Source organism: Thermoanaerobacter uzonensis DSM 18761 (assembly GCF_900129115.1).
GTDB classification, from domain to species: domain Bacteria; phylum Bacillota; class Thermoanaerobacteria; order Thermoanaerobacterales; family Thermoanaerobacteraceae; genus Thermoanaerobacter; species Thermoanaerobacter uzonensis.
Window position 1 is genome coordinate 1 of record NZ_FQUR01000013.1, and the last position, 57,671, is coordinate 57,671.

A 57,671-nucleotide genomic window follows, 5' to 3' on the forward strand; every position below is an offset into this window, starting at 1 on the left:
TCTTACCTTCCAATGCCTCAAATGGTTTTACTACTTTAATATACGTTATATGGTTTTGTAATTTTATATTCTGGCGGCAAAGACCTCATCTCAAAGGGTGTACCTGCTGATGCTGCAAAATATTTAATCCGTACTACACAGAAAAATTTTATTCTTTTAGTTTCCTGTGATATATATCCGCTATTTCTTTCAGGTTCTCCTCCAATGAAGGTTCAACTTCCCAATCTTCGTGAGTAAAATACCATCCATATCTAACCCATCTCTCTCCTTTCGGTGGCAGTTTATTCTCTATTGCCATTTTCCTTATTTCCTCCAATTCCTCTTTTATTGCTTCCAATTGGTCTATTTCTCCGTACCCAGGTATCCCTTGCTTTCTATTCTCAAGTTCTTTATTTACTTTTGGCAACACTGCATCTATCTCTTCTATTAAATCTGAAATTTCATATCTTATTTTTCTCTTTAAAACCATTATATTCCCCTCATCTATTTCAGTATTTTAGGATCTGGTATGAATATCTGAGGAGCTCCACCAGGTTTACCCCAATGAGGTGCAACTGTTCCCTTTAATACTTTTGTACCTTTAGGAATTATCCATTGCTGTATATTCTCTGGTTTATTACCTGGCGGTAAAGCTAATTGATTTATAGGATCTTTTAAAAGTTCTATTGTTAACCACTTTCCTCTTGGATTAGAATTACCATCATAATATATATAAACTACTACGTCTTTATTTAATTCTATCACTTCTGCGCCTGGATTAAATGCTTCTATTATATCACGCCTATCTTTTTGACTGTTTATTCCATTCTCTTTTAAAAAACTTGTTACGTCCTTCAACTCTTTAAATGTTGTTTTTTCAGTAGTTTGTGTCGTTACTTCTTTTACTGCTGTTAATGTAGTTTTTCCCGGACAAAGGGGACAGTTCTCTTTGTCCGTTTATTCAATTTTCTTTACACTAGCTAAAATATGCCATATTTCATTTTTGTTCTTATTATAAAATTGTTTGTCGACTTGGGCATGAGCTTCCAAACGCCAGCCAGACTCAAATCTTGGTGGGTTATCTTTGTCATAATAAAGAACTACTGTTTTTACTTTGTTTTCAACTATTCCAGAGTATACTTCCCCTCTTTTCACATTTCCAACCACGAGTTGACTTTTTTGAAAACCCTGTTTTCCCCACTCATTCTCTCGGCTTTTATCTACAGGCACACCTCCTACAATCCCAACTATTGTTATCTTATTTTCTTTATCCCCCTCTTTGTACAATTCTACTCCCCAATCTGGAGAAGCTTCCTTTTCTGAAGTTGCTTCCCATGCGGGTAATTTTTCTACAACCCATCCCTTTGGGTATTTAAAACTAAATGAGCCTTCCGTATCTCCAGCTTTTTTCATGTAATCATACTCTAGATAATTATCATAATTATATGAATAATTTTCAGGAATTGTACCTATCTTCTCCGAGCAAGCCACAAAAAGAAAGAAAATCAATAAGGATAATGAAATAAAATATAATTTTCTCTTCATTTTTCTTCCTCCTAGATTATTTTTTTATTTATTCTAACTCGAGAAACAAACTATACGGTAAAATCGGGTCATCCATGTATGTGATTATATTTTCTATGTTAAAAAAATGAAGTTCTCTACTGGCAATTTTTAGTGTTTATATTCTTCTTCATTCCATCTTCACCTGCTCTTTACATTTCCTTCTTCTAACTATATAATAGACAATAACCAACATAATTTCAAGCCGATTTGAATCGGCATGAGGTGTTAAAAAATGGATGGTTTCTACTATGATTTAGAAGCATTTGGTGAAGAACTTAAAAATATCCGCAAATCTCTGGGGCTTTCCCAAAGCGATGTTGCTGAACAAACTTTCATCAGCAGGGATACACTTAGAAAAATTGAAAACGGGAAAGTCATACCCAAACAGGAAACTTTAGATATTTTGTCCCATCTCTATAAGAAAGATTTAAATGAGTTGCTCCTAAAACACAGATTAAAAGACTTTTCTACTTTCCTTGACATAAAATGCTCTCTCGAAAAGAAACTTGAAAGCGGAGATTTTGAAAGTTTGAGAGATGATATTGATAGGTTAAAGAAATTGCTTGAAAAAGGTGATATGAGCCTATATTACTCTAAGTTATTAAATCAATTTTTACTAACTGCTGAGTCTGTCTTTGAAAAAACAATCAATGAAAATTATGAAAAAGCTATGGAAAAGCTTCAAAAAGCGATGGAATTTACTATTCCCAACTTTTCTCTTTCTAATTACACTGATTTCGTCTACAGCGATATGGAAATTAGAATTTTAATGAATATGGCTTTGATTATCAAAAAAACAGAAGGTGTACAAAAAAGCCTTGAAATGCTTTTGTTCTGTTTGGAAAATTTATCGCCAGAGGAATGGGAAACAAAAATAAAAATATATTACAATATATCCTATAACTATCATATCCTTTCTCTTGCTGAAGAATCTTTACATTATGCAAATCTCGGAATAGAAACCTGTGTAAAAAACAACACCTTAAGTGGTCTGGGACTTCTGTATTTTAGAAAAGCAATTGCAGAGTACAATCTCGGCAGAGAAGAATACAAAGACTCTTTATCTAAATCCATACATTTCCTCGAAATAACTGGTCAGGAGAAACTTATAAAGACGATTATGGAATCCTGCAGGAAGTTTTATAATTTAGAAATTTCTAAGGAAAACCATATGCTTGTAATAAAAAGTCATGAATAAAATGAAATTTTTCTCTATCATTTTTACATCTGACATTTAAATTTTCAATTATTCTATCTCACCCATTGAATCGATGAGATAGTGTCTTCTATTAAAAGACAACGCAAAAAGCTCTCCATTTTCTGGAGAACTCTTGTTTTCGAACAAAAGGAACCGTCCCCAGCGTCTGGGCATGACATTGCTACATGATCCCATACTCCATAATTACACTTCATATGTTTACAGCAGTATGGAGATTATCAGTACTATGCCGTAATCCGACTTCCTGCTAACCTTCCGATATCCCTTGTATTTTACACTTGTTTATCGTACTCTTTCTGGGGGTTGCAAGACCTCCTGAGTTCCCTATGCGTTAATATTGTATAATATGTCAAGGCCTATGACCCCGAGAAAGCATTGCTATTCCGTTGCTGGCTAGGCTTTACCGGGCAGGATTTCCACCTGTTCTAACGCATGAGCTTCTCTAAGCGCACGGAACCGTCCCTCTTGTCCTTTTTGGCTCTCTCTGATGTACGATAATTCACTTTAAACTTTCATTAGACTTTTTAAAAATACCTGTTTTTATAGAAATTTATATTTTTTAGCAATTTTGTAACTGCATAGCTTATCAAATAATAAGGCAGTATTACAAGTATAACTCCTCCTAATATAGTGTAAATAATTACTATAAACCATTCTACAATCGGATAAATCACAAACACTTTGCCCAATGCTTGAAAAGACGAATTACCATATTTAAAAATACATCCTATGAATCCAATAGTCCATATAGATAAATCTAATCCAACAGCATACGGTAAAAGAAGAAGCTTAAGCAGCCATACTAAATTGTCGGCTTTAATTATATCAACTACAGCAATAAAAGGTTTAGAATCCATTAAATAATTTCCTATAGAAAATTGTCCCCTTCTTCCAGCGACTTCGATAAGCCCAAAAGATATTAATCCCCATAGCAAACCTATTAAAAATATTATTTTCTTATACTTCAACCTTCATCTCTCCCTTCTTTAAAAAGATTAGGGCCTTTCAGAGCCTCAAAAGCCTTAAAAATTCATGGGTTCCGCTATATATTTTCAACTGAATTTCGCTGTTTTTGGTCGTCAAATTTTTATATAGAGGATTAGACTTCAAAACAAAACGAAGGAAACTTTTTGAAAATCAAAACTCAGCAATTATCACTTGCAGATATTTATGATAATGTCAAATCCTTCTTTAAAAACCTCTGCTGATTTCTCAAGGTTCAGCTATACATCACTCATGGATTGTCATTTCAGAGCCTTCTTTCCTTACTTTTCCTTGAGACCCCCTTAGGTAAGAACGATAACTTTCCTCCCATATACCCGCCACTTTTAATGCTCGGTGCTAAAGCAGTGTTGGATTTCGTTTTGATGTGCAAACTCGTTCACTCCAAGTCAACCTCATATGTATCCTCTCTGTTGGTCCTCTTTTTTTCCGCTACTAAATATTTTTGTACTGTAGGTTTACATTTTAGCATACACAGACAAAGGGGACGGTTCCTCCTGTCCGAAAAAACCAGACAAAAGGAACCGTCCCCTTTGTCTGATATTTATCTCGACGTTTGTATATTTTTTAAGGTCTTCAATTCATATGCTGTCTGTACCACTTGTATTTGGAAAAATGATATCCTTACCTCCACCAAAACCACTGCTTCTGGGTATGTCATATGTCCCCACTACCTTATTTTCCTGGCCTATTAGCTCTATCCCTTTCGCTGTCCTGTGCAAAAGCCCCATCATTTCACGGTCTTTTAAAGCAAAAACATAGAGTTCCGGAGGCTCAGTAGGCTTTACTATTTGAATGCCTAAAAATAAAATATTTTCATAACTCCCTAAAATTTCTATGTTAACCGGTATGGCTGATTTTACTCCATCTGAAATATATTTCTGATACTCTATCATTTCACTCACTGGTTTGAGTTCCATACTATCAATATTCACTTCAGCAGGCACCGTAAGAGTAGGTATGAAGAAGCTTTTCTCAATAGAAGTTGTATTATCTGGTAAAGGTGGTAATGCCGGTGATAATTCTAGATCTTCTGGAATTTTTACTTCCTTCCATTCCACCCCTTTTGTATCAAGGTCATACTTTAATATAAAAAGTTTTGAATAAATTTTTCCCTCACCCGGTATAAAACAGGAATACAGGGTAAGCACTTCACTTCCATTTTTAATAATTCCTGCTATAGTACCTGTTTCTTCTGTACTGTATTCTTTCCCATCCTCTCCTTTAAAAAAGTATGGAGGAATGACCATTTCCATCTCCTTATTTTTATTATTCTCATTGAAGATCAGACTGTACTTGCCATTCCTTTTGCTGACTAGTTTTACACCTTTCCCCCAGATCGTTTTCTCTTGCACAGGGACTTCTACTTTTTCGACATTCCCTTGATAATCTTGAGAGACTTGTACATATGATGGAACAACTAAATAGTCTTTTCCATCCCATGAAATGGGGGATTTTTTGTAAATTTTACTTGGTATATCTTTCTTTGGAATGGTATACAGAATTTTTGATTCATCTTTTATTTTCTTATGTTCAAGGTCCCAATAATAAAGCTTTGCTTTTACTCCATCATCATTCTCCTCAAGAATTGCAAAAGGAGCCTCATTCAATTTTACTTTCTCTTTTCTCTCTTCAGTGGAACAGCCACAGTTCATTATAAAAGTTAATACAAAGATTATAAATACAGACAAAACTCGTTTAAATTTTTGCTTTTTTTCTTTCATTCTTTCAACTCCTTGTCTTTTAAAATCTAAGTTTGTTTTGAATAATTCAAAACTTTTTTAGAAACGGGTCTTTCTTTCACTGTCTACTTTATTAGAGAAAGCCCGTCTTTAATTTATACATTTAATAACTTATTCCCAAAGCACGTAATATTCCCATGTCGTATTTTTCCCATACGGATATTTCAAACGATCATTAGTATGGGCGCTAAATAGCCTTTCAACTGTATCGTTTTTTACAATCATCATTACATGCGAATCTGAGATCACAATAACACCACCTGCTGCTGCACTTTCCCACGTTGATATCTTCCAATATCCTTTTTGATTAAGCATATAATTCTTTAAACCAGGAACATATGTCCATGCCCAATTATTACTGCTATCTTTTAATCTCTCCCATTTACCCGGATCAATAGGTATGCCACCGGCATTTAGCGCTTGAGAAACATAATCTGCACAATCATTATGACAGAAGCAGTCATAGTATGGCCATTTAGCATTATTCCATTTAGTAATATCCTGTAGTGCAATATTATGGGGACAATAAGTGGTTGCATTTGAAGTCCAGGTATTCGCATAATCTCTTGCTTTGAGACTATCATAATAAGGATATAAAGCTGCTACTGTAAAAGTTCCTTCTTCAATTAATTTACTCTCCATTTCTTTATATCCTGCATTTTCATATTCTGCAGGGGATTTTGGAATTAATTCTTCTGCCGGTACAAACGTATTCATCTGTTCTGCATATAACTTTATCGCATTTTCTTCAATATTATTTCCTCTAAGTTCTGCCTCAAATTTTAATATCATATACGATTCATCAGAAACTCCAATATATCCTTTAAGTTCCGCGTATTTATCATCTAATATCTTCACTCCCCTCTGTGCTTTTTCCTTTGTAAGTTCGCCACTATTAGCACCCAGTACTTTATTGATTTTAAACTCTTTTTGAAGTTGATCATCATAATCAGACATATTAACCTTTTTTAACATTCCTTTAATGTATGGTAATTCACTAACTTTCTGTGCTTTCAATACTTTAGTAACACATACTTTAGCAATTCCTTCAATTTTATCTCCAGACTTTTTAAAATCAACAATTTCAACATCTACATTATTTACGTGATAATAATAGGACTAATTATTTACAATCCATTGCTTAAGAAAATTTGCTATTTCCCCCTGATATTTGAAGTCATTTTCTCCTGCCTTAACAACATTACTTTTAATCCCAACACTGTAGATAATAAAAGCTACCACTAAAAGCCACACAATACGTCTTAGCAAAATTTGTCTTACCGTTGACATATTATTTTACTCTCCTTTAAATTTTTAATACATGGTTTTCTTTGCCTATATTATTTCGTTTTAACAAAGTTATCTTCCTCTCCTATATTTTTTTCATATCACCTCACTCTCTCGTATAATATGATTGTAATCCACATTAAAAATTTAATAATAAACACACAAATTAAATCCTTAAAAACCATTTTTACCCTGGTAAAACAATCTCATAATTAAATTTCTCATTTTTATTTAAATGGTCCTTTGTCTCTGATAAACTTAAAAGAGGTAATTTGAACTCACCTTTTTCTCGATATTAGTAAAATATTTAACAAACAAAATTATTTTTAATTATTTAAAATCCAATCTCATACAGATTATCTATCTATTCCAATGGAATTACAGGAGTGTAGTTCTATTGCATCTTCCTCTTTATTCCCATTAGATAATCTATTTTCTTCATATCCACACACCAATATTTTGTAATAAATCAATCGTGTTTTAAAAATGCATTTTCTAAGATTTTCATATCACTACCTTCACAAAAATAAATTTTTCTTATATAACAGCATCACCTCCCAGGAATTACAGAATGCCATCTTATTAAATCTTCTTCTCCTAATGGTGTAATTGTACCTGTGCTCAAACACAATAAAGATATTGACATAACAAACACTAGAAAAATAGGCATTAATTTCTTTTTCATTTCCTCTCCCCTTTACATATCTTTTCCTTAACTATATAATATATGGTAAAGTAAATAATTTCAACCCGATTTGAATCGGGGTGTGGTGCTAAAAAATGGATGGATTCTATTACGATTTAGAAGCATTTGGAGGAGATAGTTAAAAATATTCGCAAATCTCTGGGACTTTCCCAAAGTGACGTTTCTAAATATGGTTTTATTAACAGAGATACTTTAAGAAAAATTGAAAATGGTAAAGTGTTCCCTAAACAGTAAACTTCAGATCTTTTGAACTGCTCACGGTGTTTGATTATGCACCTAAAAACATTTTTAGCTTGTCTTCTACGTTTGTTATACCGCTAATTCAGATAAAAGGGAGGGTTCCCTTTGTCCGAATTTAAATTGTTCAGATGAGAGGAACCGTCACGGCGTTTGTTTTAATACCTACTTCTTCATAATCTAACAAAATTAAGAACTCTTTTGTGTTGAATATTAATAATCATCCAATTTTGTTGATAAACTTTTTAAGTCCTCCGTAATCATTTTCAAAGCAAAAGGAACCGGTCCTATATTCATATAGGCAATATTACCTATTTCCCTCCAGTTGCTTTGTGTTTCTATAAATCTCCTAAGATAACCATCGCCAACATTAAACCAGCTCTTATAAAAAATCTCGATAACTAGTCTTATATTTAAAAAGGCCTTCCCCTCTTTTTCATATTGAACAAGTTTTTTATCAATCTCCTCAAATTCTTTCACACTATCATTCCAGCTTCTAATTATGCTTTCTGCAGAAACATCATTAGCTTTTAAGTCTCCATAATGTATTATATCTGGGTATTCCATCCAATCTTTTGAAAGTGTCGCAAATATATAGGAAAGTTGGTATTTAACAAGAGCCAATGAATAAAAATTATTTTTTTCTAATTTTTTTGCAGTGTCATAATTTCCTATTTTCGTTTTTATACTGTTTGCAATTCCTGGCTCATCATTATTTTTGTGAATATTACAACCTGGCAGTATTAATATTAAAATAAAAAAAATGCTTATAAGAGAAAAATATCTCTTATATGAGTCCGGAAAATTCTTCACCATAAATTTCATCCCCCGTTACTGTTTTTTATTGACCAATTTTAAAATCTCCTACAAGCCATATATTTATATCCCCTTCTTTTATCCATGATATACTCATAGCCCTTATCTCATCAGACTTTTGTGCGTTAAGTTCTTTTGCATATTGAGTAAGAGGTATATGCTTGATATTTTCTTGCTTATGAAACCGCTGCATCAATTGTAATACCTATAAAAGGTATAGGAATTGAAAATGTTCCAACAGCTCTTGTATGTGGGTTTACACCTTAGCACACAGATAAAGGGGACAGTTCCTCCACTCTGAAAAAATCAGACAAAAGGAACCGTCCCCTTTGTCTGACTGCCTTTGTCTATAATAGCATAGAAATTAGAATTTTAATGAACATAGCCTTTATATTAGAAAAACAAGAAACTGTAGAAAAATCCATAGAAATTCTCTTTTTTTGTCTGTCCCAATTAGAGCCGGAAGATATAAAGGAGAAGATAAAGCTTTATTATAACCTTTCATATTCTTATCATTTGCTTTCAAACCATGAAAAAGCACTGTATTATGCTGATTTGGGCATAAAAACCTGCATAGAAGCTGGAATTTTAGATGGCTTGAGCCTTTTATACTTCAGAAAAGGAATTGCAGAATATCACCTTAAAAGAGAAAATTATAAAGATTCTCTTATAAAGGCAATGCATTTGTTTGAAATATTTGGGCAGGAAAAATTGAAAACAATGGCTATAGAAAATTGTAAGAAATTTTATAATATAGATATATCTATAGAGAGTTCTTGCTGATATTACACGTGGTTCTTTTTGTTCGAATTTTAAGAATGAACCAATTTGAAAAGCTTTCTGGTGAAAAGGGATTTTTTAAATTAATTACCGAAAATTTGGACTTTAACATAAATAATCCAAATAAAGTGGACGGTTCTCACCGTCTGAATTCAAGAAAACCGTCCCCACTGTTTGACATTTTAGTTTTCATTATCTTTTCGTTTTAATAATTCTTTAATTTCCTGCAGTTCTTTTTTTATTTCAATTGTATTACTCCAAGACTTGTATACGGACACTAGAAGAAAAACTAATATAGAAATAGACAATACTATTAAGTCGATCCCAGTCAATAAAATCCCTCCTAACCCATGGAAAATTAATATTTTATACAAAAATTTTTTGCATATACTACAGTAAATTTTAACATCGTTAGTTCCTTAAATAAATATTTATATTTACTTATAAACTTAATTCCGGATGCATAGATAATTATTAACTTTTCTCGGTTTCCAATAACGTAACTCTATTATTTTTAATTAAACACCTCAAATAAGTAAGTAAAGAATTTAGACATAGATTTTTTCTCCTTTAAAAATTCAATTATATGTTTGCTTTTTAGGCAAAACTCCTATTCTGTGTCTTTATTGAATAATATTGTAGAAGTTTAATTACAAAGTCTTCTAACCTTATCATTAAATATAGTAGTTTTACAGGTGCCCACAATTATTTTCTGTAAATCGGAAGAATTTTTGTAACTTTCTTGTTTTCATTTTACCATAAACAATCTATAATTTAAAGAGAATATGCTATTTCTACTGTTTAGTTAATATATTGTTACAGAATATGGCACATCAGAATTTATTTTTGTGTCGTAATATCTGTTTAGAGCATCATAAAACTTAAATTCCGCTGAAACATAACCTGTACAGACATACGTTCCGCTTCCGGATATGGGCGCTAAATACATCTCTACAGCTGTTGGATTTGTGCTTGAATCTGGACCATCATAAAAAGATATAACAGGATCTGTTGGTACAATATACTAAGATACTCCTGTAGAAGTATGATCTTCTGTTATTCTTGCAACCGCTGTATTAATTGTAATACCTATAAAAGGTATAGGAATCGAAAAACTTCCAATAAGTTTGGAATGTGGATTTACATCTTGAATCCATAATCCTTCACCACCATTTCTAGGAGGACTACCCCATATTTTTATATGTGATACTGATACCCAACTTTCTGTATAGAGGTTTTGTCTTACTCTAATCTGATATGGTTGCGAAGGGTTATTTCTCGACACAGATGATGGTCCATAAACCTGTATGTGTATACCATTAGCAGTTCTATCTACAAGTTTTCCTATACCTAATATAGAAACATTTTCAGGATTTTCAGGATGACTTGAGTTACTGTATCTATTTATTTTATCTCTTATCAGATCTAATGAAGGTATATCTTTACCTGCTAAAAAATTGTACACCCTGATAGAGTTCCCGTTATTATAATCTATGCTCCCTGCTATTCTATCCAGATTTTTGTCTATGGCTATTGCCACATCCATATCTCCCTCTTTTGTATGGGCTATTCCAATTCCAGTGTAATCTTTAAATTCGCCAGATGACAATTTCTGGGGTCTTAAATTGTTAAATTTCAGCAGTATACTATCTGTAGATGTTATTAAAACCGCTTTTCCCGATAAGCTCCCATTCTTTATATCGCTTTCTATTATCTTTACCGTTATATCTTCTATTTTATTGCCATCTATTGAATATGAATACCCAGTCATATTATATTTTTCTTTGTGGTAACTTTGAGCTAGGACCAATCTGGGGAATATTAAGCATATTACAAGTAAAGAAATCAATAAATAATTTGTTTTCTTCATATCCACACACCTCACCTTAATATTTTGTAATAAATCAGTCGTGTTTTAAAAATTCATTTTCCTAAGATTCTCTTATCACCACTTCCACAATAATTTATGAACTTGTCTTATAACAACATCACCTCCCAGATATTACAAAATACTATCTTGTTAAATCTTCTTACCCTAATGGCGCAATTATACCTACATTAAAATATAATAAGGGATATTGAAGTAACAGATGTTAGGAAGATAAGCATTAATTCCTTTTTTGTTTACACCGCCACTTTACATATCTTTTCCTTAACTATATAATATATGGTAAATTAAATAATTTCAACCCGATTTGAATCGGGATGGGGTGTTAAACCATGAAAAAGCACTGTGCTATGCTGATTTGGGCGTAAAAACCTGCATAGAGGCTGGAATTTTAGATGGCTTGAGCCTTTTATACTTCAGAAAAGGAATTGCAAAATATCACCTTAAAAGAGAAATTTACAAAGATTCTCTTATAAAAGCAATGCATTTATTTGAAATATTTAGGCAGGAAAAATTAAAAGAAATGGTTATAAAAAATTGAATCAGCATAGAGTGTTAAAAAATAGATATGTAACACAAAGCAAGAATCAAAAATAATTTTTAGACTTTTTAGTCAATTCAAAGGATAAAAATATCACTACAGCATCTCTTTAAGCTTTTCTATATCTCTAATTATTATTTTCTGCCTGTCAAGATGTATTATCCCCTCTTTGTCCATTTGACTTAAAATTCTTGTGACGTTTTCTCTCGATGTGCCGACTATGTTGGCAAGGTCTTGCCTATTGAGATTTAAATCTAATAAAATTCCTTCTTTTGCGTTTATTCCTCTCTCTTTTGCAAAAGTGAGAAGTACAGAAGCCGTTCTGCCAATGGAATCTCTTAAAGCAAGATTTTCTATTATGACAGCTACATTTTTTAGCCTTTTTGCCATAAGTTTAATAATGCTTAAGGCTATTTCGCTATTTTTTAGTATCAAGTTTTCTATGTCTTGATTTTTAAGCATAATCACTTCGGAGTCCTCTATAGCCTCTGCCGTTGCAGGATATTCTCCACCGACAAAAAGAATAGACTCAGCAAATACGTCTCCTTTTTCCATTATTTTAATAATGTACTCTTTTCCAATAGAAGATGTTTTTGATATTTTAACTTTACCAGATTTTACAAAATACATAGCTTCTCCCTTTTCCCCCTCCATGAAAATAATAGACCCTTTTTTAAAAAAGTTGATAGTTGAAATTCTATGTATCTCTTCAAGGGATTTGTCCTCCAGCTCATTAAAATAAGGAACTTTTTTAAGGTAATCAAAATCAGCCATAATGACTTTCATCCCTTCTTAGAAGTAAAGTAAAGATTATTCCGTTCTATATTTATCAAGACTTGCAAATTTTGTATACTGTGCGAGCCATAAAAGTTCCACTGTCCCTGTGGGCCCATTTCTGTGTTTTGCAATTATAACTTCTGCTATGTTTTTCTTTTCAGAATCTTTATGATAGTAATCATCTCTGTACAAAAACATTACTATGTCAGCGTCCTGCTCTATTGCTCCAGATTCCCTCAAATCGCTTAAAATAGGTCTGTGATCTGACCTGGACTCAGGTGCGCGTGAAAGCTGGGATAAGGTAATTACTGGGACGTTTAATTCTCTAGCCAGGCTTTTTAATGACCTCGATATTTCTGAAATTTCTTGTTGCCGGTTTTCTGCCTTTCCTCTCCCTTGCATAAGTTGCAGATAATCTATCATCACCAGACCTAATCCTTTTTCCAGTTTGAGGCGCCTGCACTTCGCTCTTATGTCCATTACTCCAATCCCGGGAGTGTCGTCAATGTAAATAGGAGCTTTAGAAAGAGGAGTCATCGCAGCCGCCAATTTCATCCAGTCGTCTTCATCAAGATTTCCTGTCCTAAGCTTTTGGCTATCTATATTGGCAGTAGAACAGATAAGCCTGTTTACCAGTTGCTCTTTTGACATCTCCAGGCTAAATATGGCAACAGGAAGGCCTGTCAAAAGAGCTGCATTTTGAGCGATATTTAAAGCAAAAGAAGTTTTTCCCATTGAAGGCCTTGCTGCGACTAAAATAAAGTCAGAGGGCTGAAAGCCAGCAGTTTTTAAGTCAAGGTCAGGAAAGCCAGAGGGAATTCCCGTAAGCTGTCCTTTGTTTTTGTAAAGTTCCTCTATTTTATAAAATGTATTCATCAACACATCTTTTATAGGTGAAAAATTAGTAGTGTTTCTCCCTTGAGCTATATCAAATATTTTTTGTTCTGCTATGTCAAGAACAGTTTCTACGTCATCCCCTTGATAACTTAACTCCATAATCTCTGAAGAGGCCTCAATGAGCCTTCTCAATGTGGCTTTTTCTTTTATAAGTTTTGCGTAGTAAGATACATTAGCAGTGGTGATGACATTGGAAGACAGGCTTGCTATATAATCAATTCCGCCAACAGCCTCTAACATATTGCGCTTTCTAAGTTCATCAACTACTGTCACAAGGTCAACGGGGATGTCTTTTTCAAACATCTCTATCATTACATCGAATAATTTTTTGTGGGATTCTTTATAAAAGTCGTCGGCTTTTATTATTTCAGAAACGTCTATTATAGCATCCCTAGATAAAAGCATTGACCCTAAGACGGATTGTTCAGCTTCTATGTTTTGGGGAGGGATTTTGCTCCACTCCATCCTTATTCCCCCTTGCTTTAATTACTCTGCCACAACATCTACCTTCACTTTTGCTGTAACTCCTTGATAAAGTTTTATGTCTACATAATAGGTACCTGTAGTCTTTACAGTCTCGTCAAAAGATATTTTCTTTTTATCAATGTCAAAGCCTTTCTCCTTTAAAGCCTCTTCTACATCTTTCGAAGTTACAGAACCAAAGAGTTTGCCATTTTCTCCTGCTTTTACTTTTAAAACCAGGCTAATATTTGAAAGGTCTTGAGCTAATTTTTTTGCTTCTTCTAATTCTTGCTGTCTCTTTTTCTCTTCTGCCTTTTTCTTTTCATTAAGCACTTTTATGTTGGACTCTGTAGCCTCTATGGCAAGTCCTCTTGGAAGGAGATAATTTCTCCCATATCCATCGCTGACATTTATGATTTCTCCTGCTTTTCCCACATTTTTAACATCTTTTACTAATATGACTTTCATCTGTCTTCACCTTCCTCTTCAAAATATTCTTTAATAGCATTTTTTAAGTCTTGCAGTACTTCATCTATAGGCTTTTTGACCTGAGCTCCTGCAACAGTTAAGTGTCCTCCTCCACCAAGCTTTTCAAGGATAACTTGAACATTTATGTCTCCAAGAGAGCGTCCGCTAATGGCTACATCTTCTTCTCTTTTTAAAATAACGAAAGAAGCTTGTACTCCCTTTATTGTAAGGAGCTCATCAGCAGCCTGGGCTATGATGAGATTGTTGGCATTTGGAGGGCTAACTGCTATTGCAATGCCGTTATCCAGTATCTCGGCATTTTTCACTATTGAAGCTTTTATTATGTAAGAATCTAAGTCATTTTGGAAAAGCTGCTTAACAGAGGTTGTATCTGCACCTTTTCTTCTCAAAAAGGAGGCTGCTTCAAAAGTCCTGGAACCTGTTCTGAAAGTGAAATTTTTTGTATCCACTGATATTCCTGCCATTAAAGCCTCAGCTTCTATAGGTTTTATGTCAATCTTGTCTACTATATATTGCAGAATTTCTGTAACTAATTCGCTAGCAGAAGAAGCATAAGGCTCTAAATAGACAAGCAAGGCTTTGTCAATAAACTCTTTCCCTCTTCTATGGTGGTCTATAACAACTATTCTGTCTATAATATCTACAATTTCGGGATAAGTAAGATAACTGGGTCTATGGGTATCAACAACTATTAAAAGGCTGTTTTGGTCCACCATGTTTTTAACTTCACTGCTTTTTATAAATAAATCTTCATAGCCTTTTGTATTTTGTATTTTCTTTACCAATTCATCTATTGCTACATTAGATTTATCTAATATTATATAGGCTTTTTTGCCTAAAGACATGCTGGCTCTATACATGCCAATTGCAGCACCTAATGAATCAAAGTCCATAAAGTTGTGACCCATTATGAAAATGGTAGAGGATTCTTTTATGAGCTCTTTTATAGCGTGGGCAATTACTCTCGCCTTTACTTTTGTCCTCTTTTCAACAGCTTGTGTTCTTCCTCCATAAAACGAAGTTTTATCTCCTCTTTTTATTACTGCTTGGTCTCCTCCTCGCCCTAATGCTAAGTCTAAGGCGCTAGAGGCATATTCATTTAAGGCTAAAAAGTCATTGGCATCTGCTCCAATTCCTATGCTTAAAGTTAAAGGGATTTTTATCTCTTCTCCAATTTCTCTCACTTTATCCAATATTTCAAATTTATTTTCTTCTAAGCTTTTTAATCCTTCCTCTTTAAATACGACAAAGTATTTATCATCATCATATTTTTTCATAAAAGCTTTTATTGAGGAAGCCCATTCTGAAAGTTTTTTTTCTATTTCTGAAGAAATCACCGCTTTTTTAATATCTTCTATTGCCATCATCGCTTCTTCGTAGTTGTCAATTATTATATGCCCTACCACCGGTCTATCGAAAGCTAAAGATTTCTTAAGCTGAATGTATTCAGTGTTATCAAGGAATAAAAGAGTACAGCTTAGGTCCTTCCCTTTTTTTCTTTTTGCTTGAGAATCTACTTTTAACACGGAATAGTTCCGGCCATTGAACTCTATTTGGTTTTTTTTGTCATCTATTTTGTTTCCAGCATATTTTTTTATCAATTTCTTTATCTCTTCATCTTCATTAAAGACCTGAGAATAGCTTAAGTTATACCACAGGATTTCTCCGTTATCATTTAAAATAACGGCGGGAATTGGCATTTTTGCTAAAACACTTTTTGATGCCTTGTCAACATTGAAAAATATATTTTCTATATATTTATCCAATTCTAATCGCTTTTTCTTTACGCCATAGTATTCACTTAAAAGCACATAAAGAAAGATGATTAATGAAACAGAAGCAATTATCTCATTGTAGTAAAACATTAAAGCTATTAATAGAGCTGATAGCAAAATATTTATCACATTGACAGAAGAAATTATTTTATAAAATTTCTTATCCACAAAAACACCTCTCGTTTTCTAACTCATGTATTTTCTTAAATCCATGCTGGTATCCACAATGCCTATCACGGTAAGTAGCCAAGAGGTAAGAGGAAAAAGAAATAAAAATACAAGGATTATGTTAGCAACCAATGATTTCATCTTTAATCTATGGATTAAATAATATTTTACTACCGCCAAACCTCCTAACGTAAAACCTAGAGAAAGTAATACTATTATATTAGTAGTTATTGCTTCAGGTTGCTTTATAAAATATTGATATAGCAGCGCTCCAATAAAAATCCACCCTGTGATATAAGGCATTTTCCATTCTGCAAAAGGAGGAAGTGCATCTACGTAAACTCTTTGAGTTTTTAAGACTTTGTATATAATTACATAATTGATTAAAATGACAGCCACAACTGTAATTATTATAGATGCAGGTAAAGTCACCTTTAGCATTTCTTCAATCATTAATAAATTGCTTTTTATGGCCGAAAAGTTTGAATGACCCTGATAAATAGATAATACCTCTTTTGTGCTCATATTAATTGCCTTAAAAAACTGATCAAGCACATTTATTTTGAAGGCCGCTTTTATTAAATACAATACTATAACTATCCCAAAGATCGACACAATAGAAGTATCAATAAGTATCTCACTAGCTTTCCGTTTTTTCGATATTAAATAACCCATAACAAGTCCTTGAAAGGCAAAAAATAAACTTATAAAAGCTGTACCTATGTCTGTAAAAATTACATTTACAATAAATACAGCAAAAGATGATGCAATAGCATAAGATTCAGAACTTCTTATACAAGTTATAGCAATGGGAACTGGTATCAAAAAAAATAGCACAAGTAGGGGGGGAATATACACTCCTATTAATGTCATTACTACAGCCATTGCCGTCATCATTGCCGCATTGGTAAGTTTTCGTAAATCCATTAAATCACTCCCGTTTTCTACCCTTTATGTATCTTTGTAGCTCAGAAAAATTATATTCTCCTTCAAAGTTTTTATCAATAATTTGAAGTTTGAGTTTTTTTTGAAGCGCTTCATCTATTTCTTCAAAGTCATAACCTAATTTCTCTCCTAATAAGTAGGTAAAAATTAAAATATCACAAAGATTGTCTATTAATATTTCTCCATCTTCATCTTCGTTAAAAGCTTTAAAGAGAGAATATACTTTTCCTAAAAGGTTTATTTTTAAATTTTCAATGCTCATAATATTTTTGGCAATCTCAAGATTATTTTTCATACTTTTATTCCACCTTTATTTTTGACAGCTTTTTTAAATAGTAAACTAAAAGAGGGCATCGCCCTCTTATTATTATATCATTATTCTACTGTATATGGTAGTAGTGCAATCTGTCTTGCTCTTTTAATAGCTTTTGTAAGTTGCCTTTGATGCCTTGCACAGTTTCCTGTAATTCTTCTCGGCAGGATTTTTCCTCTTTCTGTGATGTATTTGCGGAGTCTTGCTACATCTTTGTAATCAATTTTGTCTATATTATCTGTGCAAAAAGCACAAACGCGCTTTTTCGCTTTTCTGCCCCTTTTTTTAGCAGCTGCGTTATCTTTCGCTGTTGTATTAGCTGTTGTCATCCTTCAACCTCCTTTTTAAAAAGGTAAATCATCTTCACTCTCTATAGGTGTAAAACCCTCAAATTCTTCCGGTATATCTTCAAATACACTGTCAAAGTCTTCATCGAAATCTTTATTTTCTTCAGCATTGCCACTGCTGCCAAAACCAGATTTCGGCTCTAAAAATCTCACGTCATCTGCTACTACTTCAGTAACCCAATGCCGATTGCCGCTATTATCATCCCATGTTCGGGTTTGAATGCTTCCAGTTACCGCTATTAACCTGCCTTTTTTTAAATTGTTAGCGCAAATTTCTGCCAGTTTTCTCCAAGTTACGATGGGTATAAAATCTGTAGGCCTTTCTCCGTTTTGACTGACATAATTCCTGTTAACCGCTAATGTAAATGTAGTAACAGGAACCATGTTAGCACTATACCTCATCACAGGGTCTTTTGTAAGACGGCCTATTAAAATAACTTTATTTAACATTTTTAACCCACCTTTTTATATTAATAAACGATCATTCGTCAGTTCTTATTATTAAATATCTCAAAACGCCATCTGTGATCTTATAAACTCTCTCCAATTCCTGAGAAACCCTTGAGTCGCTGTTAAAGTTCATCAGTACATAATATCCCTCAGGCTTTTTGTCAATGGGATAGGCTAATTTTCTCTTACCCCATTCATCAAAATTGGTTATTTCTCCACCATTTTCAATGATGAGGTTTTTAAATCTTTCTATTAAGCCTTTTCTTTCCTCTTCGCTTAAATCTGGAGAGAGAATGTACATTGTCTCATATGACCTCATCTTTTCACCTCCTTTTGGACTAAACGGCCCTGAAAAGGGCAAGGCGGCAATCCATATCCATATTTTATCATTGTCCCGAGGGATTTTCAACTGTTTTTAAAATTTTTTTGATGCCCTTTTCAAATTTAGCTCGCGGCATCAAAACCATTCTTCCGCATTTTAAGCATTTTATGCGAATATCCATGCCTACTCTTAAAATTTCCCATTCGTCAGAACCACAAGGATGCTTTTTTTTCATCTTTACAATATCTCCTACATGGAGTTCTTTTGGCAAAGCAATCACCTCGATTAATTCTTATTTGTCAAGATAATATTAGTGCGGGGATAAGGAAAAGAAATATTTTTTTCATCAAACATTTTTTTCACTCTGTATCTTATATCCCTTTCTACTGCCCATTTTTGCATAGGCTGTGTTTTCGCATATAGCGTTATTAAAAGTTTTGAATCTTGCATATCTGTTATCCCTAGTATTGAAGGACCTTCTATTAAATCATCTCTTGAATTTTTTATATCATCACATATTTGTTGTAATCCATCAATGATTTTATCTACATCCTCTTCCAAGGGAAATCCTATGTTGACAACAGCCATCATACTATCCTTTGTGAGGTTAGATACCATTTTTATTTCACCATTTGGTATTATGTGTAGCCCATCTGAAAAACCCCTTATTTTCGTGATTCTAAGTCCAATTTCTTCTACAGTTCCAGATATGCCATTTATTGTAACATAGTCTCCTACAGAAAATTGGTCTTCAAATATTATAAAAAACCCTGAAATAACATCTTTAACTAGATTTTGAGCACCAAAACCTATAGCCAAACTGCCAATTCCGGCAACTGCCAATATCGATGTCATTTCTATGTTGAAAATTTTTAGTATTGAAGCAGCTGCTATGAAATAAATTACATATCTCAATATATTTTTGGTAAGGGATATTAAAGTACCTATCTTTCTTTCAGGAAGCTGTATTTTTGCTTTTCTATGCAATTTGTAAAACCTTGATATAAGCATGTCCCCTATTTTTATACCTATAAAAGTTATAACCAAAATTTTTATGATATCAAAAGTTACTTTTAATATTCTTATATCGTAAAGACTTAAAAATTTCTGGTATAGTTGAACTATTGCCTCCATCATATCACCCGCTTTATTTCCTTTATATTTTATATATTACACAAGTAAGAAGGGTTTTTCAATAATTAAAACCGGAAATTACCTGTATTTAATTTTACATAGTTGACAAAAATATATTTGTAAGACTTATCAATTCAAGAAAGGAGAAGCATATGGAGTTAATAAATATTGAAGACAAAAATGCTGTAGGGCATTTTTATAAATTTTTCTTTAACTACTTAACAGAACTATATGATTATCAAAAAGATATAGTTTTGCTGTGTATAGGGACTGATAGGTCCACAGGGGATAGCTTAGGGCCTTTAATTGGTCATAAACTAAAACCTCTTCTTAAAGGAAAAGCCCATGTATTTGGTACTTTAGAAGAACCACTACATGCAAAAAACATACATCAGGTTTTAAAGTACATAAATTTAAATTATGGACGTCCTTTTATGATAGCGATAGACGCTTGTTTGGGATCTTTAAACCACGTAGGTCACATTTCTGTTGGAAAAGGACCTATAAAGCCTGGAGCAGGAGTTTCAAAAGACCTGCCTCCTGTAGGAGATATGTTTGTTACAGGAATTGTCAATATCTCTGGTTTTATGGAATACATGGTGCTTCAAAATACAAGACTTAGAACTGTAATGAAAATGGCAGATATAATTTCTATTGGGATATTTAAATCAATAAATGAAATATATGAACAAAATAAGATAAGGGCTTAAACTCAAGCCCTTCAGTTCGTTGACAAAGTAAAAAAATATTCAAAAGGAGATATTTTGTATCGTCGCTCCGATGTTCCAAAGCAACAAAACTAAAACTCGACCTTCAGGTTCCGGCAGGGTACCGGGCACAATCGGCATCCATGCCTTAAGGTGCCCGCCTCCGCCATCCCCGCCTCCGCCATCCTTGGCTTCGGCCCTGCCTCCACCCTCGGTCTTGTTAAGTTTTGTTGCCGCTTTGTCACAAGTCACTCCTTATACAAAATATCTCCTTTACGAAAGTTTGTCTACAGTCTGAAGGGCTTAAACTCAAGCCCTTTCTAATTTTATTTCAATGTTTTTCAAATCTTTGTTTTTGATAAACTCCTCTATCACCTCTATAATTGGCTGATATTTTTCATAAAAGACTACTATTAAATCTCCTGCTTCAGCATTGTACATAGCCGCCCTTAATGCTTCTGTCTCTTTTAAAATAGTCTTTATTTTTTTCCTATCTATACCCCCTTTTATTGCACCTTGTTCTAATAATTTAGCTACTTCTCCCGGTTTTCTACCTCTTAAATCTAAATCTTCTTTTACATATATAAAGTCAAATCCTTGACCACAAATTTCTCCTACTTTTAATATGCTGGAATTTATTCTATCTCCTGGAACTCCAATCACACCGATAAGCCTGTTTGCATCAAGTTTTTGTGCTGCTTCTATTACACTTTTTATTCCCGCTATGTTGTGGCCATAATCTACTAATACGCGGAAATTGCCCACATTAAATAAGTTAAACCTCCCAGGATTGTGTGTAGTGTCACAGTAAAATGTCTTTATGCCTTTTGCAATGATATTTACAGGCACTTTTACTCCATAAGAAGCAGCGATAGCTGCAAGAGCATTTTCCACGTTGTACAAAACTTTCCCTGACAAAGCTGCAGGAATCTCCTCTATCTTTACAACAGGAATTATTTGCCCATTCGCTATAACGATGACACCATCTTTAACATATACTGCGATTCCACCTTTTTCTATATGTTTTTTTACAGTGAGGTTATTATCGTACATTGAAAAATATATTATTTTCCCTTTTGCCCTTTGGGCCAAATAAGGGGTCATCGGGTCATCAGCATTTAAAACACTATAACCATCTTCCTTTACCGCTTCCACCACTAAAGCCTTAACAAAAGCCAGGTCTTCTAAAGTCTCTATCCCATCACTTCCAAGATGGTCTTCTGAAATATTGGTTATTACCCCTACATCTGCCAAATCGTAACCTAAACCTTCCCTTATAATACCTCCCCTTGCGGTTTCTAACACTGCAGCATCTATGTTTTTATCAGCAAGACAAGTTCTTGCACTTTTAGGACCAGTATTGTCACCTTTGTAGACACAGGTGTCATCGATATAAATGCCGTCAGTACAAGTCATTCCTACAATATAGCCATAGGTTTTTAAAATATGAGCTGTCATCCTGGTGACTGTAGTTTTCCCGTTTGTACCCGTAATAGATATAATAGGTATGGTAGCTTTGCTTCCTTTAGGGAAAAGCATATCTACAATGGCTTTTGCTACATTTCTAGGTTTACCTTTGCTAGGATAATGGTGCATCCTTATGCCCGGAGATGCATTTATTTCAATTATTGCTCCATTTTCTTTAGTTAGAGGCTTTTTTATGTCCTCCATTGTAATGTCTATACCAGCTATATCAAGACCAATGGCTTTTGCCGCTCTTACAGCAATTTCTATGTTATATGGGTGAATGTCATCTGTTTTGTCTATTGCAATTCCTCCTGTACTTAAGTTTGCACTTTCCCTTAAAAACACTTTTTGCCCTTTTTTAGGGATCTTTTCTAGATCAAATCCTTGTTTTTTAAGGGTCATTTTAGAAATCGTATCTATTGTGAGTTTGGTAAGGGGTTTTTCATGGCCTTTTCCTCTTAAAGGATTTTTATTTTCTATTTCTACTAATTCTTCAATAGTATGAATTCCATCTCCTACCACATGGGCAGGAATTTTTTCAGCTACCGCTACTACTTTTTCACCTACAACTAATACTCTGTAATGTTTTCCCTTTATATGTTTTTCTACAATAACAAGGTCACTGTAAGCTTTGGCGTTTCTATAGGCTATACTTACTTCTTCTTTATTGGTTATTTTTAAATGAACTCCTTTGCCTTGATTTCCGTTGTAAGGTTTTATAGCGACAGGATATCCAATTTCTTCTGCAATAGCAATCGCTTCTTCTTCATTGTAAGCAACATCTCCTTCCGGCACAGGAAATCCATGGTCTCTTAAGATCTGCTTTGTCAAGATTTTATCTGATGCTATGTCTACAGCAATGCAACTAGTATTTTGTGAAATTGTGCCTTCAATCATTTTTTGATATTTCCCATAACCTAACCGCAAAATACTTCCATTTCCCACCCTTGTAACCGGGATTCCCCCTTTTAAAGCTTCATTTTTTATAGCCATTGTGCTAGGCCCTAGTTCTATCTCAGCAATTATATTGCGTATTCTTTCTAGCCTTTCTTCTAAATCAAAGTCTTCCCCCTGTATAAATTTATTTACCATTTCAACCGCTAATTTCCCAACTCTTATGCCACACTCTTCTAATCCATATTCATAAATTATATAATACAAATCTCCTTCTATATTTCTCGCTCTTCCAAATTTTACATCATATCCTAATATATTTTGTAGTTCCAAAATTATATGCTCTGTCACATGGGGTAAATAGGTGCCTTCCTCCAATCTTTTTAGAAATCCCCCTTCATATCCGTAAGAACAACTATGTTTTGATAAGTTAGGAAGCCGTTTTATCAATCTCTCATTAAAGTTGGGTATATCTTTTGTAGGAATATCCAATCTCTCTATATCTACTACCATTTTTATTACAGGTCTATGGCTGTATATATTTCTCCCTCGATATACCCTTATATCTTTAATAATCATACCTTATCCTCCTTGAGCTTGACTTTGGGTATCCATTTTTCTAAATCATAACCATAACCGGATGGCAATATGTGAAGTATAACATTGGTGAGGGCTAAAATTTCATTAGGACTTGATTCAGAAACATTAGAGTGTTTTAGCTTTCTTCCCTCCACTACTGTAACAGCATTTGACCCTATTACCCTAAATTCATTTTCTTCTACAACTATGGCAGTATCTTCATCAATACCTATTCCGAGATTGTTTGGGTTTTGAGCAATTGCTGCAAGAAGCCTTCCAATGCGCCCTCTTTGTGCAAAATGTTGATCAATTATTACCTCTTTTAATAAACCTAATCCAGGAGCCATTTTGATAGTGCATTTCCTGGGAGAATCTTCATCATTTCCCTCCACAATCATAGTTTGGGACATCACCGAAGCCCCTGCACTCGTACCCACAATCAAAGTTCCTTCTTTGTGCAATTGTTTTAACAATTTATCTATGCCACTTCCTCCCAAAATACTGGTTATCCTCAATTGGTCACCACCTGTAAAAAAAACGCAACTGCAATCTTCAAGTATATTTCTTGCATAGTTTATTTCTTTGTCTTCTCTTGAATTTATATTTACAACTTTTACATCATTTGCCCCTAATTTTTTAAAAATAGAAATATACATATTGCCCACTTCCACAGGTTTTTCTGTGGCTGTTGTCATTACAACTATTCTACTCTCTCTTCCCCCCGCTAAACCCACAACTTCTTGCAATATTTCACATTTGTTCTCTTTGTCTTCTGCTCCTCCTATGATAACCAACTTTCCTTTTACTTTCTCCGCCATTTATCCGCCTCCAAAAAATAATAAACTCTCAGGTTTCATAATTTATTATTCCTGAGAGTCTAACGCAATATACTCTATTAAATTTACAGAGTGCATAATTTTATTGCATCTTTCTCCACTTTTATTTCCAGGTTTTTGATATATAATATTTCACCATCGACAGTAACAGGTACTTCTCGATCTGCCTCTATTTCTACTTTTTTTGCTCTATAAACTTCTACAATTTTAAGTTTAGTATGAGTTCCAAAAAGAACTAAGGGCAATAAAACCAATAATTTAATTTTACTTATTTTGTCAACAATCATGACATCTAAATAGCCATCATTAGGATCGGCATTCGGCAAAAGCTTTAAGCCGCCTCCATAATAGCTTAAAACTCCCGCTGCAAAAATTGTTATTTCTCTATTTAACTCTTTATCATCCATTCTTATTTTTACAGAATAGGGCTTGTATTTAAAAAGGACATTTAAAAGGGCAGTTAAATAAACCCATATTCCAGATAAAAACTTTTTAAACCGCACAGCCATTGCCGCTGTTTCAGAAGCAATGCCTGTGCTTGTAATATTTCCAAAAGTTAATATATCGTTTATCACAGCTCCGTCTATAATTTTAATATTACCCATTATAAGCACATCAATAGCCTTTTCTAACTTTTTAGGTATGTGGAAAAATCTTGCAAAATCATTTCCTGTCCCTACAGGAATAATTCCTAATATAGCCTGTGTACCTTTTATTCCATTTACTACTTCAAGTACAGTACCATCTCCTCCTACTGCCGCCACAACTTTAAATCCACTAAGAGCTGCTTTTCTCGCTAATATTTTCCCTTCCCCTGTATATTTTGTTATAAAAATTTTGTAATCGATTAATTTCTTTTTCATGATCCTCCTAATTTCTGGAATCTTCCGATAGGCCCTTCCTCCACCCGCCACTGGGTTCACAATAAACGCAATCAAGGTTATTACTCCCTGTTTTTTACAAAGCTTTTCTTTTGGCTCTTTCTATAGCTTGTACTTCTTCAGCAGAAAGAGGATATTTAGATTGCCCTCTTTCAATAGGTTTTGCAAAAGTAGCCGTCTCATTCCTTCCGTATATTCCAGACAAAACAATACCATTGTCATTGCTATCTAATAGGGCAATAGAAAAGCTTAAGTCAGAACCCACATCAGGAAAAGCATTATACCGCACTATTCCCACTTTTTTAATTGCTGTTTTTCCTTCTTTGTCTAAAGAATTTAAATCAATTCTTAACTTGTCTAATTTGTTTTTTATCTCTTCATTCTCTGTAAGGATTCTAGAAAAAATATCAAAGACATCTCCTTTTTCCAATGTTTTAATTACCTTATTATAAGTCCTGTTTAATCTTAAAAATTTCCCATTAATTATAAGTATAAAAATTAATTCTATAATTGATAAAACTGATAAAAACAGGATAATCATCGTAGCATTTTGAGAAATAATGTCTAAAAAGTTTTGCATAAGTTTCTCCTCCAATTCGTTAGAATGTTTTTCGCGAAATTATTTCAATAGCTTTTATAGCTTTTTCTACTTCTTCTTCAGTGTTAAAATAGCCAATTCCAAATCTCAAAGTGCCAGTCATTAGTGTGCCAATTGTTGAATGGGCTAATGGAGCACAGTGTAATCCTGCTCGAGTAGCTATGTCAAAGTCTCTATCCAAAATATAACTTATTTCTCCTACATCTCTATCTTTTAACGTTATTGAAACTACTCCAACTCTTTCTTCTATTTCGTGTGGACCATATATTTTAACTTCTTTTATTTGCTCAAATCCTTCTATCAATACTTTAGTAAGCTTTTTTTCATGTTGATATATAGCATTTACACCTATGTTTTTTACAAATTTCACCGCTTCTTTTAGTCCTGCAATCCCTGGAGTATTAGGAGTACCACTTTCTAACTTGTCTGGCATTAAATCAGGTTGATACATTGACTCTGACTTACTTCCCGTTCCCCCTTCTTCAAGAGGCAATACATCTATACCTTCTCTTACATATAATCCTCCTGTACCTTGAGGGCCGTACAATCCTTTGTGGCCAGGAAAAGCTAAAAGGTCGATGTTTTGTTTTTCTACATCTATAGGCAATATTCCAGCCGTTTGGGCTGCATCCACCAAGAAAATTAAATTCCTTTCCCGGGCAATATTTCCTATTTCCTCAATAGGCATTATTGTACCTGTCACATTGGAAGCATGGGTTATGGCAATCATTTTTGTTTTTGTTGTAATTGCTTTCCTTATATCCTCAGTGTCAATCTTTCCTTCCTCATTTGCTTTCACGATTGTAACTTCTATCCCCTTTTCTTTCAACGCCATAAGAGGTCTTATCATAGAATTATGCTCCATACTAGAAGTTATTACATGATCACCTTCTTTCAAAAGGCCCTTTAACGCAATATTCAAAGCTTCTGTTGTATTAGATGTAAATACCACTCTCATAGGGTCTTTAATATTGAAAATGCTGCATATCTCTTGCCTAGCTTCAAAAATGACCCTTCCTGATTCAAGTGCCATTTTGTGTCCGCCTCTTCCAGGGTTTCCGCAGTTTCTTAAAACTTTCTCTACTTCCCTATACACTCCATCGGGTTTAGGCCAAGAAGTAGCAGCATTATCAAAATAAATCATAGTCCTATCTCCTTTAAATTAAATCTCCAGATATTATAATATATGCAAACCTCCTCTTAGAGTTCTAACTATATTTTATATTTATTTTTTCACATTAGCAACAAAAAACTAATTAAAGTGTGTGGCAAAAGTTAATAGGTAAATAATATGCTGACATTTTGCACGTACCTAATTAAATTCCTCGTTTTGCTTTAAAAGTGGTAAAATTGTTGCAAAATTGGATAAAATTAGAAGCCTCCATAAAAATAGGAGGCTCAGTTTATTGACAAAGTTAAAAAATATTCAAAGGAGATATTTTGCATCGTCGCTCCGATGTTCTAAAACGACAAAACATAAGCTTCCCCTTCGAGCTCCGGCAGGGTACCGGCCACATTCGACCTCCTTGTCTTAGTGCCAGCCTCCGCCATCCATGGCTTCGGCCCTGCCTCCACCCTCAGTCTTGCTAAGTTTTGTTAGCACTTTGTAACAAGTCGCATCGATTGCGAAATATCTCCTTTACGAAAGTTTGTCTACAGTCTGAAAAGCCTCCATAAAAATAAGAGGCTTTTTAGCCCTTTCCATAAAGGATTTCAACAATTCTTGTCAAATCTTCCTCACTGTAATATTCTATTTGTATAATTCCTCTATCTTTACTTCTTTGTGATATCTTTACTTTTGTTCCCAAAAAACTGCACAAACCATCTTCTATTTCTTTAATATGTACATCTATTTTGTTTGATTTTGTCTTTTGGGAGTTTTTTTCATTTTTTCGTAAAAGATTTTTCACCAAGTTTTCTGTTTCTCTTACGTTTAAATTTTCTTCAGCAACTTTTTTTGCCGCTTCATACTGTAAACCTTTATTTGGTAAAGAAAGTATAACTTTTGCGTGACCTATCGTTATATCTCCTTCAACTAACATTTCTTGTACTCTATCGTCGAGATTTAAAAGCCTTATGCTATTTGCAATTACCGAACGGCTCTTGCCAATTTTTTTAGATATCTCTTCCTGTGTAAGATTAAATTGTTCTATCAATGCTTTATATGCTTTTGCTTCTTCAATGGGATTTAAATCCTCCCTTTGTAAATTTTCGATCAAAGCTATTTCCATGACCTGTAAATCATCAAAATCCCTCACAATTGCTGGTATCTCAGAAAGTCCCGCAATTCTGGCAGCTCTCCAGCGTCTCTCCCCTGCTACTATCTGATATCCAGAATCTACTTTTCTTACTATAATTGGCTGAATAACTCCATTTTGTTTAATAGATTCTGCTAATTCTTTTAAACTATCTTCATCAAATTGTTTTCTCGGTTGGTATTGATTGGGATGAATATAGGCTATATTTATCGTTTCTACACCTTGGGATTCCTCTGTACGATATTCCGGTATAAGAGCTTGTAATCCTCTGCCTAACCCCTTTTTGCCCGCCATTTCACCACCACCTTCGTAATTTTTTATATTCCTGCCCTTTCTATCACTTCTACTGCCAATTCATCATATGCCTCTGCTCCTTTAGAATTAGGGTCATATAGAGAAATCGGTTTTCCAAAACTTGGTGCTTCACCTAAACGAATATTTCGTGGAATAATTGTTCTATAAACTTTGTCTTTAAAAAATTTTTTCACCTCATCTACCACTTGTATAGATAAATTTGTCCGAGCGTTAAACATTGTAAGAACTACACCCTCTATTTCTAATTTAGGGTTCAGACTCTTTTTTACAAGATTGATTGTACTCATAAGCTGGGTAAGTCCTTCCAAAGCATAATATTCGCATTGAATTGGAACAATTACTGAATCAGCAGCGGTAAGAGCATTTATAGTCAAAAGTCCAAGTGATGGAGGACAATCTATTAATATATAGTCAAATCCATCTTTAATTGAATCTACAGCATTTTTTAATTTATATTCTCGTGAAAGCATAGGAACTAATTCGATTTCTGCTCCTGCCAATTGAATACTAGATGGAATAATTGAAATTGTTAAATCACGCAAAGGTATTATTGCATTTTTTATGTCTTCATCTTCAATCAGCACTGTATATGTAGTGTGCTTTAAAGAAGCTGGGTTTATCCCAAAGCCACTCGTCATATTACTTTGAGGGTCTATATCTATGCATAAAACTTTTTTACCTTGTGTTGCTAAAGAATATCCTAAGTTTATGGTTGTAGTAGTTTTACCTACACCACCTTTTTGATTTGCAATAGCAATAACCTTACCCATTCCTTCACCCCCTTTTGCATACAAATACCTCTTTAAGGATGCTAAACTTATATGTCTATTATATCATTGTTTATATCAATGTTCCACATGGAACATTATCAAAGGGGGTGAAAAAGCTTTTACTTTTTTGAAATTTTGATTACAAACTCTATATATTCTTCCTTATCATTTTCAATATACTGCGCCGGCACACCGGATTTTTTCATTAAATCTACAGCTTGTTTTACTGTATTTACAAAAATTCTTATGTCTTTATAAAATTTCATCATTTTTTTGTTTTCTTTTTTTACTTCTTCCGGTTGCTTTGTTATTTTGTCTATCATGTCTTGTATTAATTTTTCTGTTTGACTTACATTTAATTTTTTCTTTGTAATTACATCTAGTGCCTTTTTTTGCAACTCTTCATCAGGAAGTCTCAAAAGTGCTCTGGCATGTCGCTCCGTTAAGTCATTTTCCAATAGTTGTTCTTTTATCTCTTTGCTAAGCTTCAAAATCCTTAATTTATTAGCAATAGTTGATTGGCTTTTACCCAAAATCTTTGCTAATTGTTCCTGTGTTAGATGGTGATCGTTTATTAGGTTGTAATATGCTTCTGCCTCTTCAATAAAATTGAGATTTTCTCTTTGTAAATTTTCAATTAAAGCTAAAACAGCCGAATCTTCATCTTGCGCATTTATAATTATTGCTGGTATCTCTGCAAGACCTGCCAATTTAGAAGCCCTTAACCGCCTTTCCCCCGCTACTAACTCATAAAAATTATTGTGCACCATTCTCACAGTAATGGGTTGCAATACTCCATAAGCTTTAATTGATTCTGATAATTCTTGTAAATTTTTTATATCAAAGTTCTTTCGAGGCTGATATGGATTGGGCCTTATTGAATCAATAGGCAGATAACAAATTTCTTGTGTTTTACCCTGTACCACTTTTACACACCCCGCTCTTAAAACAATTAAAAAATTCTTCCACAATATATATTCGACATATAATGTAAATTTCCTCCTTAAATTCAAATATATTGTTAAAAATTATAAAAAAGTTTCGGGAACAGGAATAAGATTTTTAAAAAAATTCTCTTGCTGTATAAGCTCAGCCAATTTTTGAGGATAAACTTGATAGTTTTTCAAATCCTTAAGTTCAATCCATTTTACCTCTTTTAAAACCTGTTTCTCTTTAGGTAATTCAGGGTCACTTCCTAATGTCAATCTTCCTCCAACAATAGAAGAATAAAAATATGTTACATAGTAAATATCATATTCCTGAATATAGCAGACACCATTTAACTTAATGTCATAACCTGTCTCTTCTTTACATTCTCTTATAGCAGCATCTGCTACTGATTCATTTTCTTCAACTCTACCCCCTGGAAAAACCCATGCTATTTCCTCCCCTTCTTGATGTTTTACTAAGAGAACTCTTCCTTCTTCAACAATGACAACTCTCGCTACTAAAAAGCTCGCTCTAAATTTTAACATTTTTTTCCCTCATTCCAAGAATGGTAAGTTATTTGGAATATTTATATTAAAATTATACCACAAAAATTTTTATAAAAATAAGAAACAGTCTAAAAGTAATTTTAGACTACAGCTTGTTGACAAAGTTAAAAAATTTTAAAATAGGATATTTTGCATCGTCACTCCGATATTTCAAAGCGACAAAACATAAGCTTCCCTTCGGGCTCCGGCAGGGTACCTACGTCAGGTGGCAGCCATGCCTTAAGGTGCCCGCCTCCACCCTCGGTCTTGCTAAGTTTTCCGGCACTCAAGTAAGTATGCTTGTTTTTCTATTTTTGCTTTATAAACTTTCTTACTTGAGTGCCGGGCCGCTTTGTCACAAGTCACACCAATTGCAAAATATCCTAGTTTTGAAAGTTTGTCTACAGGAGAGAAAGATAGCGATTTTAAGCTGCCACAAAACAAGCCTTAGGCACGGTTTAGAAACGAGAACATATACTCGAGCATATTTATCCTTTCATTTTATAAAGGAGATCTTTGTATAGCATTTGCTCTTCTAGGATACTTTGTAGGACATTTATCTGTTTTTTTGATAATTATTAAGTGATGTAATATATCACTATAAGGAAGTTTAACTTCCTCTATTTTTTCAATTCTTCCTTTTAATTCTTTTAAAGCTTTTTGACTATTTTTTATTTCCTCTTTAATCTCTCGGCCTTTTAAAGCAATAAAATAACCATCTACTTTTACAAAAGGAAGAGTATATTCCAATAAAATATTTAAAGGTGCCACAGCTCGTGCCACGGATAAATCAAACTGCTCTCTAAATTTTATATCTTTGCCTATATCTTCAGCTCGTCCGTGAATTAATTCTATTTCATTTATATCCAATTTATTTATAACTTCTTCTAAAAAAATAATTCTTTTTTTGGAAGAATCTAAAAGAGTAGCTTTTAATTTAGGAAATACAATTTTTAAAGGAATAGAAGGAAAACCAGCCCCTGTACCAACATCTATAATTTTTTCGTCCCCTTTTATTTTTTCACTCTTAATCGCAGATAAACTATCTAAAAAATGCTTAATTACAACTTCACTTTCTTCTGTAATTGCCGTTAAATTCATCTTCTGATTCCATTCCAATAAAAGAGCATAATATTTTTGGAAATGTTCCACATGGAACATTTCCAAAAATATACCCCACTCTTTAGCTCCTTCAATTAGCATATCAACCGATTTGTTCTTCATCGCCTTTATTTCTCCTTAATTGCTCCATAAAAATTAAAAGCACAGAAATATCTGCAGGTGAAACTCCCGAAATACGAGAAGCCTGTCCAATTGAAGTAGGCCTTATTTTTGTCAATTTTTCTTTTGCTTCATTGCTTAAACCATGAATTTGATAATAATCAATATCATCTGGAATTTTTTTGTTTTCTAAAGCTTTAAAATGGTCAACTTGTCTTAGTTGTTTCATTATATATCCTTCATATTTAATATTTATATCTATTTGTTCAGCCACACTATCTAAAATATCATGGGACCTGTTTTTATCCAAAAATTCAACAGACTTATAATCAATTTCAGGTCGCTTTAGCAAAGTATAAAGGTCAACTCCTGTAACTAAAGGAGTACTTCCTTTAGAGATGAGAAAATTGTTGACTTCCTCAGAAGGTCTTACCATGACACCAGGAAGTCTTTGCATCTCCTTTTCTAACTGAATCTTCTTCTTTAAAAATTTTCCATATCTTTCTTCTGTTACAAGGCCAATTTCATACCCTATCTCTGTCAATCTAAAATCTGCGTTATCTTGTCTTAATAAAAGTCTATATTCTGCTCTCGAAGTAAGCATCCTATAAGGCTCATTTGTACCTTTTGTCACTAAATCATCAATTAGCACTCCTATATAAGCTTGAGACCTATCTAAAATTACAGGAGGTTTGTTTAAAAGCTTCATAGCAGCATTTATTCCCGCCATCAAACCTTGAGCAGCTGCTTCTTCATATCCAGATGTGCCATTGACTTGTCCTCCAAAGTATAATCCTTCAATTTTTTTAGATTCTAAAGTAGCTTTTAATTGCGTTGGGTCTATACAGTCGTATTCAATAGCGTAAGCTGGCCTCATCACTCTTACATTCTCAAGACCGGGAACAGTCCTCAAAAATTCAAGTTGTACATCTTCGGGCAAACTAGAAGACATACCTTGTACATACATTTCATAAGTATTTAGTCCTTCTGGTTCAATAAAAATTTGATGCCTTTCTTTATGGGGGAATTTTACAACTTTATCTTCAATAGAAGGACAGTATCTTACTCCTACCCCTGTTATTTCTCCACTAAAAAGAGGAGAGCGGTCAATATTCGCCATTATTATTTCATGAGTTCTTTTATTAGTATAAGTAAGCCAACAGGGTAACTGTTCTATTTCGATTTTATCATGCATATAGGAAAAAGGAGTAATTACTTCATCCCCTGGCTGTATTTCCATCTTGGAAAAATCAATACTTCTTTTATCAACTCTTGCAGGAGTACCTGTTTTAAATCTCATCAACTTAAAGCCTAATCTTTTTAAAGTCTCAGAAAGCTCATTAGCTGGAAAAAGTCCACTAGGCCCACTTGCAAAACTCACATCGCCAATTATAACTCTTCCTTTCAAGAAAGTACCTGTAGTAATAATACAAGCCTTACATTTATATATCGCACCTAATTTTGTTACAACCCCTGTAACTTTGTTATCTTCTACCAAAATGTCTACAATTTCCGCCTGTTTTATATCAAGGTTTTCTTGTCTTTCTAAAGTGTACTTCATGTTTGCTTGGTAAAGTTTTTTGTCAACTTGTGCCCTCAAAGACCTTACAGCAGGGCCTTTACTTGTATTCAAAGTGCGAATTTGTAGTAGCGATTTGTCTGTATTTATAGCCATTTCTCCACCTAAAGCGTCAATCTCTCTCACCAACTGGGCTTTGGCAGGGCCTCCGATAGAAGGATTACAAGCCATCAAAGCAATAGAATCTAAGTTTACAGCAAAACCTACCGTTTTAAGGCCCAACCTTGCACAGGCGAGAGCAGCTTCACTGCCCGCATGTCCCAGCCCTACCACTGCAACATCGTATTCACCTGCAATAAAATTCATACATTCACCTACTTTCCCACACAAAATCTCTCAAAAATTTCATTTATTAAATCCTCAGTTGCCGTCTCTCCAGTAATTTTACCTAATTGGTCAAGAGCAGAATGCAAATCAATTGTAATTAGGTCTTCACTATACCCCCTTTCGATAGCATTAACACAGCTTTCTATATAACTTTTAGCATTGATAAGTGCTTCTTTGTGCCGCGAATTTATGACTATTTCATCTTCACTCACACTTATGTCTCCTCTAAACACCAAATTATAAATGGTGTTTTCTAATTCTTCCAACCCAATTTTTTCAACAGTCGAAACCTCTATTATTATACCATCTTTGGTAAGATTTTTTAATTCTTTTTCATCAATTTTTTTAGGTAGATCGATCTTATTCAGCACAAATATGATGTTTTTACCTGTTAAAATATCGAAAATTTCATAGTCCTCTTTAGTTAACTCTCTTGAGGAATCCAGCACAAACAATATTAAATCTGCTTCACCCAGAACTTCTTTACTTTTAGCAACCCCTATTTTTTCCACCAATTCGTCTGTATCTCTAATTCCTGCTGTATCAATAAGTTTTATTGGAATACCCTTTACATTAACATATTCTTCAATAATATCCCTGGTAGTTCCTGGTATATCTGTGACAATAGCTCTATTTTCTTTTAATAAAGCGTTTAAAAGAGATGATTTACCAACATTCGGTTTACCAATTATGGCAGTTTTAAGTCCTTCTCTTATAATCCTTCCACTTTCAGAAGATGCTATAAGTTTATCGATATCTTCCACTATTTCCTTAGAAGTTTCTAACATTTCTTTTCTCTCTAGTTCCTCCACATCCTCTTCAGGAAAATCTATTAAAGCTAAAAGATGAACTAACAGACCCATAATTTTATCTTTAATTTCCTTTATTCTACTTCCCACATATCCAGCCAACTGTTTCTGGGCGTATTTATTAGCAAGCATAGTCTTAGCGCTAATTATATCTATAACTGCTTCGGCTTGAGATAAATCAATTCGCCCATTTAAAAAGGCTCTTTTTGTAAATTCCCCTGGTTCGGCCAAACGAGCACCTTGTTTTAATATTAATTCCAAAATTTTAGAGGTAATTACTATACCTCCATGACAATTTACTTCAACTATATCCTCTTTTGTATAGGTATTAGGTTTTTTCATGATAGATACTAAAACTTCGTCATATACTTCTTCTGTTTCAGGGTCTACTATATGTCCATAATGTAAAGTATGACTTTTTACCTTTTTTATATCTTTGGGCTTATAGGGCTTGAAAATTTTTGAAATTATTTCTAAAGCATCATCACCACTTATTCTAACTATTCCAATTCCTGCTTCCCCTGGAAAAGTGGAAATAGCTGCAATTGTATCAAAAACCATTTTCATCACCAACCAAAAAATTATCTTATAAAATAATATACCAATATTTTTGGCTTTTCAATCACAAATATAAAAAAATCCCCTTGACAGGGTATTATTTTAAAGCTATTATAACTCTTCTGTTAGGCTCCTCTCCTTCACTATAAGTCTCTACATAAGGATGGTCCTGCAAAGCCATGTGAATTATTCGTCTTTCATTAGGGCTCATCGGCTCTAACTCAATGCTTTCTTTTGTCTCCATTACTTGTTTGGCTAATTTTTTTGCAAGCCTAATTAGAGTCTCTTCCCTTCTTTTCCTATAATTTTCTGCATCTAATATAATTCTTCTATATCTATCATATTCTCTATACTTGCTGGCAACAATATTTACAAGATATTGCAATGAATCTAATGTCTCTCCCCTATGACCTATCAGCAACCCTACATTTTTTCCATATAAATTAAACTTTATAGTATCCTCATCTTCTTCTATATCAAATTTAACATCTAATTTCATCGCTTCAATTACTTGTTTTAAAAAATTTCTAGCACTCTCCTTTACTACATCTTTTAAAATCACTTTAACTATTGCCTGCTTGCTTATAAGACCTAGAAAACCTTTACCCCCTTCATCTAACACTTCTACTTCTACCATTTCCCTCGGTACACCAAATTCCTGCAAAGCAAGATTTACAGCTTCTTCCACCGTCTTGCCTGTCCTTATAAGCTCTTTCAACTTATGATTCCCCCTTAGCAGTATTGGTCTCTCTCATAAAAATATACTGCTGCACTATTTGAAATATATTACTTGTAACCCAATATATTCCTATACCTGCTGGCAAAGAAACAGTTACCCACCCCATAAAGATTGACATCATTATATTCATAGAATTTTGACTTTTGTCCGTTGCTATCATGGCAGAAGATATATAAGTAGTTACAGCAGCTAAAATAGGAATTATATAATAAGGGTCCTTTTGCGCAAGACTATGCATCCATAAAAAAGAAGCAGTTGAAAAAGCCGGATAAGTTCTAAGCATCGCAAAAAGTGGCCACAATATTATCAAAGGCAAAAGCATAGGTAAACATCCGCCAAAGGGATTTACTTTCTTCTCTTGATACAATTTCATTGTTTCCATATTTAATTTTTGAGGGTCTTTAGCATACTTCTTCTGAAGCTCCTGCACAAGAGGCTGTATTTCTTTCATCTTTTTCATCGTACTCATTTGCTGCATATAAAAAGGCAAAAGAAGTATCCTTATTAAAATAGTAAAAATAATTATAGCAATACCATAATTTCCTACATAATGATGTATAAATTCTAACAATTGTCCTAAATACATAGCAATTGTTGCCATAATATACCTCCAAAAGTTTATTTTACAGGGTCATATCCCCCAGGATTAAAGGGATTGCACCTTAAAATTCTCCAAATAGACATAATCCCGCCTTTTAAAAGTCCATATTTTGATATTGCTTCTATAGAATATTGAGAACAAGTTGGATAAAATCTACAGGTCCTTGGCTTCATAGGCGAAATATATTTTTGATACACCTTAATTAAAAAAATAACAACATTTTTCATTTTTCATTCCCCGCATAAATAGGTGTTTTCATAATTAATTTTTTAATAGAACTTTTTAAAGTGTGAAAATCAGCCTCTACAATTTTCCCTCTTGCGACAAAAATTATATCAAAACCTGTTTTTAACTCAATATCTAAAAGTCTAAAACTTTCATGTAAAAGCCTTCTAACTCTATTTCTTACAACACTTTTACCTATTTTTTTACTCACTGAATAGCCAACTCTATTAAAGCCCAAATTATTTTCCATAAAATACATTACAATTAACTGATTAGCAACAGATTTGCCATTTGAATAAACCTTTTTAAATTCATAACTCTTTTTAATTTTTACAATCTTGTTACTCATTTATACCTCCGGATTGTAAAAAAGGCCCTAAAGGCCTCACGCTGTCAATCTATGTCTACCTTTTTGTCTTCTTCTTTTTAAAACATTGCGACCACTTTTGGTAGACATCCTCTTTCTAAAACCGTGTACTTTTTTTCTATGTCTTTTTTTGGGTTGATAAGTGCGAAGCATTGCCACACCTCCTAAAACCTAAAAAATGCTATAAAAATTATAACGTTAATTAAGGAGGATGTCAACAAGACTTTTTAAAATAAGAAAATTATCAACAACCTAAGAATTATCTACACCCAGCTGTAGACAAAATTATTTTTCTTATTGATAATCTGTTGATAATTTGTTATTATAAAATTAAACTGTTGATAACTTAAATAAATTGTAGCCACAAAAATAACAACTTATTCACATGTTGTTGATAAATTTGTGGATAAGTTGTTATTTCAATGTTAGTTTTCTTATTCATTATACTTATAATGTAGGTATTTTAATTTTTTTATCTATTTTTTTATTAAAATATTTTTTATCAACAATATATGTATATGTGTTTTTGCAAAAGTTATCAAATTAAAAAATTCACAAAATCAAATCTAATTTACTAACAACCAAATTAAACCGATATATATTATACCACCCTTTTAAATAAGTTATCCACATTTTATTGATGGGCTTAGGAGGTCATACAATGTATGGAGATCATCGCCAAACATGGGAGAGGATAGTGGAAGTCATAAAAAGTGAGCTTACCCCCACCAGCTATAACACTTGGTTAGTTCACATAAAACCATTAGCAATCATTGATGATGTACTATTTTTAAGTACCCCTAACACTTTTACAAAAAATATAATAAATGGAAGATATATAAATATCATCTATGATGCTGCTTCAAAAGCCTCAAATAAACTATACAACATAAAAATATTGTCAGAAGACGAAGAAGAATATAGAGAAATTAAAGAATCTATCGAAAAAGAAAACTTAACTGAATCCACTACTCTTTCCACCCTAAATCCAAAATATACTTTTGATACTTTTGTAGTTGGAAACAGCAATAAACTTGCTCACGCTGCATGTCTTGCAGTAGCTCAAGCTCCTGCAAAAGCGTATAACCCTTTATTTATTTATGGAGGAGTGGGTTTAGGTAAAACCCATTTAATGCATGCAATAGGGCACTTTATCAATAAACATCAAAGTGGTTACAAAATAATGTACGTTACGTCAGAAACGTTTACAAATGAGCTGGTTAACTCCATAAAAGACGACAAAAACGAAGAATTTAGAAACAAGTACAGAAACATTGACGTCCTTCTAATAGATGATATTCAATTTATAGCAAAAAAAGAACGAACTCAAGAAGAATTTTTCCATACTTTTAACACTCTTTACGAAGCCAACAAGCAAATAGTTATCTCCAGTGATAGACCACCAAAAGAAATTCCAACTTTAGAAGAGAGACTAAGGTCAAGGTTTGAATGGGGTTTAATTGCGGATATACAGCCACCAGATTATGAAACAAGAATTGCAATACTTAAGAAAAAAGCTCAATCAGAAAATCTAAATATACCCGACGAAGTTTTAGCTTATGTGGCAGAAAAAATCCAATCAAACATAAGAGAGTTAGAAGGAGCGTTAATAAGAATCGTAGCTTTTTCAAATCTTACAAAATCTAATATAGATTTAGAATTAGCTAAGCATGCTTTAAAAGAAATTGTATCCAATAAAACGAGAGAAATAACTGTAAAACTCATACAAGAAGAAGTTTGCAAGTACTATAACATAAAACTAGAAGATTTCAGGTCCCGCAAAAGGACAAAAAACATAGCTTATCCGCGGCAAATTGCAATGTACTTAGCGAGAGAACTGACAGATTTATCTCTTCCAAAGATAGGAGAAGAATTTGGAAAAGACCATACTACTGTAATCCATGCCTATGAAAAAATCTCTAGTGAAATAAAACAAGATGAACTTCTCTCAAGGCAGATTGAAGAACTTAAAAAGAGAATAAAAGGTTTTTAACATATAAACAGGGATAACCCTGTTTATATGTTTTAAAATTTTTTGTCTGTGAATATTGTTAATAATTTTAAATAATTGTCCAAAAGTTATTCACAGACAATTATCGACTTTTTCTCTGCTTTACAAACTCTTACTAACAAAATAACACTTTCTATTACTACGACTACTAAGTGTTTATCTTATCTATTATATGATTTGATTCAAAAAATATTCTCAAAAACAGGAGTGAAAAAAATGAAATTCGTGTGTGACAAAAATTCATTATTTGAAGGAGTAAATATTGCAATAAGGGGGGTATCCTCCCGTACTACTCTTCCTATTCTTCAAGGTATAAAAATCTCGGCTTTAAAAAGTCAGGTCAAATTTTCAGGAACTGATTTGGACATAGGAATAGAATGTCAAATTCCTGCGGTGGTAGAAGAAGAGGGTGAAATAGTAGTACCTGCAAAAATTTTTTCGGAATTAGTTCGGAAATTGCCTGAGGGAGATGTAAAAATAGAAAGTGATTCTCAAAACACAGTAAATGTAGTTTGCGATAGTATAAATTTCACTATTGCAGGAAGTGATGCTTTAGAGTTTCCTGAAATTCCTAAAGTATCTAAAGAAAATTCTTTTAAGTTGACGCAAAATATTCTAAAAGACTTAATAAGAAAAACGGTCTTTTGTATTGCCCAGGAGCAAACAAGACCTATTTTGACAGGTGTTCTATTTGAAGTGTTTCAAAATGAAGTTAAAGCAGTAGCTTTAGATGGATTTAGAATGGCTATATATTCTTATCAGAGTGAGGAAAAATTCTTTGAAGAGGATATAGAAAAATATTCTATAGTAATTCCAGGTAAAACTTTAGAAGAGATATACAGAATCTTAAAAGATGAGGAAACGGAGATAGAGATATACCACACTGCTAATCAAGTGTTATTCCAAATTGAAAATACAAAGGTAATATCGCGGCTTTTAGAAGGAAGCTTTATAAACTATAATGCTGTTTTACCTAAAGATTATAAGACTGAAGTGGTAGTCAAAAGAGAAGTTTTAACTGAAAGTATTGAAAGAGCTTCACTAATTGCAGAAAGCAAAAATAATTTGATTAAGTTTGAGATTGGTGATAAATTTATTACTGTCTCTTCTAATTCTGAAAAGGGTAAAATGGTAGAAAAGATAGAAGTCGATGTAAAAGGAATCTTTCTTGAGATCGCTTTTAACTCAAGATATTTATTGGATTCTTTAAGAGCTATCGATGAAGAGGAAATAACACTTTATTTCATAAATAGTATAAATCCGTTAATAATAAAACCTATAGGAAGTAAAGATTATCTTTATATGATACTTCCTGTAAAGCTCAATTAAAAATAAGAGGTGTTTTTTAAATGATAGAAGTGCCTATAGAGACGGAACATATTACTTTAGGGCAATTTTTAAAGTATATGAAAATATGTCAGACTGGAGGACAAGCAAAGCAATTTGTTTTAGAAGGAAAAGTTAAAGTAAATGGCTCAATAGAATTAAAAAGAGGTAAAAAACTTCGCAAAAATGATATAATTGAGGTAGAGGGTAAAACTTATATCATAAAGTGAGGAATTTAACTTGTATGTGAAGGAGCTATTTGTCGACAATTTTAGAAATTTACAAAAGCAAAAAATAGAATTTTGCGAAGGAATAAATATATTTTATGGTTTAAATGCACAAGGAAAGAGCAATCTATTAGAAAGTATTAGGCTTTTAAGTATGGGAAGGTCTTTTAGAGGAAGTAAAACTACACAACTGATAAAATTTGGAGAAGATTATTTTTATGTAAAAGCAATAATTTGTCAAGAAAATAACGATAAAAAAATAGAATTTGGATACAAGAAAAAAGAAAATAAAGTCATTAAAATAAATGGCAATAAAATAAAGTCGGCTTCTGAACTTTTAGGTCAACTTTTAACAGTCATTTTTTCTCCTGAAGATTTAAACATAATAAAAGAAGGACCTTCCCATCGCAGAAAATATTTAGATTCTTGTATATCTATCGTTGAAAAGAATTATCTTTATAACCTCATGCAATATAATAAAATACTGATAAATAGAAATAAGCTATTAAAAAACATAAAAGAAGGGAAAAGTAAAAATATATTAGAAATTTTTGATGACCAATTAGTTGAATACGGGGCAAAAATAATTGTGGTGAGACAAAATTATTTAAAAAATATAGAAATTAATATAAAAAAATTTTTACTTGAAATTTCCAATGAAACAGCAGAAATTGTCTACCTAAATAGTGTTGGACTTAAGGATGCTTCAGATGAAAAAATAGTTAAAAAAAGATTAAAAGAAAAACTATTAAAGAATATAGATTTAGATTTAAAGTATCTTACAACACAAGTTGGGCCTCATAGGGAAGATTTTAAGATTATTATAAACGGATATGATTCGAGAGTATATTCTTCTCAAGGTCAACAGCGAACAGTGGCTTTATGCCTTAAATTATCAGAGTTTGAAATTTTAAAAAAGGAAACTGGTGAAAAACCCATACTGCTTCTAGATGATGTAATGTCAGAGTTAGATGAAAATAGAAAGAAATATATCTTAGAAAAATTACAGGGTTTTCAGACTTTTATAACCCATACTACAAAAAGAGATTTAAAAGGAGATTGTTATTTTAAGATATCTAATGGGTCTGTCATTAAAGAATAGGGGGTCAAAAAATGTACGTCCATTTAGGCGGCAACGTAGTAGTCCCTGATAAAGACATTATAGCTATTTTTGACATGAGTGTTGTAACTACGTCGGAGGCTACTGTGCAATTTTTGAAGATAGCTGAAGAAGAGGGATTTGTTGTCAGAATTTCTGACGAAAAGCCGAAGTCTTTTATAATCACAGAAAGGGATAAGAGAAGTATTATTTATCTATCACCAATTTCTGCTTTTACCCTTATAAGAAGGACACAAAAAATAGAGGAATAGGGAGGTATTAAATTGTATCAAAAAACATCAGAAGGAATTATTTTGAGAAATAAAGAAAGAAAGTTAGAGCTTAGGGTATTAAGCGATAAGATTATTAACGTTTTTGTAAGTGATAAAGAAGAAAAAAGGAAAGATACAATTGCAATAGAAAGAAAAGAATACGATATTCCTGAGTTTAGTATAAGTGAGGAATTAGAAGGTATATTAATTGAAACTAATTCTTTAAAAGTAAAAATAAACAAAAATGACCTTTCTGTGAGTTTCTTAGATAAAAATGAAAATATGATTAATGAGGATTACAATGGAGGAGTAAAATTTAGTGAAACAGATGTTAGATGCTATAAAAAGTTAAGAGAAGACCATTTTTACGGTTTTGGAGAAAAAGCAGGATATCTCGACAAAAAAGGCGAAAGGTTAGAGATGTGGAATACAGATGAATTTATGACTCACAACCAGACTACAAAACTTTTATATGAGTCTTACCCTTTTTTCATAGGAATAAACGATTATCACACTTACGGAATATTTTTGGACAATAGCTTTAGGTCTTTTTTTGATATGGGACAGGAAAGCCAAGAATACTATTATTTTGGGGCCTATGGAGGTCAAATGAATTATTACTTTATTTATGGAGAAGACATAAAAGAGGTTGTAGAGAATTATACATATCTCACTGGAAGGATAAATCTTCCACCTTTATGGGCATTGGGAAATCAGCAGAGCAGGTACAGCTATACTCCACAGGAGAAAGTATTGGAAATTGCAAAAACTTTTAGAGAAAAAGATATTCCTTGTGACGTGATATATCTCGATATAGATTATATGGAAGGATATAGAGTTTTCACATGGAATAAAGATACATTTAAAAATTATAAAGAAATGCTAAAGCAGCTTAAAGAAATGGGATTTAAAGTAGTGACAATTGTAGATCCAGGAGTTAAAAGAGATTACAACTACCATGTTTACAGAGAAGGAATTGAAAAGGGTTATTTTGTAAAGGATAAGTATGGTATAACCTACGTTGGAAAAGTATGGCCAGGGGAAGCTTGTTTTCCTGACTTTTTACAAGAAGAAGTGAGATATTGGTGGGGTGAAAAGCACAGAGAATTTATAAATGATGGCATTGATGGTATATGGAATGATATGAATGAGCCAGCTGTGTTTGAAACTCCTACTAAAACTATGCCAGAGGATAATATTCATATTTTAGATGGAGAAAAGGTACTTCACAAAGAGGTTCACAATGTCTATGCAAATTATATGGCAATGGCAACAAGAGATGGTTTACTAAGAATAAGACCTAATGAAAGGCCTTTTGTTTTGACAAGAGCTGCTTTTTCAGGAATACAAAGGTATGCGGCAATGTGGACGGGGGATAATAGAAGCTTGTACGAACACCTTCTTATGATGATGCCAATGATAATGAACATAGGTTTATCTGGACAACCGTTTGCAGGAGCAGATGTTGGAGGATTTGAAGGAGATTGCTATGAAGAACTTTTTATAAGGTGGATAGAGGCAGCTACCTTTACTCCCTTTTTAAGAGTGCATTCTGCAATAGGAACAAAAGACCAAGAGCCATGGTCTTTTGGTAAAAGAGCAGAAGATATTTCTCGAAAATATATAAAAATAAGATATGAAATTTTACCTTACTTATATGATTTGTTTTACATCGCCTCTCAAAAAGGTTATCCTATCATGAGGCCATTGGTTTTTGAGTATCAAGGAGATGAAAATACTCATAAGATATACGATGAATTTATGTTGGGAGAAGGTCTTTTAGTTGCTCCTGTATATCTTCCTTCAAAAGAAAGAAGAGAGGTTTATTTACCTGAAGGAATCTGGTATGATTACTGGACGGGAAAAGAATTCAAAGGAAAAAACTATTACCTTGTGGATGCTCCTATAGATGTAATACCTCTTTTTGTAAAAGAAGGAGGAATACTGTTAAAACAGCAGCCTCAGTCTTTTATAGGGGAAAAGAAGCTGGAAGAATTAACAGTGGAGATATACAAAGGGAAAGAGGGACATTATCTCCATTATGAAGATGATGGAGAATCTTTCGCTTATACTAAAGGGGTTTATAACCTCTTTGATATAAGTTTTTGTTATAAAGAAGGAAGAATGGATATAAAATTTGATAAAATTCACTTTGGCTATGACAAAGGAGTTAAAAAGTATAAATTTATATTTAAAAATTTTGATGATATTAAAGAGGTTAAGATAAACGGCGAAAAATTTGATAGGGAAAGTTGTGTGTTTGAGTTAAAAAAATAGAGGTATTTTGCCTCTATTTTTTTACAAATCTTTCTATCAAAGATTGTTTAGCGTGTTGTTCTAAAAAGTCATCCAAGGGAATTAATTCTACTTTTCCATATTTTCTCTTTAAAGCATTTTCAATTAAAATATCTGCAAATTCGGGATTTTTGGGAAGTACTGGGCCATGGAGATATGTTCCATACACATTTTTATAAATGCATCCTTCTGTTTTATCTTCTCCATTATTTCCACTTCCAATTATTACTTTTCCTAAAGGATTAGATTTTCCAAGATAGGTTTTTCCGGAATGATTTTCAAAGCCTACCATTTTGAAGCTTTTTCTATTTATATTTGCTTCAATTACCACATTTCCTATCATCCTTTTGGTAGAAGCAATAGTCCACATATCTAATATACCAACACCTTCTAATTTATCACCTTTTGAGGTTTGATAATAATTTCCTAAAAGTTGATACCCACCGCATATACCTAATACTGTTAAACCGTCTTCAATAGCTGTTTTAAGATTTTTTCCCTTTTTAATTGTTAAATCGTCGCTTACAATTTTTTGTTCTCTATCAGATCCACCTCCTAAAAAAAGTATATCTATATCAGCAAAATTCGTGTTTGAATCTACTGTAATTGATTTTACTTCGGTTTCAATGTTTCGCCACTCACATCTTCTTTTTAATGCCAAAATATTTCCCAAGTCCCCGTATAAATTTAATAAGTCTGGATACATATGGCCAATGACAAGTTTCATTTTTTGTCCTCCTGTGAGTTTAAATATTTATTTACCTCATAAAGGGATGTATAATTGGGAAGTACTGCTATTAATTCTTCCTTAGTTAGCCCAGATATTGTATCAAGAGCTTTATCTATAGAGTTTATGACTTTTATTTTATTAATATCAAAGTTTGCATATTTTAGTCTTACTGCCATGTCTTCAGCTCTTAAACCAGAAGTTATTATATAATTTACCTTTGTTTTTGATAAAAAGTCTTCTAAGTTTACGTCCCACAACCAGGACACATCTCTTCCGTCAGCGTAGTTATCATTTATAGAGATTAAAAGGTTTAGAGGTTTATTAAATTGAGATAACATATTTAAAGTGCTTTCAAAACCGATTGGGTTTTTGATTAAATTTATTATCGCCTTTTTGTTTTTTATTTTAGTTTTTTGTAATCTTCCTTCTATAGGCCAATAGCTTTCTGTTGCTTTTGATATAGTGCTAAAGTTTATGTTCAACAAAATGCCAGCGGATATAGCTGCTAATAAATTATAAACATTGTATATGCCAATTAATCTACTTTTAAATGTAAGAATTTTATCTTTATAGTATAGATTAAAATTTATTCCATCTTCATTTAAAAATATATTAGTAGCTTTAAAATGAGGGTTTGGTCGCTTTTTGCCACAATTAGGGCAGTAATAATCTCCTAGTTGTCCGTAATATATTCTTTTGTATTTATATTTGTGGCCACAAATTGGACAGTATTTTTGTTCAAAAGAAGAGGAGTTAATTCCTTCAAGGTTGTCTTCAATTCCATAGTAAAAGACTTTCGATTTTATCTCATCTCCTATTGAAGCTGTAAAAGGTTCATCAGCATTTAACAGAACTATAGAGTCTTCAGGCAGTTTTAAAAGGGCTTCTTTTACTTTTTCTACTGTTGTGTCCAGTTCTCCGTATCTATCTAGCTGGTCTCTAAAAAAATTTGTTATTACTACAATGTTAGGTTTTACTTCTTCAATAATTACAGGCATGTTAGCTTCATCTACTTCGAAAACAGCTGCATTTTTATCTAAATTACCTAAAAAATTGCTGTTTTTTATTAAAGCAGTCGCAATTCCAGTTTTCATATTTGCTCCTTCTTTGTTGTGTACAACACTTTTCCCAGAAATGGCCAAAATATAGGCTATTAATCCAGAAGTTGTAGTTTTGCCATTTGTACCTGTTATTATTACTTTGTTTTCTTTTATAGGTTCAATTAACTTTTTTATTAATTTAGAATCAGATTTCAGAGCTATTTTTCCAGGTAAAGATGTTCCACCTTTTCCTGTTATTTTACAAGATATATTCACAAGTTTACCTAAGTTAACGCTTAAAAATTTCACTATTTACCACCTTCTAGTAAATTTTATTCCCTATTTTTACTTTTCTTTCTGGTTGAAGCAATACTACATTTCCTTCTTCATCATCTACTCCTAGTACTAAAACTTCGGATACGAAGTCTGCAATTTGTTTGGGTGGAAAATTTACTACACACACTACCAATTTATTGTACAAATCTTCTTTTTTATATAACTTTGTTATTTGAGCGCTAGACTTTTTAATACCTAATTCACCAAAGTCAATTTTTAACTTATAGGCAGGTTTTTTTGCTTTAGGAAAATTTTCAACTTCAATTATCTTTCCCACTCTTATGTCAAGTTTTAAAAAATCTTCATAAGTAGCCATTGAATTCACCTCAATTTAAGTATATTATATTATAGGTATATTTGTTAAGTATATTATATTATAGGCAATAATAAAAATAAAATTATTTCCTCTTCATTTCCCGGGAAATTTTTCGGGAAATCATTTGAATTGAGCAATTCTTAAAAGAATGATAAAATAAAACTGTTGGATAAATTTGCGGAGGTTGTGAATATGGCAAAGGATGAAACTTATACTGCGAGTCAAATACAAATATTAGAGGGTTTAGAAGCAGTAAGAAAAAGGCCAGGAATGTATATAGGTTCTACTGGCAGCAGGGGATTGCATCACCTTGTATACGAAGTAGTCGATAATAGTATAGACGAAGCATTGGCCGGCTATTGCAAAAATATAGTAGTTACTATACACAAAGATAATTCTATAACGGTTGAAGATGACGGAAGAGGTATACCTACAGATATTCACCCCAAAGTTGGAAAACCAGCTGTAGAAGTAGCTTTAACGATGTTACATGCAGGTGGAAAATTTAATAATGACGCTTACAAAGTATCGGGAGGATTGCATGGAGTAGGTGTTTCTGTTGTAAATGCATTATCTGAAAAATTAGAAGTTATTGTAAAACAACATAGGAAAATTTATAGGCAAATATATGAAAGAGGAGTTCCAAAAACGGATTTAGAGGTTATTGGAGAGACAGAAGAGACAGGTACAACTATTACTTTTAAGCCGGATAAGGAAATTTTTGAAGAAACTGTATTCGACTATGATGTATTGGCTCAAAGATTGAGAGAATTAGCGTTTTTAAATAAGGGCATAAATATCAAGCTCATAGACGAAAGGGACGGAAAAGAAGAGGTCTTTAATTATGAAGGTGGAATTATATCTTTTGTGAAATATCTCAATAGAAACAAAGAAGTTCTCCATGATGAGCCTATATACATGGAAGCAAAAAACACTGAATATGAAGTAGAGGTTTGCATGCAGTATAATAACAGCTATAATGAAAATATCTTTAGTTTTGCTAATAATATTGATACTAGAGAAGGTGGTACTCATCTAGTAGGCTTTAAAGCAGCTTTGACTAAAGTTATTAATGATTACGCAAGAAAATACGGAATTATAAAAGATAACGAGAAAAATTTACAGGGTGAAGATGTAAGAGAAGGACTTACAGCTATTGTAAGTGTAAAATTAAAAAATCCACAATTTGAAGGGCAGACTAAAACAAAATTAGGAAATTCTGAAATGAGGTCTATTGTAGAAAATGTAGTAACAGAAAAACTCACGGCTTTTTTAGAAGAAAATCCCTCAGTTGCAAAAATTATAGTAGAAAAAGCTACTCAAGCAGCAAGAGCAAGGGAAGCTGCAAGAAAAGCCAGAGAGCTTACCAGAAGAAAGTCTGCTCTTGAGAATACTACTTTGCCGGGTAAACTTGCCGACTGCTCAGAGAAAGACCCTTCTAAATGTGAGCTTTTCTTGGTAGAAGGTGACTCTGCAGGAGGTTCTGCTAAATCAGGTAGAAACAGCAGATTTCAAGCTATACTTCCACTCAGAGGAAAAATTTTAAATGTGGAGAAGGCAAGACTTGACAAGATACTGTCTAATGAAGAAATAAGAGCAATGATAACTGCTTTAGGTACTGGCGTAGGGGATGATTTTGATATAAGTAAGTTAAGGTACCACAAAATAGTTATAATGACAGATGCAGATGTAGACGGAAGCCATATTAGGACACTGCTTTTAACATTTTTCTATAGGTTTATGAGACCTTTAATTGAAAATGGAAATGTGTACATTGCTCAACCACCTTTATATAAAATTACAAAAGGCAAAAAAGTATATTATGCTTACTCGGATAGAGAATTAGACAAGATTTTAAATGAAATTGGAAGGGAAAATTATACTGTTCAAAGGTATAAAGGTCTTGGAGAAATGAATGCTGACCAGTTATGGGATACAACTATGGATCCAGAAAAGAGGACGATGCTTAAAGTTACATTAGAGGATGCGATAGCTGCAGATGAGGTTTTCACCATTTTGATGGGGGATAAAGTCGAACCAAGAAGGGAATTTATAGAAAAATATGCAAAAACAGTTAGAAATTTAGACATATAAAAGAGGTGGAATAGATGAGTGAAGAAAAAGAAAAAGTAATCCCGGTAGACATTGAAGATGAAATGAAAAAATCTTATATAGATTATGCGATGAGTGTAATTGTTGGAAGGGCACTGCCAGATGTGAGAGATGGCTTGAAACCAGTTCATAGAAGGATTCTCTATGCTATGAATGAGTTGGGATTAACTCCTGACAAGCCATTTAAAAAGAGCGTTGCAGTTGTTGGCGAAGTTTTAGGAAAATACCATCCTCACGGTGATGCGGCTGTTTATGATACTTTAGTGAGACTGGCACAGGATTTTTCAATGAGAGAAACTTTGATAGATGGACACGGAAACTTTGGAAGCATAGATGGAGACCCTCCAGCTGCCATGAGATATACGGAAGCGAGGCTTTCAAAAATTGCCCTTGAAATGCTTACAGATATAAATAAAGAAACAGTAGATTTTGTGCCAAACTTTGACGAGACTTTAAAAGAGCCAGTTGTGCTTCCTTCTCGATTTCCTAATCTTTTAGTCAACGGTTCTCAAGGAATTGCTGTAGGTATGGCTACCAACATTCCTCCTCACAATTTAGGAGAAGTCATAGATGGCATTGTCGCTTATATAGACAATCCTTATATTTCAGTAGATGAACTGATGAAGTATATAAAGGGACCTGACTTTCCTACAGGAGGAATAATTCTAGGAAGAGACGGTATAAAAGAGACTTATGAGACAGGAAGAGGTAAAATTGTTGTTAGGGCAAAGGCAGAAATTGAAGAACATCACGGTAAGATGAGAATCGTAATTACTGAAATCCCTTATATGGTTCTTAAAGCTAAGTTAATTGAAAAGATAGCTGAGTTAGTCCGTGACAAGCACATAGAAGGGATTTCTGATTTGAGAGATGAATCTGATAGGAATGGAATGAAAATTGTAATAGAGCTAAAAAGAGATGTCAATCCAAAGGTGATACTTAATAAACTTTACATGCACACACAAATGCAGCAGACCTTTGGAGCTATAATGTTAGCTCTTGTAGATGGAGAGCCAAAAATACTAAATTTAAAGCAGATTATAGAAAAGTATGTAGATCATCAAGCGGATGTTGTAACGAGAAGGACCAAGTTTGACTTAAGAAAAGCAGAAGAAAGAGCCCATATTTTAGAAGGGTTAAAAATCGCCCTTGACCACATTGATGAAGTGATAAACATAATAAGAAGTTCGAAGACAGAAGCAATTGCTAAACAAAATTTAATGGACAAGTTTGGGTTAAGCGAAAAACAAGCACAAGCGATAGTTGACATGAGATTAGGAAGGTTGACTGGGCTTGAAAGGCAAAAAGTAGAAGATGAGCTTAAGGAGTTAATTGAAAAGATAAAAGAATTAAAGGAAATTTTGGCAGATGAAAGAAAAGTGCTGGAAATAATCAAAAAAGAGCTTTTGGAAATAAAAGATAAATATGCTACTCCGAGGAAGACAAATATTGTAGCAAAAGAAGAAGAGTTAGATTTAGAGGATTTGGTGCAATTGGAAGATGTAGTTGTGACAATGACTCATTATGGATATATAAAGAGAATGCCTCTTGATACTTATAAGGCTCAAAAACGTGGAGGGAAAGGCATATTAGGTATATCTACAAGAGAAGATGATTTTGTAGAGGATATATTTATCACTACAACTCATGACAGACTGTTGTTTTTTACAAACAAAGGGAAGGTATATAGTTTAAGGACAATAGACATTCCTGAGACGGGAAGACAAGCAAAAGGCACGGCTATTGTCAATCTCATACAGATAGCTCAAGGAGAGAAAGTCACAGCGGTTATTCCTCTTAAAAAATCAGAAGATATTAAGTATATTGTGATGTGTACTAAAAAAGGCATAATTAAAAAGACTTCTATAGAAGAGTTTAGGTCAATTAAGAGAAATGGTATAATTGCTATCACGTTGGAAGAAAGTGATGAACTTATAAATGTAAAATTAACAAATGGAGAAAGAGAAATAATAATAGGGACTGCCAGAGGTTATGCTATAAGATTTAATGAAAAAGACATAAGACCTATGGGAAGAGTGGCGAAAGGTGTAATAGCTATTTCCTTGAGAGAAGATGATGAAGTGGTAGAAATGGACCTTGTTCATCCCAATAGTGAAATTTTAGTAGTAACAGAAAATGGCTTTGGGAAGAGAACGGACTTAGAGGAATACAGGCTTCAAACAAGAGCGGGAAAGGGAATAATCGCAATAAGGCTTAGCGAAAAGACTGGTAAATTGGTGTCTATACGGTCAGTAAATCCAGAAGATGAATTTATGATAATTTCTGCAAATGGAATTCTTATAAGAATGAAGGTATCTGATATTTCTAAGATGCACAGAGATACAAGAGGAGTAACTCTTATGAAGCTTGATGATGGGGACAGGGTTGTTTCTACTGCAAGAATAGAAAATGAAGAATAAAAATAAGCCCTCAATTTTTGGGGGCTCAGTTTGTTGACAAAGTCAAAAAATTTTAAAGGAGATATTTTGCATCGTCGTTCCGATGTTCCAAAGCGACAAAACTAAAGCTCGACCTTCGGGCTCCGGCAGGGTACCGGGCACATTCGACCTCCTTGTCTTAGTGCCCGCCTCCGCCATCCATGGCTTCGGCCCTGCCTACACCCTCGGTCTTGCTAAGTTTTGTTGCCGCTTTGTCACAAGTCACTCCTTATACAAAATATCTCCTTTACGAAAGTTTGTCTACATTCTGAGCCCTCAAATTTGTGGGGGCTTATTTTTTAAAAGCTCTTTCATATTGTTTTGGCCAGTCTTCCTTTGAAGTGTAAGTATGCAGAACCCAATAGGGATTTCTTAAGAGCTCTCTTCCCAGTGCAACCAAGTCTGCCCTTTCATTTGAAAGAATTTCTTCTGCAAGCTCTTGTGTCGTTATTAATCCTACTGCAGAAGTTTTTATATTACAGTGTTTTTTAATTGCTTCAGCGTATTTAACTTGATATCCGGGATATAGGTTTATATCAACATTTAAAAGTCCTCCACTGCTTACATCAATTAAATCAACTTTGTTTCTTATCATGTTGATATATTCTACCATCATATCTATGTTTATTCCGCCTTCAATGTAATCATCTGCAGATACACGCACAAAAATAGGCTTGTTTTGAGGCCAATTTTTTCTAACTTCATCTATAACTTCAATTAAAAATCTTGCTCTATTTTCAATACTACCACCGTATTCATCTTTTCGTTTATTTGAAAGAGGAGAAAGAAATTCATGAATTAAATAGCCGTGAGCTGCATGTATTTCAACAACATCATAACCTGCTAAATGAGCCCTTTTGGCAGCTTCTCCAAAAGCTTTTACTATATATTTTATTTCCTCAATTGATAATTCTCTCGGAAGTTTGTAGTGTTCTCCTGCTTTAATAGGAGAAGGTCCTATGACATCCTCGTAGGATATATTACATTTTCTTCCTGCATGAGCAAGCTGTATTCCCATCACAGCGCCATTTGCCTTGCAGATGTCTACAATTCTTTTTAATTTTTCAGCCTGCTCATCATTCCATATACCAAGGTCATGGTCGGTTATTCTTCCTCTGCTTTCAACAGCTGTAGCTTCTTGCACAATAAGTCCTACTCCACCAATAGCCCTTGTGGCATAATGAACTATATGCCAGTCATTTGGCATTCCATCTGTAGAAGCTGTATACATACACATGGAAGACATCATGATTCTATTTTTGATTGTAATATCTTTTATTTTCAAAGGTATATGTAAAATACCCATAAAAACTCTCCTTTCTTGAGATTTCTAATTTTAATCATAATACATAACTTTTCAAAAACCAAATTAGAAAAATATTTAAGTTTAATGTAATTTAGACAATTTAATGATAGCTTAAAAAAGAGCAATTTTTTTGGGGGATATTTAAAATTTTTTAGTAAATGTAAACGATAGATTATTGAAAATTTACAAATAATTTAGTTGACTAAAGCAGAAGATGCTGCTAAAATAACAAGTAACTTTATTCGGATTTGTATTTTTAAAATGATAAAGAATAAAAGCGATGAAGGTGAGGGGTATGTGCGTAGGCTTAAGAGAGCCGGTGGCTGGTGCAAACCGGTGCCGAGGCGCATATTAGATCGCTCTGGAGCTGTATAGCTGAACGGTGGTAAGCTTATTAGGCTATACCGGGATTACCCGTTACAGGTCAAGTTGTATGACTTGGTGAGGCTATTGCCGTGAGGTAATAGCGAAAACAGGTGGTACCGCGTGGAGGAAATCCCCGCCCTGTGCTTTCAGGGCGGGGAATGATTTTTATAGGGGGTGATAATTTGCACATTATATCTGTCCTTGTTAACAATCATCCAGGAGTCTTGTCAAGGGTAGTGGGTCTTTTTTCAAGAAGAGGTTACAATATTGAAAGCCTTGCAGTAGGTACGACAGAAAGAGAAGATATTTCAAGGATAACTTTGACAGTGGAAGGAGATGATTATACAGTTACACAGGTGATAAGGCAACTTAATAAACTCGTAGATGTGTTGACAGTACAAAACATAGGGGCAAGGGATAATGTTTCTCGAGAATTGCTGTTAGTTAAAGTAGGTTATGATTCAAACACAAGGGATGACATAATGCACATTGTGGATACTTTTAGAGCAAAGGTTATAGATATTTCAATGGACTCATTGATTATAGAACTTACTGGAGATAATGAAAAGATAAATGCTTTTATAAATTTAATAAATAAGTTCGATGTAAAAGAACTTGTCAGGACAGGACTTGTATCTTTAGAGAGAGGCAATAAAACACTAAAAGAATATGAGGGGGAATTGTAATGGCAAAGATGTATTATGACAAGGATGCAGATTTGAATTTGCTTAAAAACAAGAAAATCGCAATAATAGGTTTTGGAAGTCAAGGTCATGCTCATGCACTAAATTTAAGAGATTCTGGACTTGATGTAGTAGTTGGTCTTTACGAGGGAAGTAAATCAAAAGAAAGGGCAGAAAAAGAAGGGCTGAAAGTTTATACAGTTGAGGAAGCAGCTAAAGTAGCAGATATCATAATGATACTGATACCGGATGAAAAACAGGCAAAAGTCTATAAAGAAAGCATAGAAAAAAATCTTACAGAAGGTAAAGCTCTTGCCTTTGCTCATGGTTTTAACATTCATTTTAAACAGATTGTTCCTCCTGAAAATGTAGATGTGTTTATGGTAGCTCCAAAAGGTCCTGGACATCTTGTAAGAAGGGTATATCAAGAAGGAAAAGGAGTTCCAAATCTTGTAGCTGTATATCAGAATTACACTGGTAAGGCTTTTGAAATAGCTTTAGCCTATGCAAAAGGAATAGGAGGTACACGGGCAGGTGTTATTGAAACTACATTTAAAGAGGAAACAGAAACAGACCTTTTTGGAGAGCAAGCTGTTCTTTGTGGTGGAGTTACAGAACTTATGAAAGCAGGATTTGAAACATTAGTAGAAGCTGGTTATCAGCCAGAAATAGCTTATTTCGAATGTGTGCATGAAATGAAACTTATAGTTGACCTAATATACGAAGGTGGTTTTAGTTATATGAGATATTCTATTTCGGATACTGCAGAATTTGGAGACTATATGACAGGAAAGAGGATAATAACAGAAGAGACTCGAAAAGAGATGAAAAAAGTTTTGTCAGAAATACAATCAGGAAAATTTGCAAAAGAGTGGCTTTTAGAAAATCAGGTAGGAAGACCACAGTACAATGCTATAAAAGAAAAAGAGGCAAATCATCTTATTGAAAAAGTTGGTAAAGGTTTGAGAGAAATGATGGCTTGGATTAAAAAAGAATGAATAAGGAGGTAGATAGGCATGGGGGTCAAAAGAGTCATTGTTTTTGACACTACATTACGAGATGGTGAGCAGACTCCTGGCGTCAATTTTAACATTAACGATAAATTTGAAATAGCAAAACAGTTGGTATCATTAGGAGTAGATGTCATAGAGGCAGGATTTCCAGCAGCTTCTAATGGAGATTTTGAAGCAGTTAAAAATATTGCTGATAAATTAAAAGGTGTTACTATTGCTGCAATGGCAAGGTCTGTAAAGGAGGACATAGACAGAGCCAGCAGTGCTTTGAAAAATGCTGAAAGGTCGAGATTACACGTTTTTATCGCAACTTCTGATATACATCTTAAATATAAACTTAAGATGTCAAGAGAAGAAATGCTCCAAAGAGCTGTTGAAATGGTAAAGTACGCAAAAGGAAAATTTGATGAAATTGAATTTTCAGCAGAAGATGCTTCAAGAACTGATTGGGACTTTTTAGTAAAAGTTTTTAGTGAGGTAATCGATGCAGGAGCGAATGTAATAAATGTGCCCGATACTGTGGGATATGCGATGCCAAGAGAATTTGGAGAACTCATAAAATACATCAGAAATAATATTCCCGACATCGATGGAGTAATGATAAGTGCTCATTGTCACAATGATTTAGGAATGGCTGTAGCGAATTCCTTGTCTGCCATAGAAAATGGAGCGACTCAAGTAGAAGTGACTGTAAACGGAATAGGAGAAAGGGCAGGAAATGCAGCTATGGAAGAAGTAGTAATGGCATTAAACACGAGAAAAGATTATTTTGGCCTTGTTCACGGAATAAACACTAAAGAGATATACAATACAAGCAAACTGGTAAGCAAACTTACAGGGATTAACCTCCAACCTAATAAAGCAATTGTAGGTGCTAATGCTTTTAGGCATCAAGCGGGAATTCACCAACATGGAGTTATAAACAACAGAGCTACTTATGAGATAATGAAACCAGAAGATATCGGAATAGTTCCAGATACTTTTGCATTAGGTAAGCTATCAGGAAGAAATGCTTTTGAATTAAAAGTCAGACAATTGGGGTATAACAATCTTTCGTCAGGAGAGTTAAGTGATGCTTTTAGAAGGTTTAAAGATTTGGCAGACAGAAAAAAGGTCATTGTAGATGAGGATATAAGATTTGTTGTTGAAGAGACTTTGGAAGAGTTTAGAAGTCTTAAGGAGGGAGAAGCTTGGGCTTAACATTGACACAAAAGATATTGTCAGCAAAAATTGGTAAAAAAGTCAAAGCGGGGGAGTTAATTGAAGTTGATGTGGATATGGTATTAGGCAATGATGTTACTGCTCCTGTTGCTATAAAGGAGTTTAAAAAAATAGGAAAAGAAGAGGTATTTGACAAGACTAAAATTGCCCTTGTCCCTGATCATTTTGTTCCTAATAAGGACATAAAATCGGCGGAGCAAGTGAATATAATGAGAAAATTTGCAAAAAAACATGGAATAGTAAATTTCTTTGAAGTAGGGCAAATGGGGATAGAGCACGCACTTTTACCCGAAAAAGGACTTGTACTTCCGGGGGATGTTGTCATAGGTGCTGATTCTCACACTTGCACCTATGGCGCTCTTACTTGTTTTTCTACAGGGGTAGGAAGCACTGACATGGCGGCAGCAATGGCGACAGGCAAGGCGTGGTTTAAAGTGCCAGAAGCTATAAAATTCGTTTTAAAAGGCGATTTGCAAAAATGGGTAAGTGGAAAAGATGTTATCTTGTATATAATCGGAAAAATAGGAGTTGACGGAGCTTTATACAAATCTATGGAATTTACAGGGAATATAAAAGCTTTGTCAATGGATGATAGATTCACAATCGCCAATATGGCAATAGAAGCAGGGGCTAAAAACGGTATTTTCGATTTTGACGAAATTACCGAAGCATATGTTAAAGGGAGAGCAAAAAGAGAGTATAAGGTATTTGAAAGGGATGTAGATGCTGAGTACAGTGAAGTTTATGAGATAAATTTGGATGAGATAAAGCCTCAAATAGCATTTCCTCATTTGCCTGAAAACACCAGAAATATTGATGAGGTTGGAAAAGTGAAAATAGACCAAGTGGTTATTGGTTCTTGTACCAATGGACGTATATCAGACATGGAGATAGCTTATAAGATATTGAAGGGTAAAAAGGTTCATCCTGATGTAAGACTTTTAATTTTCCCCGCAACACAGGAAATATACTTAGAATGTGTTAAAAGAGGTTACATCGAAGAGTTTATAAAAGCAGGTGCAGCAGTATCTACTCCTACGTGTGGTCCTTGCCTTGGCGGACATATGGGAATTTTGGCTAAAGGAGAAAGGGCACTGGCTACTACTAATAGAAATTTTGTAGGAAGAATGGGACATCCTGAGAGTGAAGTGTATCTTTCAAGTCCAGCTGTTGCGGCGGCTTCAGCTATTGCAGGATATATCGTAAGTCCAGAGGAGGTAGAATGATGCAGGGGAAAGCCATAAAATATGGGGACAATATAGATACAGATGTTATAATACCAGCAAGGTATTTAAACACATCAGACCCACAAGAATTGGCACAGCATTGCATGGAAGATTTAGACAAAGAGTTTAAAAACAAAGTTCAAGAAGGAGATATACTGGTTGTAGGTGAAAATTTTGGTAGTGGATCCTCCAGAGAGCATGCGCCAATTGCTATTAAAGCATCTGGTATATCCTGTATAATTGCTAAGTCGTTTGCAAGAATTTTTTTCAGAAATGCGATAAATATAGGGCTTCCGATATTAGAATGCAAAGAGGCAGTAGATGGGATTGAAGAAGGTGATATTGTTTTGGTTGATACAGATAATGGAATCATAAAAAATTTGACTAAAGGAACAGAATTTAAAGCTCAACCCTTTCCTGACTTCATAAAAGAAATAATGAAATATGGTGGACTTATAAATTATGTCAGAGAGAAGGTGTGACAATTGTTTAAAATTGCTGTTTTGCCTGGAGATGGAATTGGACCTGAAGTCATAGAAGAAGGGTTAAAAGTTTTGTCTGCTATAGAAGACAAGTACAAACTTAAATTTGATGTAAAAAAGTATC

At 33.5% G+C, this 57,671-nt stretch carries 62 protein-coding genes, 1 pseudogene and 1 other annotated feature (1 of these 64 running past the window's edge); of the genes and pseudogenes, 19 read left to right on the forward strand and 44 right to left on the reverse strand.

The genetic code is table 11. From position 1 onward, the window contains the following. Window positions 1–148: 148 nt before the first annotated feature. From BUB32_RS08260 to BUB32_RS08270, 3 genes are all read right to left on the reverse strand, one after another. Window positions 149–469 carry a hypothetical protein gene (locus tag BUB32_RS08260; RefSeq protein WP_072968984.1) on the reverse strand — a complete coding sequence of 107 codons (321 nt, stop codon included), beginning with the start codon at window positions 467–469 and terminating at the stop codon, window positions 149–151. Window positions 470–483: 14 nt separating this feature from the next. Further along, window positions 484–837, reverse strand: a complete 354-nt coding sequence (locus tag BUB32_RS08265; protein ID WP_072968985.1) for a glycohydrolase toxin TNT-related protein — start codon at window positions 835–837, stop codon at window positions 484–486. A gap of 99 nt (window positions 838–936) precedes the next feature. Further along, window positions 937–1,524 (reverse strand): hypothetical protein, encoded by a 588-nt coding sequence (locus BUB32_RS08270; protein WP_072968986.1) that lies wholly within the window; start codon window positions 1,522–1,524, stop codon window positions 937–939. A gap of 253 nt (window positions 1,525–1,777) precedes the next feature. On the opposite strand from BUB32_RS08270, the gene BUB32_RS08275 reads away from it, so the two are divergent. Beyond that, window positions 1,778–2,743, forward strand: coding sequence for a helix-turn-helix domain-containing protein (locus BUB32_RS08275; RefSeq protein ID WP_072968987.1), 966 nt, complete (start codon window positions 1,778–1,780; stop codon window positions 2,741–2,743). 545 nt (window positions 2,744–3,288) lie between these two features. Here BUB32_RS08275 and BUB32_RS08280 read toward each other — a convergent pair. The 5 genes from BUB32_RS08280 to BUB32_RS13230 all read right to left on the reverse strand — a co-directional run bounded on the left by BUB32_RS08280 (window position 3,289) and on the right by BUB32_RS13230 (window position 7,480). Beyond that, the gene (locus BUB32_RS08280; RefSeq protein WP_072968988.1) at window positions 3,289–3,732 is read right to left on the reverse strand and encodes a hypothetical protein; all 444 of its coding nucleotides are present in this window, start codon (window positions 3,730–3,732) and stop codon (window positions 3,289–3,291) included. A gap of 615 nt (window positions 3,733–4,347) precedes the next feature. Continuing rightward, the gene (locus tag BUB32_RS08285) at window positions 4,348–5,490 is read right to left on the reverse strand and encodes a hypothetical protein (RefSeq protein ID WP_072968989.1); all 1,143 of its coding nucleotides are present in this window, start codon (window positions 5,488–5,490) and stop codon (window positions 4,348–4,350) included. A 129-nt stretch (window positions 5,491–5,619) separates the two neighbouring features. Then, a complete protein-coding gene (locus BUB32_RS08290; protein WP_159428533.1) occupies window positions 5,620–6,465 on the reverse strand; it encodes an amidase domain-containing protein in 846 nt (281 codons plus the stop codon). 162 nt (window positions 6,466–6,627) lie between these two features. Beyond that, window positions 6,628–6,798, reverse strand: coding sequence for a hypothetical protein (locus tag BUB32_RS12820; RefSeq protein ID WP_159428534.1), 171 nt, complete (start codon window positions 6,796–6,798; stop codon window positions 6,628–6,630). 547 nt (window positions 6,799–7,345) lie between these two features. After that, window positions 7,346–7,480 carry a hypothetical protein gene (locus BUB32_RS13230; RefSeq protein WP_268807555.1) on the reverse strand — a complete coding sequence of 45 codons (135 nt, stop codon included), beginning with the start codon at window positions 7,478–7,480 and terminating at the stop codon, window positions 7,346–7,348. 95 nt (window positions 7,481–7,575) lie between these two features. On the opposite strand from BUB32_RS13230, the pseudogene BUB32_RS12705 reads away from it, so the two are divergent. Next, window positions 7,576–7,732: pseudogene (locus tag BUB32_RS12705) on the forward strand (helix-turn-helix domain-containing protein); the annotation flags it as partial. Window positions 7,733–7,951: 219 nt separating this feature from the next. On the opposite strand, the gene BUB32_RS08300 reads toward BUB32_RS12705, so the two are convergent. Together BUB32_RS08300 and BUB32_RS12825 are read right to left on the reverse strand one after the other, a co-directional pair. Next, on the reverse strand, window positions 7,952–8,554 hold the full coding sequence (locus BUB32_RS08300) for a hypothetical protein (RefSeq protein WP_234949256.1): 603 nt from the start codon (window positions 8,552–8,554) through the stop codon (window positions 7,952–7,954). A 25-nt stretch (window positions 8,555–8,579) separates the two neighbouring features. Then, window positions 8,580–8,747, reverse strand: a complete 168-nt coding sequence (locus tag BUB32_RS12825; RefSeq protein ID WP_159428535.1) for a hypothetical protein — start codon at window positions 8,745–8,747, stop codon at window positions 8,580–8,582. A gap of 164 nt (window positions 8,748–8,911) precedes the next feature. Here BUB32_RS12825 and BUB32_RS08305 point away from each other — a divergent pair, with 164 nt between their 5' ends. Continuing rightward, the gene (locus BUB32_RS08305; RefSeq protein WP_268807556.1) at window positions 8,912–9,337 is read left to right on the forward strand and encodes an XRE family transcriptional regulator; all 426 of its coding nucleotides are present in this window, start codon (window positions 8,912–8,914) and stop codon (window positions 9,335–9,337) included. Between the two features lie 179 nt (window positions 9,338–9,516). Here BUB32_RS08305 and BUB32_RS12830 read toward each other — a convergent pair whose 3' ends face one another. Continuing rightward, window positions 9,517–9,666 carry a hypothetical protein gene (locus tag BUB32_RS12830; protein WP_159428536.1) on the reverse strand — a complete coding sequence of 50 codons (150 nt, stop codon included), beginning with the start codon at window positions 9,664–9,666 and terminating at the stop codon, window positions 9,517–9,519. 692 nt (window positions 9,667–10,358) lie between these two features. Next, on the reverse strand, window positions 10,359–11,204 hold the full coding sequence (locus BUB32_RS08310; protein ID WP_072968991.1) for a hypothetical protein: 846 nt from the start codon (window positions 11,202–11,204) through the stop codon (window positions 10,359–10,361). 340 nt (window positions 11,205–11,544) lie between these two features. Between BUB32_RS08310 and BUB32_RS08315 the strand changes: the two genes are divergently transcribed. Continuing rightward, window positions 11,545–11,763 (forward strand): hypothetical protein, encoded by a 219-nt coding sequence (locus BUB32_RS08315; protein ID WP_234949258.1) that lies wholly within the window; start codon window positions 11,545–11,547, stop codon window positions 11,761–11,763. Between the two features lie 96 nt (window positions 11,764–11,859). Here the strand turns inward: BUB32_RS08315 and BUB32_RS08320 are convergent, their stop codons facing one another. The 11 genes from BUB32_RS08320 to mscS form a co-directional block, all read right to left on the reverse strand. After that, complete coding sequence (locus tag BUB32_RS08320) at window positions 11,860–12,537, reverse strand: Crp/Fnr family transcriptional regulator (protein WP_072968992.1); 678 nt, start codon at window positions 12,535–12,537, stop codon at window positions 11,860–11,862. 36 nt (window positions 12,538–12,573) lie between these two features. Beyond that, the gene (gene dnaB, locus BUB32_RS08325) at window positions 12,574–13,902 is read right to left on the reverse strand and encodes a replicative DNA helicase (protein ID WP_072968993.1); all 1,329 of its coding nucleotides are present in this window, start codon (window positions 13,900–13,902) and stop codon (window positions 12,574–12,576) included. 21 nt (window positions 13,903–13,923) lie between these two features. Next, complete coding sequence (gene rplI, locus BUB32_RS08330) at window positions 13,924–14,367, reverse strand: 50S ribosomal protein L9 (RefSeq protein ID WP_072968994.1); 444 nt, start codon at window positions 14,365–14,367, stop codon at window positions 13,924–13,926. Beyond that, on the reverse strand, window positions 14,364–16,331 hold the full coding sequence (locus tag BUB32_RS08335) for a DHH family phosphoesterase (RefSeq protein WP_072968995.1): 1,968 nt from the start codon (window positions 16,329–16,331) through the stop codon (window positions 14,364–14,366). The genes rplI and BUB32_RS08335 overlap by 4 nt, the downstream gene beginning before the upstream one ends. An 18-nt stretch (window positions 16,332–16,349) precedes the next feature. Beyond that, window positions 16,350–17,258, reverse strand: coding sequence for a YybS family protein (locus BUB32_RS08340; protein ID WP_072968996.1), 909 nt, complete (start codon window positions 17,256–17,258; stop codon window positions 16,350–16,352). Window positions 17,259–17,262: 4 nt separating this feature from the next. Beyond that, on the reverse strand, window positions 17,263–17,571 hold the full coding sequence (locus BUB32_RS08345) for a MazG-like family protein (RefSeq protein WP_072968997.1): 309 nt from the start codon (window positions 17,569–17,571) through the stop codon (window positions 17,263–17,265). 80 nt (window positions 17,572–17,651) lie between these two features. Beyond that, window positions 17,652–17,918 carry a 30S ribosomal protein S18 gene (gene rpsR / locus BUB32_RS08350; RefSeq protein ID WP_072968998.1) on the reverse strand — a complete coding sequence of 89 codons (267 nt, stop codon included), beginning with the start codon at window positions 17,916–17,918 and terminating at the stop codon, window positions 17,652–17,654. A 15-nt stretch (window positions 17,919–17,933) separates the two neighbouring features. Continuing rightward, complete coding sequence (locus BUB32_RS08355; RefSeq protein ID WP_042834399.1) at window positions 17,934–18,386, reverse strand: single-stranded DNA-binding protein; 453 nt, start codon at window positions 18,384–18,386, stop codon at window positions 17,934–17,936. Window positions 18,387–18,417: 31 nt separating this feature from the next. Next, a complete protein-coding gene (rpsF, locus tag BUB32_RS08360) occupies window positions 18,418–18,705 on the reverse strand; it encodes a 30S ribosomal protein S6 (RefSeq protein WP_042834398.1) in 288 nt (95 codons plus the stop codon). Window positions 18,706–18,772: 67 nt separating this feature from the next. After that, on the reverse strand, window positions 18,773–18,979 hold the full coding sequence (locus BUB32_RS08365) for a DUF951 domain-containing protein (RefSeq protein ID WP_042834397.1): 207 nt from the start codon (window positions 18,977–18,979) through the stop codon (window positions 18,773–18,775). 14 nt (window positions 18,980–18,993) lie between these two features. Continuing rightward, the gene (gene mscS / locus BUB32_RS08370; protein WP_072968999.1) at window positions 18,994–19,845 is read right to left on the reverse strand and encodes a small-conductance mechanosensitive channel MscS; all 852 of its coding nucleotides are present in this window, start codon (window positions 19,843–19,845) and stop codon (window positions 18,994–18,996) included. A gap of 149 nt (window positions 19,846–19,994) precedes the next feature. Here mscS and yyaC point away from each other — a divergent pair, with 149 nt between their 5' ends. Beyond that, window positions 19,995–20,552: a spore protease YyaC gene (gene yyaC / locus BUB32_RS08375; protein ID WP_072969000.1), complete on the forward strand. Its 558-nt coding sequence runs from the start codon at window positions 19,995–19,997 to the stop codon at window positions 20,550–20,552. Between the two features lie 306 nt (window positions 20,553–20,858). Here yyaC and cphA read toward each other — a convergent pair whose 3' ends face one another. The 17 genes from cphA to rpmH all read right to left on the reverse strand — a co-directional run bounded on the left by cphA (window position 20,859) and on the right by rpmH (window position 37,201). Next, complete coding sequence (cphA, locus tag BUB32_RS08385; RefSeq protein ID WP_072969001.1) at window positions 20,859–23,489, reverse strand: cyanophycin synthetase; 2,631 nt, start codon at window positions 23,487–23,489, stop codon at window positions 20,859–20,861. Continuing rightward, entirely contained in the window at window positions 23,486–24,307 is an 822-nt protein-coding gene (locus tag BUB32_RS08390; RefSeq protein WP_072969002.1) for a cyanophycinase, read from the reverse strand. Before BUB32_RS08390 ends, cphA begins: the two co-directional genes overlap by 4 nt. 83 nt (window positions 24,308–24,390) lie before the next feature. Beyond that, window positions 24,391–25,263 (reverse strand): diacylglycerol/lipid kinase family protein, encoded by an 873-nt coding sequence (locus tag BUB32_RS08395; protein ID WP_072969003.1) that lies wholly within the window; start codon window positions 25,261–25,263, stop codon window positions 24,391–24,393. Between the two features lie 19 nt (window positions 25,264–25,282). Beyond that, window positions 25,283–25,786, reverse strand: a complete 504-nt coding sequence (locus BUB32_RS08400; RefSeq protein WP_072969004.1) for a DUF4446 family protein — start codon at window positions 25,784–25,786, stop codon at window positions 25,283–25,285. Between the two features lie 19 nt (window positions 25,787–25,805). Next, window positions 25,806–26,948 (reverse strand): aminotransferase class V-fold PLP-dependent enzyme, encoded by a 1,143-nt coding sequence (locus BUB32_RS08405; protein WP_072969005.1) that lies wholly within the window; start codon window positions 26,946–26,948, stop codon window positions 25,806–25,808. 547 nt (window positions 26,949–27,495) lie between these two features. Continuing rightward, window positions 27,496–28,356, reverse strand: coding sequence for a ParB/RepB/Spo0J family partition protein (locus BUB32_RS08410; RefSeq protein WP_072969006.1), 861 nt, complete (start codon window positions 28,354–28,356; stop codon window positions 27,496–27,498). A 23-nt stretch (window positions 28,357–28,379) separates the two neighbouring features. After that, the gene (locus tag BUB32_RS08415) at window positions 28,380–29,147 is read right to left on the reverse strand and encodes a ParA family protein (protein WP_072969007.1); all 768 of its coding nucleotides are present in this window, start codon (window positions 29,145–29,147) and stop codon (window positions 28,380–28,382) included. Between the two features lie 119 nt (window positions 29,148–29,266). Beyond that, complete coding sequence (gene noc, locus BUB32_RS08420; RefSeq protein WP_072969057.1) at window positions 29,267–30,073, reverse strand: nucleoid occlusion protein; 807 nt, start codon at window positions 30,071–30,073, stop codon at window positions 29,267–29,269. Window positions 30,074–30,175: 102 nt separating this feature from the next. Continuing rightward, window positions 30,176–30,622: an NUDIX domain-containing protein gene (locus BUB32_RS08425; protein ID WP_072969008.1), complete on the reverse strand. Its 447-nt coding sequence runs from the start codon at window positions 30,620–30,622 to the stop codon at window positions 30,176–30,178. Between the two features lie 501 nt (window positions 30,623–31,123). Then, window positions 31,124–31,846 carry a 16S rRNA (guanine(527)-N(7))-methyltransferase RsmG gene (rsmG, locus tag BUB32_RS08430; RefSeq protein ID WP_072969009.1) on the reverse strand — a complete coding sequence of 241 codons (723 nt, stop codon included), beginning with the start codon at window positions 31,844–31,846 and terminating at the stop codon, window positions 31,124–31,126. Then, window positions 31,827–33,728 (reverse strand): tRNA uridine-5-carboxymethylaminomethyl(34) synthesis enzyme MnmG, encoded by a 1,902-nt coding sequence (gene mnmG / locus BUB32_RS08435; RefSeq protein WP_072969010.1) that lies wholly within the window; start codon window positions 33,726–33,728, stop codon window positions 31,827–31,829. The genes rsmG and mnmG overlap by 20 nt, the downstream gene beginning before the upstream one ends. A gap of 8 nt (window positions 33,729–33,736) precedes the next feature. Beyond that, entirely contained in the window at window positions 33,737–35,119 is a 1,383-nt protein-coding gene (gene mnmE / locus BUB32_RS08440) for a tRNA uridine-5-carboxymethylaminomethyl(34) synthesis GTPase MnmE (protein ID WP_200773869.1), read from the reverse strand. 94 nt (window positions 35,120–35,213) lie between these two features. Continuing rightward, a complete protein-coding gene (gene jag / locus BUB32_RS08445) occupies window positions 35,214–35,834 on the reverse strand; it encodes an RNA-binding cell elongation regulator Jag/EloR (protein WP_072969012.1) in 621 nt (206 codons plus the stop codon). 1 nt (window position 35,835) lies between these two features. Then, window positions 35,836–36,456: a YidC/Oxa1 family membrane protein insertase gene (locus BUB32_RS08450; RefSeq protein ID WP_072969013.1), complete on the reverse strand. Its 621-nt coding sequence runs from the start codon at window positions 36,454–36,456 to the stop codon at window positions 35,836–35,838. Between the two features lie 17 nt (window positions 36,457–36,473). Further along, window positions 36,474–36,683, reverse strand: a complete 210-nt coding sequence (yidD, locus tag BUB32_RS08455; protein WP_042834380.1) for a membrane protein insertion efficiency factor YidD — start codon at window positions 36,681–36,683, stop codon at window positions 36,474–36,476. Next, entirely contained in the window at window positions 36,680–37,030 is a 351-nt protein-coding gene (gene rnpA, locus BUB32_RS08460) for a ribonuclease P protein component (RefSeq protein ID WP_072969014.1), read from the reverse strand. The genes yidD and rnpA overlap by 4 nt, the downstream gene beginning before the upstream one ends. Before the next feature lie 36 nt (window positions 37,031–37,066). Further along, entirely contained in the window at window positions 37,067–37,201 is a 135-nt protein-coding gene (gene rpmH / locus BUB32_RS08465) for a 50S ribosomal protein L34 (RefSeq protein WP_003867410.1), read from the reverse strand. Window positions 37,202–37,709: 508 nt separating this feature from the next. Between rpmH and dnaA the strand changes: the two genes are divergently transcribed. The 6 genes from dnaA (at window position 37,710) to BUB32_RS08495 (ending at window position 44,260) form a co-directional block, all read left to right on the forward strand. After that, entirely contained in the window at window positions 37,710–39,041 is a 1,332-nt protein-coding gene (gene dnaA, locus BUB32_RS08470; protein ID WP_042834378.1) for a chromosomal replication initiator protein DnaA, read from the forward strand. A gap of 234 nt (window positions 39,042–39,275) precedes the next feature. After that, window positions 39,276–40,388, forward strand: coding sequence for a DNA polymerase III subunit beta (dnaN, locus tag BUB32_RS08475; RefSeq protein WP_042834377.1), 1,113 nt, complete (start codon window positions 39,276–39,278; stop codon window positions 40,386–40,388). Window positions 40,389–40,408: 20 nt separating this feature from the next. Further along, window positions 40,409–40,615, forward strand: coding sequence for a S4 domain-containing protein YaaA (gene yaaA, locus BUB32_RS08480; RefSeq protein WP_072969015.1), 207 nt, complete (start codon window positions 40,409–40,411; stop codon window positions 40,613–40,615). Window positions 40,616–40,625: 10 nt separating this feature from the next. Then, window positions 40,626–41,714 carry a DNA replication/repair protein RecF gene (gene recF / locus BUB32_RS08485; RefSeq protein ID WP_072969016.1) on the forward strand — a complete coding sequence of 363 codons (1,089 nt, stop codon included), beginning with the start codon at window positions 40,626–40,628 and terminating at the stop codon, window positions 41,712–41,714. An 11-nt stretch (window positions 41,715–41,725) separates the two neighbouring features. Further along, the gene (remB, locus tag BUB32_RS08490; protein ID WP_042834374.1) at window positions 41,726–41,983 is read left to right on the forward strand and encodes an extracellular matrix regulator RemB; all 258 of its coding nucleotides are present in this window, start codon (window positions 41,726–41,728) and stop codon (window positions 41,981–41,983) included. Window positions 41,984–41,995: 12 nt separating this feature from the next. Next, a complete protein-coding gene (locus BUB32_RS08495) occupies window positions 41,996–44,260 on the forward strand; it encodes a glycoside hydrolase family 31 protein (protein WP_072969017.1) in 2,265 nt (754 codons plus the stop codon). 13 nt (window positions 44,261–44,273) lie between these two features. Here BUB32_RS08495 and BUB32_RS08500 read toward each other — a convergent pair whose 3' ends face one another. Genes BUB32_RS08500 through BUB32_RS08510 form a run of 3 tightly spaced genes read right to left on the reverse strand, consistent with a single transcriptional unit; the run spans window position 44,274 to window position 46,700 of the window. Beyond that, a complete protein-coding gene (locus BUB32_RS08500; RefSeq protein ID WP_072969018.1) occupies window positions 44,274–45,005 on the reverse strand; it encodes a type 1 glutamine amidotransferase in 732 nt (243 codons plus the stop codon). Beyond that, the gene (locus tag BUB32_RS08505; protein ID WP_072969019.1) at window positions 45,002–46,357 is read right to left on the reverse strand and encodes a Mur ligase family protein; all 1,356 of its coding nucleotides are present in this window, start codon (window positions 46,355–46,357) and stop codon (window positions 45,002–45,004) included. The genes BUB32_RS08500 and BUB32_RS08505 overlap by 4 nt, the downstream gene beginning before the upstream one ends. 13 nt (window positions 46,358–46,370) lie before the next feature. After that, window positions 46,371–46,700: a tRNA-binding protein gene (locus BUB32_RS08510; protein ID WP_072969020.1), complete on the reverse strand. Its 330-nt coding sequence runs from the start codon at window positions 46,698–46,700 to the stop codon at window positions 46,371–46,373. A 192-nt stretch (window positions 46,701–46,892) separates the two neighbouring features. Between BUB32_RS08510 and gyrB the strand changes: the two genes are divergently transcribed. Together gyrB and gyrA are read left to right on the forward strand one after the other, a co-directional pair. Next, window positions 46,893–48,794, forward strand: a complete 1,902-nt coding sequence (gyrB, locus tag BUB32_RS08515) for a DNA topoisomerase (ATP-hydrolyzing) subunit B (protein ID WP_072969021.1) — start codon at window positions 46,893–46,895, stop codon at window positions 48,792–48,794. A gap of 14 nt (window positions 48,795–48,808) precedes the next feature. Then, window positions 48,809–51,232: a DNA gyrase subunit A gene (gene gyrA, locus BUB32_RS08520; RefSeq protein WP_072969022.1), complete on the forward strand. Its 2,424-nt coding sequence runs from the start codon at window positions 48,809–48,811 to the stop codon at window positions 51,230–51,232. 310 nt (window positions 51,233–51,542) lie between these two features. On the opposite strand, the gene namA is transcribed toward gyrA, so the two are convergent. Beyond that, the gene (gene namA / locus BUB32_RS08525) at window positions 51,543–52,556 is read right to left on the reverse strand and encodes an NADPH dehydrogenase NamA (protein ID WP_072969023.1); all 1,014 of its coding nucleotides are present in this window, start codon (window positions 52,554–52,556) and stop codon (window positions 51,543–51,545) included. A 271-nt stretch (window positions 52,557–52,827) separates the two neighbouring features. After that, window positions 52,828–53,066, forward strand: a binding site (T-box leader). A gap of 38 nt (window positions 53,067–53,104) precedes the next feature. On the opposite strand from namA, the gene ilvN reads away from it, so the two are divergent. The 6 genes in view from ilvN to leuB are tightly spaced (at most 18 nt apart) and all read left to right on the forward strand, a layout consistent with a single transcriptional unit that may run on beyond the window. After that, window positions 53,105–53,608 carry an acetolactate synthase small subunit gene (gene ilvN, locus BUB32_RS08530; protein ID WP_072969058.1) on the forward strand — a complete coding sequence of 168 codons (504 nt, stop codon included), beginning with the start codon at window positions 53,105–53,107 and terminating at the stop codon, window positions 53,606–53,608. Beyond that, on the forward strand, window positions 53,608–54,603 hold the full coding sequence (ilvC, locus tag BUB32_RS08535; RefSeq protein ID WP_042834366.1) for a ketol-acid reductoisomerase: 996 nt from the start codon (window positions 53,608–53,610) through the stop codon (window positions 54,601–54,603). Before ilvN ends, ilvC begins: the two co-directional genes overlap by 1 nt. An 18-nt stretch (window positions 54,604–54,621) precedes the next feature. After that, a complete protein-coding gene (locus tag BUB32_RS08540; protein WP_072969024.1) occupies window positions 54,622–55,818 on the forward strand; it encodes a 2-isopropylmalate synthase in 1,197 nt (398 codons plus the stop codon). Continuing rightward, on the forward strand, window positions 55,809–57,065 hold the full coding sequence (gene leuC, locus BUB32_RS08545; protein WP_072969025.1) for a 3-isopropylmalate dehydratase large subunit: 1,257 nt from the start codon (window positions 55,809–55,811) through the stop codon (window positions 57,063–57,065). The genes BUB32_RS08540 and leuC overlap by 10 nt, the downstream gene beginning before the upstream one ends. After that, entirely contained in the window at window positions 57,065–57,547 is a 483-nt protein-coding gene (gene leuD / locus BUB32_RS08550) for a 3-isopropylmalate dehydratase small subunit (protein ID WP_003867393.1), read from the forward strand. The genes leuC and leuD overlap by 1 nt, the downstream gene beginning before the upstream one ends. A gap of 3 nt (window positions 57,548–57,550) precedes the next feature. Beyond that, on the forward strand, window positions 57,551–57,671 hold the beginning of the coding sequence (gene leuB, locus BUB32_RS08555; RefSeq protein WP_072969026.1) for a 3-isopropylmalate dehydrogenase. 947 nt of this gene lie beyond the right edge of the window; the window shows 121 of its 1,068 coding nt (coding positions 1–121); its start codon is at window positions 57,551–57,553; the stop codon falls past the right edge of the window.

What these genes read in the sequence shown, in the direction of transcription:
- BUB32_RS08310 (WP_072968991.1), bottom strand. Translation starts at nt 11,204, where the DNA reads ATGAAGAAAACAAATTATTTATTGATTTCTTTACTTGTAATATGCTTA.
- cphA (WP_072969001.1), bottom strand. Translation starts at nt 23,489, where the DNA reads ATGATTATTAAAGATATAAGGGTATATCGAGGGAGAAATATATACAGC.
- rpsF (WP_042834398.1), bottom strand. Translation starts at nt 18,705, where the DNA reads ATGAGGTCATATGAGACAATGTACATTCTCTCTCCAGATTTAAGCGAA.
- rplI (WP_072968994.1), bottom strand. Translation starts at nt 14,367, where the DNA reads ATGAAAGTCATATTAGTAAAAGATGTTAAAAATGTGGGAAAAGCAGGA.
- BUB32_RS12820 (WP_159428534.1), bottom strand. Translation starts at nt 6,798, where the DNA reads ATGTCAACGGTAAGACAAATTTTGCTAAGACGTATTGTGTGGCTTTTA.
- BUB32_RS08290 (WP_159428533.1), bottom strand. Translation starts at nt 6,465, where the DNA reads ATGTCTGATTATGATGATCAACTTCAAAAAGAGTTTAAAATCAATAAA.
- remB (WP_042834374.1), top strand. Translation starts at nt 41,726, where the DNA reads ATGTACGTCCATTTAGGCGGCAACGTAGTAGTCCCTGATAAAGACATT.
- yidD (WP_042834380.1), bottom strand. Translation starts at nt 36,683, where the DNA reads ATGAAAAATGTTGTTATTTTTTTAATTAAGGTGTATCAAAAATATATT.
- leuD (WP_003867393.1), top strand. Translation starts at nt 57,065, where the DNA reads ATGCAGGGGAAAGCCATAAAATATGGGGACAATATAGATACAGATGTT.
- rnpA (WP_072969014.1), bottom strand. Translation starts at nt 37,030, where the DNA reads ATGAGTAACAAGATTGTAAAAATTAAAAAGAGTTATGAATTTAAAAAG.
- BUB32_RS08260 (WP_072968984.1), bottom strand. Translation starts at nt 469, where the DNA reads ATGGTTTTAAAGAGAAAAATAAGATATGAAATTTCAGATTTAATAGAA.
- ilvC (WP_042834366.1), top strand. Translation starts at nt 53,608, where the DNA reads ATGGCAAAGATGTATTATGACAAGGATGCAGATTTGAATTTGCTTAAA.
- BUB32_RS08285 (WP_072968989.1), bottom strand. Translation starts at nt 5,490, where the DNA reads ATGAAAGAAAAAAAGCAAAAATTTAAACGAGTTTTGTCTGTATTTATA.
- BUB32_RS08510 (WP_072969020.1), bottom strand. Translation starts at nt 46,700, where the DNA reads ATGGCTACTTATGAAGATTTTTTAAAACTTGACATAAGAGTGGGAAAG.
- yaaA (WP_072969015.1), top strand. Translation starts at nt 40,409, where the DNA reads ATGATAGAAGTGCCTATAGAGACGGAACATATTACTTTAGGGCAATTT.
- BUB32_RS08400 (WP_072969004.1), bottom strand. Translation starts at nt 25,786, where the DNA reads ATGCAAAACTTTTTAGACATTATTTCTCAAAATGCTACGATGATTATC.
- rpmH (WP_003867410.1), bottom strand. Translation starts at nt 37,201, where the DNA reads ATGCTTCGCACTTATCAACCCAAAAAAAGACATAGAAAAAAAGTACAC.
- mscS (WP_072968999.1), bottom strand. Translation starts at nt 19,845, where the DNA reads ATGATGGAGGCAATAGTTCAACTATACCAGAAATTTTTAAGTCTTTAC.
- dnaB (WP_072968993.1), bottom strand. Translation starts at nt 13,902, where the DNA reads ATGGAGTGGAGCAAAATCCCTCCCCAAAACATAGAAGCTGAACAATCC.
- BUB32_RS08345 (WP_072968997.1), bottom strand. Translation starts at nt 17,571, where the DNA reads ATGAAAAATAATCTTGAGATTGCCAAAAATATTATGAGCATTGAAAAT.
- BUB32_RS08425 (WP_072969008.1), bottom strand. Translation starts at nt 30,622, where the DNA reads ATGTTAAAATTTAGAGCGAGCTTTTTAGTAGCGAGAGTTGTCATTGTT.
- BUB32_RS08405 (WP_072969005.1), bottom strand. Translation starts at nt 26,948, where the DNA reads ATGATTTATTTTGATAATGCTGCTACTTCTTGGCCTAAACCCGATGGA.
- BUB32_RS08390 (WP_072969002.1), bottom strand. Translation starts at nt 24,307, where the DNA reads ATGGCGGAGAAAGTAAAAGGAAAGTTGGTTATCATAGGAGGAGCAGAA.
- BUB32_RS08355 (WP_042834399.1), bottom strand. Translation starts at nt 18,386, where the DNA reads ATGTTAAATAAAGTTATTTTAATAGGCCGTCTTACAAAAGACCCTGTG.
- BUB32_RS08410 (WP_072969006.1), bottom strand. Translation starts at nt 28,356, where the DNA reads ATGGCGGGCAAAAAGGGGTTAGGCAGAGGATTACAAGCTCTTATACCG.
- yyaC (WP_072969000.1), top strand. Translation starts at nt 19,995, where the DNA reads ATGGAGTTAATAAATATTGAAGACAAAAATGCTGTAGGGCATTTTTAT.
- BUB32_RS13230 (WP_268807555.1), bottom strand. Translation starts at nt 7,480, where the DNA reads ATGAAAAAGAAATTAATGCCTATTTTTCTAGTGTTTGTTATGTCAATA.
- gyrA (WP_072969022.1), top strand. Translation starts at nt 48,809, where the DNA reads ATGAGTGAAGAAAAAGAAAAAGTAATCCCGGTAGACATTGAAGATGAA.
- BUB32_RS08450 (WP_072969013.1), bottom strand. Translation starts at nt 36,456, where the DNA reads ATGGCAACAATTGCTATGTATTTAGGACAATTGTTAGAATTTATACAT.
- BUB32_RS08500 (WP_072969018.1), bottom strand. Translation starts at nt 45,005, where the DNA reads ATGAAACTTGTCATTGGCCATATGTATCCAGACTTATTAAATTTATAC.
- BUB32_RS08340 (WP_072968996.1), bottom strand. Translation starts at nt 17,258, where the DNA reads ATGGATTTACGAAAACTTACCAATGCGGCAATGATGACGGCAATGGCT.
- BUB32_RS08320 (WP_072968992.1), bottom strand. Translation starts at nt 12,537, where the DNA reads ATGGCTGATTTTGATTACCTTAAAAAAGTTCCTTATTTTAATGAGCTG.
- gyrB (WP_072969021.1), top strand. Translation starts at nt 46,893, where the DNA reads ATGGCAAAGGATGAAACTTATACTGCGAGTCAAATACAAATATTAGAG.
- dnaN (WP_042834377.1), top strand. Translation starts at nt 39,276, where the DNA reads ATGAAATTCGTGTGTGACAAAAATTCATTATTTGAAGGAGTAAATATT.
- BUB32_RS08540 (WP_072969024.1), top strand. Translation starts at nt 54,622, where the DNA reads ATGGGGGTCAAAAGAGTCATTGTTTTTGACACTACATTACGAGATGGT.
- BUB32_RS08300 (WP_234949256.1), bottom strand. Translation starts at nt 8,554, where the DNA reads ATGGTGAAGAATTTTCCGGACTCATATAAGAGATATTTTTCTCTTATA.
- BUB32_RS08415 (WP_072969007.1), bottom strand. Translation starts at nt 29,147, where the DNA reads ATGGGTAAGGTTATTGCTATTGCAAATCAAAAAGGTGGTGTAGGTAAA.
- mnmG (WP_072969010.1), bottom strand. Translation starts at nt 33,728, where the DNA reads ATGAATTTTATTGCAGGTGAATACGATGTTGCAGTGGTAGGGCTGGGA.
- rpsR (WP_072968998.1), bottom strand. Translation starts at nt 17,918, where the DNA reads ATGACAACAGCTAATACAACAGCGAAAGATAACGCAGCTGCTAAAAAA.
- mnmE (WP_200773869.1), bottom strand. Translation starts at nt 35,119, where the DNA reads ATGGTTTTTGATACAATTGCAGCTATTTCCACTTTTCCAGGGGAAGCA.
- rsmG (WP_072969009.1), bottom strand. Translation starts at nt 31,846, where the DNA reads ATGAAGAACAAATCGGTTGATATGCTAATTGAAGGAGCTAAAGAGTGG.
- BUB32_RS12825 (WP_159428535.1), bottom strand. Translation starts at nt 8,747, where the DNA reads ATGCAGCGGTTTCATAAGCAAGAAAATATCAAGCATATACCTCTTACT.
- BUB32_RS08270 (WP_072968986.1), bottom strand. Translation starts at nt 1,524, where the DNA reads ATGAAGAGAAAATTATATTTTATTTCATTATCCTTATTGATTTTCTTT.
- BUB32_RS08275 (WP_072968987.1), top strand. Translation starts at nt 1,778, where the DNA reads ATGGATGGTTTCTACTATGATTTAGAAGCATTTGGTGAAGAACTTAAA.
- dnaA (WP_042834378.1), top strand. Translation starts at nt 37,710, where the DNA reads ATGTATGGAGATCATCGCCAAACATGGGAGAGGATAGTGGAAGTCATA.
- namA (WP_072969023.1), bottom strand. Translation starts at nt 52,556, where the DNA reads ATGGGTATTTTACATATACCTTTGAAAATAAAAGATATTACAATCAAA.